The sequence below is a fragment of the Aureispira sp. CCB-QB1 genome (assembly GCF_000724545.1).
GTDB lineage: Bacteria > Bacteroidota > Bacteroidia > Chitinophagales > Saprospiraceae > Aureispira.
Window position 1 is genome coordinate 1 of the sequence record NZ_JHBV01000020.1, and the last position, 57,671, is coordinate 57,671.

A 57,671-nucleotide genomic window follows, 5' to 3' on the forward strand; every position below is an offset into this window, starting at 1 on the left:
AGACTTAGAAAAGCCATCCATTTTATCTTAACATTTTTATTTTGTCAATGTGCTTTAGAAAATTCGGGATGACTCATGTTTTTAATTACTACTTACGAAAACGCATCTAAAGCATATCGCCCACTTCGTATCAAACTTTCCATCCAAGCCTCAGCTTCTTTAAGAACAACGTTATTTTTCTCCATATACATATCTATCAACACACGTTTGACAGCAGGTGCCATATAATTGCCATCTCCACAAACATAAATTATAGCCCCCTGTTCTAAAGCAGCCCATATCTTTTCTCTTTCTTTCCATACCCTATCTTGCACGTATTTCACTTCTTCTACTATTTGATAGGTAAACGCGGGAAATACTTCTAAATTGGCTGCCTTGCCCCAGTTCTTCAACTCATTTTGATACAAAAAGTCTACCTCAGAGTGATCACAACCAAAAAACAAGAGCATTTTCCCACTATTTTCCAACGCTGCTCGTTCTTCAATAAATCCTCTAAAGGGTGCAATTCCTGATCCTGCCCCTATCATCACAATAGGAGTTGTAACATCTTTCGGCAAATGAAACGCTTCTTTGGATGGAACAACTTCTAACCAAATGCTATCTCCTTCCTTTCTTGAAGCCAAATAATTAGAAGCAACACCTTCGTAATTCCCTTGCCCAGACCATGCAGGAGCATCAACCACAGCTATCGTCAAGGTACAAGTACCTTTATTCGTAATAGGCGAAGAGGAAATGGAATACTGCCGTGTTTGCATAGGAGGCAATTGGCTTAGAAATTCTTCAAAAGTTATGGAACAAGACCCCATTCGTAATAAAACATCAATAAGACTCATTCTTTTTTCATACACTTCCTTGTTGTAAACTTCCTTTTGACACCATTGTTCTAATTGAATTCGTTCTGGTGGACAAGGTGTTTTTTTTGCTAATATTTCTAATTGGCGACGCTGTACAGGCTGCCCAAGTTCGACGTATTCTTTAAGAATTTCTCCAACCGAGATCGGATAATTTAAAGGCAATAGAGAAGTTCCCGAATCATCTTTTAAGATTAATTGAGTATCTTCTGTTAAAGAAAAATAGCGCAGTACTTTTTCTACGTTATTTGTTGTATTCGTAGGCAATAGCGTCAAATAATCTCCTGCACGATAGTTCATACCTGTAGGCAACGTAATTTCTATATGCTTCTTGGAACGCCCCAATTCATGAGCTACATCAACCAACTCTTTATTAACAACTATAGTCCCCTTTTGTAATTGAGTTTGTTTGAGTTGTTGCAATTTTAGTGGTTTATTGATCACTTGAATAGCCAATTGGCTTGTCGTCTCAACTGTTCCCTCGGTTGTTTCCAACTCTGTTTCTAGTTTTTGCCAAAGTTGGTGTTCCCAAGTCTCCCAAGCTCCTACAAAATCGCCTTTGGCATCTGCCTCTCCTCTCTCAAAAAATCGACTTGCCCCTAATGCTTCCAACTGATTATCAATAAAGATAGGAACGGCTTGATATGTATTGAACCAATCCCTATTCCCACAACCAAAAACACAGTATTGCAATCCATCTAAATCCTTATTTTTTGCTGTTTTTAACCATTGTACAAAATTCTTAGCATTATTAGTAGGTTGTCCCTCGTAAGATGCTGTCACAATAATCAGTTTACTATCTTTAGGCAATGCACTTACATAATTATCCAATTCATCAACCTTCGCTTTAACACCTCTCTGGACAGCATCTTTAGCCAATTGCAGTGCAAAACTTCTAGAACTTCCACTATTAGAACCAAACAATACCAATAACTGAGGGTGTTCAACATCACTCAACGCATCTTCTTGTTGGGCAAATGCCTGTGTAACGACCTCTACTTTTTCATCTTCTATAACAACCTGATTGCGCTTGGCTTTTAGATAAAACCCTTCTGGTTTTAAGGTCAAGGTTTCTTTGATTGTTAATTTATAATTTGGATCTGACAATTGAATATCAAATCGTTGTACAATCATTGCCAAAACCAAAATTGCTTCTTGCATAGCAAAAGGTCTTCCGATACAAGCTCTCGCTCCATTCCCAAATGGTTTCCAACAATTTGGAGGCAATTTACTAAAGTTTTCTTCTGAAAAACGATTGGGATCAAATTCATCTGCATTATTTCCCCAAACTACCTTATCTCGATGTAATCGAGGAATTAAAGCCAAAATCGTTTCTCCTTTACTGACACTATACTCCCCTGCAATAACAGTATCTTCCAAGGGTTCTACGGCAAAAGCAGGAGCGGTAGGCATCAATCGCAAAGTTTCTTTAAGAATTTGACTAATGTACGTCAATTCATTAATGTGTTCAATTCGAGGTTTTTTGTTGCCCAATACCATGCTCACTTCATCTTGAGCCTTTTTCAAAATATCTGGATGCGTACAAAGATAATAAAGTGCAAAAGATAACAAACCACTTGTGGTTTCATGCCCCGCAATTAAAAACGTAAGCATCTGATAACGAATATTTTCATCACTCAAGCCTTCTCCAGTAATAGGATCCTTGCCACTCAGCATTTTATTCAAAAGATCATCAGGGGCTTGTTCAATACCATTCTCCTTTCTTTTCTCTATGATTGCGTCAGCAACTCTATTCATATATTCGATGTTACTTTCGTATTTTTTACGTGCCCAAAACATCACATTATCTTGAAGTGGCAATCGTCGCCCTTTGTCCCCTGCTTCTACCAGCCCCTCCACCATTGCATGTACAAAGGGGTGCATCTCATCTCTATAAAAACTATTGAATCGATAATTAAATGCACACAACGCAATGGTGTCCAATGTTAATCTAGTCATATCATCGGGCACATCAAATGGCGTATCTTCTCCCATTCGTTCCCATTTCAAAATCAGTTGCTCCGCAATATCTAGCATTTGGGGGAACATACTGCGAATCGACATTGGGCCAAAAGCAGGTGTCAAAATACGGTGGGCTTTAATCCAATTGGGTTCATCTCCATAAGCAGTAAACAAACCATCTTTGGCAAAATCACGAATTACTTCAAGAGGAGGAAGTAATGATTTTTGAAAACGTGTCTCATCACACATTTCATCAATAATTCGATGAGAACAGGCTATTAGAAGTGATTTACTTGGCAAACTCAGGCGATAAATTTCACCATGTTTGGCAGCTAATTTTTCTAAATTGGCCACCATGCCTTCTTTTAAATTTAACTCTAGCAGATTGCCGATTAAAGGAAGCGGTCTATCTTGAGGGATAACATTCATTGGTATGATTTTTTGTTTTATCTTTATTCGTTAATAAAATAAATACAACAGCCAATCTATCTGTTGGTGTTTGTATCTATTTTGGATTGATAAAACAAAGCTAATTCATACAGAAATAAATTTCCTTGAACAAGTTCAATAAACAAATATAAAAAATACAAATTATTTATGACTTAGTCGACGACGAATTTTGGATAGACCTTCGGGAGTAACATTCAAATAAGACGCTATTAAGTACAGTGGAACTCGTTGAAACAAATCAGGATATGTTTCTGCTAATTTTTGATAATGCGCTGCATTAGAGAGGGTTCCCATATCTTTTCTTTCATTCATTACTCGAATAAACGCATCTTGCATCAAAAGACGCATCAAACGTTCCCAGCGCATATCTTTGTCTAACAATTCTTCCAAATCCCTTTTTTCTAATATATAGATGACAGAGGTTTCTAAGGCCTTTAAATAAAAACCAGTGTCTGTCTCTGTTACATACGACTCTAAATCTGTAAACAAATCTCCTTCAAAAGCAAAATGAACCACACGCTCTTTTCCCTGTTGATCGACTTTGTAATAATAAACACCGCCCTCTTCCACAAAGACTACAAATGAAAAAATTTGGTTGGCTTGAAACAAGCATTCTCCTCCGAGTATTGTTTTTTTGATCAAAACTTTTCCTAGATCTACCTTCATTTGGTCATCTAGATGAACATATTCGTTGAGAATTTCCAATAAGCGCTCTGTCATAGTTTATTAACAATAAAGGGTTGGTGGGTATCAATTTACAATCTTGAGAGCAAGTCTAAACACATGCATGAGCTAACACTATGCTCTATCGCACATTTCAAAAGCGGAAATATTATCGATTAGTAAGTTACCTTTATAATAATCTAATGAAGGCTGCTTATAATAACATTCTATGATAATATATTTATAATCTTCTTCTGTTGAAAACAAGAATTCGTACGTTTTCCATTCATAATGGTCAATAACGGGTGACGTTGCGATTAATTGTGCGCGATCACAAGCCGAATTTCCAACCCATACTCTCAAGCAGGTTGGCTTGGAATATCCTGCATATGCTGGTGAGGAAGATAAATCTACCTTAAATTTGTAACAACGCTCTTTTTTGAATGGCTTAGGCATTTTTTGCCCCAAAGCTTCCCAAGTATTATCATCTCTAGTAATTAAGCCTAAAAATGTATTTCCATCTGTTGGTTTCTGATAGACTCCCCAAGGACCTGGCAAAATATCAGGCGAAGAATCTAAGCCGCAAGCTTGCCAATTATCGGGTGTTTGTGCATCGTGTGGCACTCCTTCAAAAGAAGTATTGTCCAGTACAACTGGTTTAAATTGTGCCGATAATGAAAGGCAATTCAATGCTAAAACGAGCCCTAAAATTTGTCTAAAAATAGTCATATACCTATGTTTATCTTTCTCCAATAGTTCGTGGGTAAACCCTACAACCTCAGCTTCTATACATTATATAGAACACTATACCCTACTGCAACTGTACCTATTATAAAACAGTATATCGAAAAATAGACCAATTTTCCGTTTTTGACCAAATTTATCATCCATTGGCAAGCCAACAAGCCAACAAAAAAGGCTCCTAAGAATCCAACGCCCATCGGAAGCAAGGTATCTGTCCCTAAAGCAAACTCTCCTCCCAATAAATCTTTAGCCACTTTGGCAATAATTAAAGGCATGACCATCAAAAAAGAAAATCGAGCAGCGCGCTCTTTATCTATTTTTAACAAAACACAAGTCGAAATAGTCGCTCCAGAACGCGAAATACCAGGAGCCAAAGCAATTGCTTGTGCTACGCCTACCAAAATCGCTTCTTTAAAACCTACTTTTCCATCTGTTTGAGTAGCTTTGTCAGCTAAGAATAGTAAAGCTCCTGTCAAAAATAGCATTAAGCCAACCAAAAGTGCCGAGCCACTAAAAGCGGCATCAATTTGATCTTCGTACAACAACCCTACAATAGCCGCAGGAATCATTGATACCACTATTTTGGCAGCAAACCAAAATTCTTCATTGATTTTGAACTGAAATAAACCTTTTAATATTTCGGCAATTTCTTTGCGCAAAATAACCCAAGTGCTGAATACGGTTGCTAAGTGCAATACCACATTGAATGTGGTTCCAAAAGATTCATTTGTTTCTGAAGGATTAATCCCTAATAGAATTTTCCCCAACTCTAAATGTCCACTACTACTTACAGGCAAATATTCCGTCAATCCTTGTACAATGCCTAAAATCAAAGCCTCAAACCACTCCATAATTAATTATCTATATTAGTATTTTTTTAGTCGTTCGTTGATTACTTCGTGAGCGCTTTGCTTTTAGTTAGCTGCGCTGCTACTCCGTGGTACTTTATGAGCACTTTGCTTTTAGTTAGCTGCGCTGCTACTGCGTGGTACTTCGTGAGGTTGCTATCGCTGAGTTAACTGTTACTCCCTCTTGTCGTGAGCTCGCACAGCTCAGCTCGCTGTTGCTACGTAGTTTCAACGGATTACAGTAAATAAATTAAGCCTCAATATTTTGAGGGGTTTCACTTGAAGATTTAAAAATGGCAACAATAACAACGCCCAAACCACTTAAAATAACTAGTGGAGCAACTGTAATTCGAACAAAGCTATATATTTCATCAGCGTTCCACTCATCTGGCTGGTTGTGTCCTCCAGACATCAAAAAGAAACCAACGATAACCATAATTAACCCTACACCTATAATAGTATAATTGGTTTTTGAAAAAAGCAGCTCTTTCTCTACTTTTTCTCTCCTACTCTCTCTTCTTTTTCTTGCAATAGCAGCATCCTTTTTGTCCATGTTTGGTCCTTCCAAAGTCGTTTCTTTTTGTTTATCTCCTTTTCCCATGATCTTTATTTAAATATTTTTTATTTTGAGTTTTTTCTTGTAATAATTTGTTAATATTCCGTTACTTTTTTAATGTTTCTATGCACCTAAACCAAGCATATCAAGCTCATGTGATTAAAGGGAGCTAATTAAGCTTTTTGTGTAGGCTTTGCTGGTAGCACAAAAGCCACGAGCAAGTAATAAAGGTCCTCAAAGTAAAACATAAAAAAGCACCTTACATTAATTAAATTTCCAACGGAGTAATGAATTTACCTGAGCCACACAACAATGGCATAGTTCTCTAATTAATGAATCATTATTCCTATATATTCCATGCCTCTACGGGCGTTTTGAGATACTTGTGCACACTGTGTCTTGTACATATCCAAGATAGCAAAACGCCAACAAGAATGATAATAATAGATAAGATAGTTGTCCAAAAATCTAAGTCATACTGTTCAAAAGTTCCCAAACCATTTTCTAACATAATCCTTGTTAACCATAAAAAAGCGACTGCAATAATACCACTCAAAATACCATTTTTCAAACTTTGACGCATATATGGTCCTGCCATTTTTTCAAAAGTAGCTCCAACCATCTGCATGGTTTTTATTAAATCCTTGTTAGCCAAGAAGGTTAATTTTAATGTATTCTTGATTAAAGTAACCACGACAAAGATAAAAAAAAGCATTAAGACCAATAGTATTATTTCTAAACGATATACTTTGCCCGATAGGCTCTCGGCAGGTGCTTTGGTATAAAAAACATGTTCTACGAAGTCATTATCTTGTATATTTTTAACAATTTCTCCATAATCTTCAAAATGCCCATCGTTTAGATAAAACCGAATCATATTGGGTAATAAATTCTCACCAAAAAGCAATACATCTTCTTTGGTCATTTTGTCATCGTCTTGAAACAGTTCCAAAGCCTGTTCTTTTGAGATGTATTCTACGGTCTTTTCTTTGACAAAAGTACTCGCCTCCAACTCTTTCTGAAAAGCAAATACTTGCGCTTCGCTTGCTTCGTCTTTTAATTCTATATAAAACGGTATGTTCTCTTTAGAATAATTAAGAAATTGATTGGTGTAAATCGCTAATAACCCCCAAACACCCAATAAATATAACATAATAATTAAACTAATAATTGTTGCTATATAATTGACAAATGTTTTTTGGGCACCAGCTATGGGGATTCTTGTTTTAGGCATAAATTAAATGGTATATTTTAACAGTAGCAGTTCTCTAATCGACTTATTCTTAGTTTGGTATTACTTTTCTAACGTAGGTAATTGTTCAAAAAAAGTATCGGAAAATAGTCTTACTTTTTTATGCCCAGTTACTTATCAACTTATTTTTTACTGTTATTAGATCTAATAGTTAATTCTACTACTGTAGATCGACATTTACATGCTAAAAAAGGCAACTGTAACGAACACGTATTTCAATGATTATTCCATTCTATATTACATCCTACCTAACAAGGTAATAGAAAGAAGGCTATAAATTATCATTTAGGAACTTGCTTAACAATTCTTTAGCGAAAGTACAGAGAAATCATAAGAATTAAATGCAAATTTAGCGGATTTCTAACAGAAATTTCTAAACACATATTTTGTATTTGTGTTATAGAGTAAAATATAAAAAATGTGGTCAATTGTTTATAGAAAATAACAAAAACAATCCTCACTTTTTATGCATGCTACCTTAGATTAGGTATTTGATTTTAGTCGTTTGTTCCGCTGTTGCTGCGTGATCTCAACGAACTGTTTTGATTTACTCAACCAAAATAAAAGAATGTTTGTACGTTATCCAAAGTTTATCATTTCCTTATTTGTTATTTTAAGTATCACGGGAACCTACCTTGCCACCCAACGCGTCCAATTTGAATTTGATTTTGAACAATTTTTTCCAGCAGGAGACGAAGATTTAAAGTTCTTTTTAGAATTCAAAGAACGTTTTGAACCTGATGATAATTTTCTTTTAGTAGGCATTCATCGCGAAAAAGGGGTCTTTGAGCAAGATTTTCTAGAGCGAGTCTTAGATTTTTCTTTAAAAGTCCGTCACATCGAATTTGAAGCGCCCAACCATCTAGATAGCATTGACCATAAAATATATCGACCTAGTATCAACGATCAAGGTGACTCTATTGTTATGATGCGCCCTATTTTAAGTGCTCAATCGTTGTTGCAAGTAGAATATCCTATCAAAAATCCATTTACAGGTTTCAGCACCATTCCCGCTATACACTTAGAAGATACCAGTCGCTACGAAAAGGATAGACAAAAAATATTAGCTGATGAACGCCTAGTCGATAATTTTATTTCTGAAGATGCTAAGACATTGGTTGTGGTTCTCAAAACAGTAGATAATATTGAACAACAAGCAGCTAGTTTGATGATAAGTCAAGTGAAAGCACTGCTTCAAGAATATCAATTTAACGATCATCATCTCTTAGGCAGATCCTTCTTTCAAACAGAGATTGTCAAACTACAAATTAAAGAATTCATTCTTTCTACCATCGTTTCTTTCTTTTTAGTGTTTGTGGTCATGCTTTTTCTTTTTCGACGACTTTGGGGAATTGTTGTTGCCTTAGTTTCGATTGTTGTTGGACTTCTTATGTTTGTTGGAATGTTAGGAGTATTTGCACGAACTTTAGATACGATGGCTTTGCTTTATCCCATTATTATGATTATTGTGGCAACATCCGATGTGATCCATGTCATGTCCAAATACATTGATGAATTACAAAAAGGGCAATCAAAATTTGATGCCATCCAGACGACTATTCGAGAAATAGGTATGTCTATTTTCTTAACCTCAACAACAACAGCCGTTGGTTTCTTATCCTTAGTCACAAGCCGACTGATTCCCATTCAACAGTTTGGAATCAATGCCGCTATAGGAGTTATGATTGCCTACATTTCTGTCGTTATTTTTACAACCACCATTTTAGCCCTTTTTCAAAAAGAACAAATTATCAAACTAAATGAGAAACCGAGCATTTGGGTGACTTGGATGGAATGGGTCTATCAAATTACACAAACACACACCCGTCCTATTTTGGCAGGTTTTGTTGTATTAGTTGTTGTTTGCTTGATTGGGGTAAGTAAAATCACCACCAACACACAATTTATCAAAATCCTTCCTAAAGGTGCGGAGGTAACAAAAGATTTTTTATTCTTCGAACGAGAATTTAGTGGTTTTAGACCCTTTGAAATCGCTGTTAGTATACAGGGAGATTATGATGCCAATGACTTTGAAGTTATTCAAGAAATTGACAAGATAGAGCAACATTTCAAACAATATCCTGCCGTCAAATCCATGAGCTCTATCACAGGCTTGTACAAAACTATTCATCAAGCTTATCATAGCAATAAAGCAACAGCGTTTAAACTTCCCGAAACAGAACAAGAGTTTAAAAAGTATCAGAAGTTAGCCAAACGAATGTCGAAGAATAGCAACTTTGGGATTCTAGTCAGCAAGGATAAAAAACACACGCGTATTTCTGCCAAGGTTTTAGATATTGGAGCCGACAACATTAATAAGATACGGGCAGAAAGCAAACAATGGATTAGTCAACATATTGATTCGACTATCATTCAAACACGCTCGACAGGAACAGGAATCATCATCGATAAGAATTCTTCGTACATTCGAGACTCTTTATTACAAGGGCTTTTATTCGCCATTTTAGTTATTAGTTGTCTAGTTGCTTTTATTTATAAAAACATAAAAATGCTGCTTATAACACTGATTCCAAACCTACTTCCTTTGCTTATCGCAGCAGCAATTCTTGGTTTTGCGGATATTCCATTAGAAGCAGGGGTCGCAATTGTATTTGCTATTATTTTTGGAATTGCCATTGATGATACCATCCACCTATTAAGCAAATTCAAACTTACCAAAGACAAAGGCTACGACACCGAAGCGGCCATTCGGATCACATTATTAGAAACGGGGAAAGCCATTTGCCTAACAACTGTTATTTTATTCTTCGGCTTTTTAAGCTTACTTATGTCTGTTAATCCACCAGCCATCACGATTGGGATTTTGATTAGTTCTACCCTAATTTCTGCCCTAGTTTGCGATTTATTGATCATTCCAATTATGCTTCGAAAGTGGATGGGCTAATTATGTTTTAAATGTCAATACTTCATTTTTAGTGTTGAGATTGTTTTTTTTCTGAACGATTACTTAACACTAAAAATGAAGCATACTAACACCCCAAAACGTTGTAATCAAAAAAGGCACAACAACCTATTTTAAATATAATTTATCTAATCATCTAACATACCTAGCTCTGCTTTCACTACATACACTGCTTCATTTTGCAAGGCAATTTCTATATCTACCCCTTCTTCTTTTGCTTTTTTCTGAATGTATTCAAACCATTCTTTGTTATTCCTCGCTTCTTCTATTTTACGAGTCACCAAAATATCAAAATCATCTGGTTGCGCTACAGTAGGCGCCATAGCTTTTGCATTTTCCTTATCACCAAAGTAATAATCATACAATTTATCATCAAAACCAAAACCAAAACGCCACAAGTTGACAGAAGCCATCAAAATACAAATTACCTCTGCCTTTTCAATTTCTTTTCCAAAATCTAAGTTGGCCACTTGGCGATTACTAGGATGAGCATCTCGATTATAATACCAAAACTGACCATCCTTCCAAACCTTTTGTAAGCCTCCCCAATTGACAAAACGCCAATAAAAACTATCTCCTATTGTTAGAGAACGAGGCTTATATTTTCCTTCTTCATTAATGACAATCGTAGGATAAGGCAATTCGTAAGATGGAATATTAGTAATAATATTCAATGCTTGTTCTAAATCGTCGTCTTCCTCTCTAGGCTCCTTAGCCATTTCCATATTTGTCCATCCAAAATCAGGCAAATCCTTTCCTAGTGCATGTTCTACATGAGAGATGATCGAATCGGCAAACAAGGCTGCCCCATAGAAACTAAAGTGAATTCCTGTCTGTGGAAATAGCGGATAAGCTGTTTTGCCTTTCATTTCTAAAAACCAAGCATTGGCATCTACCAAATTGATGTTTCGCTTTCGCATTCCTCTTATATAATAATCATAATTTGTCTTTAAACCCTCACGAGGAATTTGATCTTCATCTGGTAAATATTCATGAAAATAATCTGCTTTGTTGGGACCAATAACAACCATTAAGTGTTTTCCCAACTTTTTTAGCGTATCTTGTAGTTGAACCAAACGATTCAAACGAGTGTTGATTTCAAATTCTTTGACTTCAAACTTTCCATTGTGTTCCAAGATATAGTCATAATCAAACAAATAATTTTCTTTTCCAATAACAACAGCGTGTACCTTAGACTTATTATACAAAGAATAGGCAACTTGATGGTCCAAACGCAATGCCCAATTTCTAAATCCAAAATGTGTTTTTAAATATTTTTCTTTACCATCTTGATAAGAACCATCTACCCAAGCAGCCTTACTAAACGTTACATCACCAGGAATAGGCTCGTAGCCCCCTAGTTTACCGACCTTAACGAAACTAAACAGCACTTGTAGTATAGGCAAAAAAAGCATTGCTACAATAAGATAAAATAGACGTTTTTGCATCGTATTGCTTGTTTTTCTACTCATAATAATTGTTATTGTTTTTGCAATTTTTGTTTGATAACATAAGCCACATTGTCGTACAACATTTTTTCAAAAGGCACCCCAGCATTCGTAGCACGTTCTTCCAATAATGCCATCCATTTTTTATCTTTTCGAGCGGTTATCATTCGCTCTTGAATCAATATTTCCAACAATGCTTTGTCTTCTAGCACCTTTTTAGGAAAAAAATGCTTGTACAAATCCAAATCAAAACCAAAGCCCAAACGCCAAAGATTAAAGGCAGAATTGATAATAAAAATGACTTCCTTATCCTTTATTTCTTCTTCCAAATTAAGGCTACTAACGGCTTGTCTCGTTGGGTGGACTTCTCGGTTATAATACCAAAAATCGCCATTATCAAACACCTTAATCAACCCCTTCCAATGCACAAACGTCCAGTAAAAGCTATCTCCTATTGTCAACGATTTTGGTTTGTATTTATTGGTGTCATCGATGTGAATGCTTGGATAAGGCAAATCGTAATACGGCAGTTTGAATAGTAAATTTAAAGCTCGTTCTGCATCATTATCCGCATCTCTTGCTTCTCCGCTCAATTTCATATCTGACCATGAAAAATCAGGTAAATCTTTATCTAAAACACGCTCCACATATCCAATCAAAGTATCTGTAAACAAAATAGAACCATAATCCGTCAAATGAATTCCTGTTTGCGGAAACAAAGGATATTGAGCGGTTGGTTTTAAATCCAAAAACCACTGATTCATATCAATATGGTTGATACCATGTGTTTTAAAACCTTTGACATAATAATCATAATTTGTTTTTATCCCTACTCTACTCGTTTGGTTTTCATTGGGCAAATATTCAGCAAAATAATCTGCTTTATTGGGTGTAACAATAATAAATAAATGTTTTCCCAACTCGCTCAAAGTATCTTGCAATTCTTTAAATCGCTGTAACTTTGCTTCAATCACATCTTCTCCAACAAAATCATTGCCCATATATGCTTCCACATAATCGACACCATACAGGTAGTTATTTTTTCCTACAACGATATTGTCGGCTTCCGATCGTCTGTATAGACTATACTTGGCTTGATTGTTTATTCGTATTGCCCAATTTCTAAAACCAAAAAAACGCTCTCTATACTGTTCTTTTGCGACTTGGTAAGTTCCTGTCAACCAAGTACTAGCTGTTAGCGCACTATCTTGAGGCACATGAGGGTCATACCCATCCAGTTTACCTACTTTTACCCAATGATATTCTTCTTGTATCATTGGCACAAACAACAATACAAGAATGCTACAGAATAATACCTTCGATATGTCTTGCTTAAATTTCATACGATTGACAATACAAACCTTCGTTTCCTGTAAAATCATTTTTTTTATTTTACAGAGTAGTCAGGGGTATCAAAGAACAAATAGAATTAAAAACGGTAATAAATAAAAGGATTAAAACTGCTGGCAGCAATAGACGATACGGATAAAACAAATAAGCTAATTGCAACAACATACATAACCAGCGTTTGCCAAGTGTTGTATTCTCCCAAAAACACCAAATCGTGTACTCTTTTGATTGGGCGCAATAAGGTCGAAAAAGCAAAGGCAATAGCAATAAATAGGATGACAAAAAACTCTGTGCTGTAAGGAGATTCTACCACCGAAAAGTCAAAGCCAAATAGTTTTCGATAGAAGCGTCCAATGGCTCGAATATCTTCTATAAAAAACAAAACCCACCCCATCATGACCACAAAAAAGCAATAAAACAGGCTGATGACATTTCCTATTTTGCCCATTTTTTTAAACAGAGATAATAAGAACACTCGTTCTACAATCAAAAATATACCATGAAAAGCTCCCCACAACACAAAATTCCACGAAGCGCCATGCCATAATCCAGACATTAAAAATACAAACCAAAGGTTAAAATAAATCCTAGCCTTAGAATCTATTCTTGATCCACCCAATGGAATGTATAGGTATTCTCTCATAAAAGCTCCTAAGGTAATGTGCCAACGCCTCCAAAATTCGGTAATGCTTCTAGACGTATATGGATTGTCAAAATTTTCTGGGAAGGTAAATCCTAGCATTCTTCCAATTCCTATTGCCATATCTGAGTATCCAGAAAAATCAAAGTATATCTGAAAAGTATATGCAAGAATACACCACCAAGCGATAGGAGTATTAATCAAATTCCAATCAATTGCTAGCACTGCTTCTGGATTAGAACCAATGACTGATGCGACAGCTTCTCCTAGTACGTTTGCAATCAACACCTTCTTGCCCAAGCCAATACAAAATCTATAAAATCCCAACAAACGATCGTTGTAGGATTCTTCTCTATCCTCAATCTGATCTGCAATGCTGTTAAAACGCACAATAGGTCCTGCAATTAGTTGAGGGAACATCATGATATACAACATATAATCCCAGACCCGTTCCAATGGCTTGTGTACTTTCCGATAAACATCTACAGAATAGGTCAATGTCTGAAAAGTATAAAATGAAATTCCAATAGGCAATGCTATTTTTGTCCATTGTATTTCGGTTCCTCCAGTAGTTGAGATTAAGGCATTGACATTTTCTACAAAAAAATTGGCGTATTTAAAAAAGGCCAGAAGCCCTAAATTGAGGGTAATAGATAAGCCTAAAAGGATTTTTTTTCTTCGCTGTGCCTCTGTTTGATGCATGAAACGCACCAAATAAAAATCTATGAAAGTCGAAGCCAATAACAGGAAAACAAATTTAGGTGCCCCCCAACTATAGAAAAAAATACTAAATGCAAGAATAACCCAGTTCTTGTTCTTTTTACTACTCAAAAAGTAAAAAAATAGGAAAGTAGGCAAAAAATAAAGCAAAAAACTAATGCTGCTAAATACCATTTTGTGCTAGCCTTAATAAAAGATGAATGATTACTTATACCCATACTTCGTAAAAAATCATATCATTTTGATTATCATCAGAACACCTTTCAAAAGACAAAAATCACACTATTGATAATCAAGCTAATACAAACATGATTTTTTATTTTTTCGATAGCTAAGCAAACGACTAAACAAATGCAACCTCACGACCAAAGGTAGTAACAAAGGTAACTAAGCTTGCCGATTAAGCTTGTGCTTAATAGCACAAAGGAGTTGTTCACTAGTGTAGCGAGCTAACTAAGCAAAGCAATCTCATAAAATAATCCACGAAGTACTATATATATTAACAATTCCAAATTGGAAATCAATAGTTCGTTAAAACCACATCGTAGCAGTGGCACTAACTAAGCTTGCAATTTTACGAGCGTAGCGAGCTAAAAAAGTGAGAAAGCAACATCTACGCAGTAGCAGCACAGCTAACTACTATTTGTTAATACGAAGGTCGAAAGATAGGGTTATTTAGCTGCAAATAGCATAAAAAAAGCCAAAAAAAAACTCCTTATAGGAGTTTTTTAAATTTATTTCTTAGACTTAGACTTCGATTTTGTCACTTTCTTGACTTTCACCTTCATATTATTCTTTTTGAGAATTTCTTGTGCCAAGTTCAAAAAGTTGATGGCTCCTTTAGAAGCAGCATCGTACATGGCGACAGGCATTCCTTCTCCAGGAGCTTCTGCAATTCTAGAATTACGATGAATAATAGTCGTAAACACTCTACTATCAAAATACTTACGAGCTTCTAAAACTACTTCCTTAGCCAATCTCAAACGAGCATCATACATAGACAGCAAGATTCCTTCTATATCCAACTCTGGGTTTAACTGCGTTTTTACTTGGCGAATTGTATTCATCAATTTTCCCAAACCTTCCAAAGCAAAATATTCACATTGCACAGGAATTAAAACAGAATCAGCAGAAGTTAAGGCATTGACAGTCACTAAGCCCAAGGAAGGCAAGCAATCAATGACAATAAAATCATACGAGTCTTTTACCTCTTTGATAATTTCCTTCAAAACAAACTCCCTGCGAAAACGATTGATCAATTCGATCTCTGCACCGACCAAGTTAATATGAGCAGGAATTAAATCCAAGCCAGGTGTTTCTGTTGAGATAATAGCATCTGAAACAGGAATATCATTAATCAAACAATCGTACAGATTGTAGTCAACTTCTTCCATAGCAACCCCAATCCCTGTAGTAGCATTGGCTTGAGGATCTGCATCAATCAGCAAGATTTTGTATTCCAAAATTGCCAAACTAGCAGACAAATTGATTGCCGTAGTAGTTTTTCCAACCCCTCCTTTTTGATTTGCGACAGCAATTACTTTTCCCATCTTTTTTTATGATAATTGTTTTTGGCATTCAAACATTGAGAATCTTCTCAATACGTTTATAGGTGATAATACTTAAGTGCAAATGTACAAAATTTTAAACTAAAAATGACGGCTCATTGCAATGAATGTATCAAACTTATGTTTTTTATTTAACTAAAATAACAGGAATCCCTTTGTAAGCCTACATTCTTATTCGCAGTGTCGCTCTAATTCTCCTTCTTTGCTTTATTAGCTTCGTTTCTCCAATATCACTCAAAAAAACATCTAGTTTACTTAAATAGGAATTTGAGGTTCCCAGTCTGACCAACTCCCACTAATTGTTGAATTTTGTCTGTTCTTTTCCAAATAAGTCAAAAAAGTTACTCTATTTATAAATTTAGCGCCCATTGTAGCCAAATGCTTGGTTTCTGATTGGCAATCAATCAAATCAAATCCTTTTTTTTCTATGGTTTTTGCCAAACAAATTAAAGCAGTTTTTGAGGCATTAGATGTTTTTGCAAACATAGATTCCCCAAAAAAACAATTTCCTAGTGCCAAGCCATACAAACCACCTACCAACTTATCTCCTTCCCAAGTTTCTACAGAATGTGCAAATCCTAAATGATGCAAATGAATATAGGCTTCTTTCATTTCTTCTGTTAGCCAAGTTCCATTTTGTCCAGTTCTAGGAATAGAGCCACAAGCCTCTATCACTTCATCAAAAGCCGTATCAAAGCTAACGTGGAATTTTTCTTTTCGAAATACCTGTCGCATACTTTTCGACACTTTGATTTCAGAAGGAAATAGCACAAAACGAGGATTTGGTGACCACCACAAAATGGGTTCCCCTTCGTTGTACCAAGGAAATATTCCATTCTCATATGCCAATAACAGTCGCTTAGGAGATAAATCACCTCCTACTGCTAACAATCCCTCTGGTGAAGCATATTTGGGGTGTGGAAATGCCAATTCTTCTGTTAACCAATACATTATTTAAAAGCTATATGATGATTCAACTTTTTGCTTTCTAGCAATTCTACTTAGCAAGAAACAAACGTACGGAAGTTATATTTTTTTTACTAAATATTTTGCAAGTACTTTGTACAACTCTGCAGGTTTAAACGGTTTGACAACAATATCGTTCATACCTGCTTCATAAATGCGCTCTTTGTTGTCCATTAATGCCGATGCCGTAAGTGCAATAATAGGAATCTGATTGTAATGACCATCTTTTTTAGCTCTAATAATTTCGGTAGCGACATAGCCATCCATATTAGGCATATGAATATCCATTAAAACTAAATCAAATTGCTGTTTATCAACCTTTTTAACTGCTTCTAGACCATCTTCTGCATGAAAAAAATCAACGCCCCATTTTTCTAAGAATTTTTGAACGACCAATACATTAACTGTATTATCTTCCACAACCAGAACTTTTGCTCCTTTTAATTCTTTTCCTAAGCGTTCTTTAGGCGCACCTAGAATACGCTCTTTGGCAAGCGAAGCCCCCTTTCCAAAACCAAGTTCAAATGAAAAAATAGAACCTTTTCCTACCGTACTTTCTAATTCTATATCTGAATTTTGCAGTTGTAATAATCGCTTTGTAATGGCTAAGCCCAAACCAGTCCCTCCATATTTTCGAGTAGTATCTGAGGCTGCCTGCGTAAACATATTAAAGATATATTTCTTCTCTTCTTCCGAAATTCCAATTCCTGTATCTGCAATTGCAAACCTTAACAAGATATTTTGATCGGTTTGCTCAACAACACTCAATGTCAACTTAACTTGCCCTTTTTCTGTAAACTTAATGGCATTGCTTATCAAATTGTTCAAAATTTGTGTCAATCGATTGGGATCGCCTACCAGCATTTGAGATAAATTCACCTCTGCATCTAAGAAGAAGTTGATATTTTTCTTGCGAGCATTTGCAGACATTCCATAATGGATAGAATCCAACAACCCCAACAAATCAAACTCAATCGCCTCAAACTCTACCTTCCCTGACTCTATTTTATTAAAATCTAATACATCGTTAAGAATGGCTAAAAGGTTGTTCGCAGAAAATTTTAAAATATTTAAGTTTTCGACCTGTCTTTGAGCAGGATCATCTTCCAACAAATAATTTGTCAAATTGACAACTGCGTTCATTGGAGTTCTAATCTCATGCGACATAATCGACAAAAACTCCGCCTTAGCATGTGATGATTTTTCAGCTTCCTCCTTCGCCTTGAGTAAATCTTGTTCACGTTCTAGCAACTTCTGAGTACGAGTGGCAATTTCACGTTCGAGATATTTCTTATTCTTTTGGCTGTTTCGGACAGAGATTCGTGCTCCCCCCAATACAATAAAAATAAACAGAATGGCTATTCCTACAAAAAAAGGAATGGTCTTATAAAAAGGCGCTTTGACTCTAATTGGAATGTAAATTTCATTGTTTGACCATTCGCCATTGGTGCCCTGTCCTTTTATAATTAAGGCATAATTTCCATAAGGCAATCTATTGATTCGCACTTCATTTTCTGAAGTATACTGCCAGCCTTGTCCAGAGTCTTCAATTTTGTACATATACCGATTTTGGCTCGGCTTTTCATAATCTAAAAGGGCAAAACTCAGTTTAAAAAAATGATCATTGGGTGAGAGAACAATTTCCTTTGTCCTCAATAACTCAGCCGTTCGATTCTCCATTTCTTTCGCTTGCCCACTCAAACACTCATAACTTAAGATATACATTGGCGTATAGCTTTCCCCCTCTTCTTGAAAATGATTGGGATAAAACGCAACAATACCGTTCACTCCTCCAAAATAAAATCGTCCTGAAGAGGACTGGTGCCATGCCATTTTGTTAAACTCCTCTGTGGTAATTCCGTCCCTAGGTAGATAAACAGCACTCCAATATGTTTTTTTATTAAAGCGCATCAACCCATAATTACTACTCATCCACAAAAAACCATTATCATCCTCTAGAATGGCATAAATTACATTATCTGAAAGCCCTGTCGCAACGGTAAAATGATCTAAATAACCATCTTCGGGATGAAACTTAATCAAACCTCCTTCATGTGTTCCTAACCACAAAATATTCTCAGTTCTATCCTTGTGAATCGTTAGTATGTAATCGTGTGGAATATAGTATGCTTTACTTTCTTCTGGTCCATAATGATAGGTAAATCGACCTAATTTGTAATCAAATTTATACAACCCTGATGTTGTTCCTGCCCACAAGGTATTGTTTGCTGTATCCTCCATCAACGCATAGACCATACTGGTATTGAGTTGTTCGCAAAACCCATAAGCATTATACTTAATAAATGCTTGATAAGTAGTATCAAGGTAATAAAGTCCTCCGTTAGTTCCCATCCACATTCTACCATAACTATCTTGGTAGAGCTTTAGGTTCATTTCTTCATAAAAGTCTTCTTTAACAGGAATGGCGTGTTTGGTAGGATAAGTTTTGATAACACCTGTTTTAGGGTCCAAACATTGTACATCGTTGGTTTGACCGCAAAACCACAAATTTCCTTCTTGGTCCTTTATAGCATCTAGTTCCGGCCATCGATTCTCACCTACTTTTATTGGTTTAATAGAATCTTCTAAATGAATGACATCTCCTGTCTGCAAATTAATTTTTTGACGCCCAGAATAGGTATTCACATACAAAAAACCTCCCTCCTCTATGATACCACGAATGCTATACCCTTTGCTTGTAGGAACAAATTCATCTTGGTTGAGATACGTGTGAAACTTATTGGGCTCTACAGTAAATAGGTACACGCCATCCGTTGTCGCAATCCAAGAGTTATTATCATTATCAAAAAAAATGCTAAAAATACTGTGGTTTCGCTCCCTCAACAAGAGGTTGGTAAAATCGTAAACTAACTCTCCTTTTGCCGTGTATATTTTTGAAATTGTTTCATCATAAAACCAAATCAAACCATTTGGTGCTTGTCGTATATAGACACTACTATAAATTCCCTCCTTTTTAAACGTCAGTGAAGCAGGATTGTAATCGACAGGCTTAGATACCTTTTTGGAAAAATAAAATAAACTATCCTGTTGAAGGTATTTGGCATATCCCAAAATCTGATCTCCATCACAACGAACATCTAAAATATCCTTGAATGGCAACAAATCTTCTTCTTGAAGATTCCCGTCTTTATCATACTCTAAAATATATCCCATCCCAATTACCCAAATAGCATGTTTGCAAAACAAAATATTGCTCAATGTATGATTGGCATGAGGCAAATCAAATAGTTTTTTGCATGCACCATTTCCTTTGTACTCAAAAACTTGTCTTGATTTGGTGACGATAAATAGAACATTGGGAGCGGCTTGATAAATATCAAAGATATCGTATTCTTTTATAGGAAAAGAAGCACCAAATTTATCGGTTAGGCTTTCTACTTTTAGGGTATTAATATTGATAATACTAACTTGCTCAAATGGTCGGGACTCTGTATCTAAAAAGGTAACCCAAAGACAACTGTCTTTATCTTCGTAAATTTGATCAATAACATTGTTGGCTAGACCTTCTTTTTCTTTGGTTAACAATCGAAAAGAATATCCATCATATCGATTCAACCCATAATTGGTCGCTAACCAAATAAATCCTTTAGAATCTTGAAATGTATTGCGGACAAAACGATTAGAAAGACCATCTTCTATAGATAGTCTCCGTATTTTGGCAGAGAATGATTGTCCTACTAAAGCACTATTGCATAACAACAGCACAATGGCGAATATAATACTGTACTTCGTCATTTATTTGGTTCGTCTATGGGGATATTAATCGGTAATTTGGGAATACAATTATTTTAGTAGACTCTAATAGATTATTATTACTTTGGTCTTTTTCTTAATTTCTTGTTCTAAAATACTGAAAGCTACCCAAAATAACGGATTTGAATGCAATAAAAAAAAAAAAGTAGGTTCTTTATGATATAATGGAACCATATACCACTAAAAATGGGTTCTTTGATTATCATTTTTAAACTTATTGTTATGAAAATCAAACTTCAATCGTGCAGTTTAACCAAATGGCAGAAGACGTATTGTGAAACACTAGTTCAACATGCCAACAATCCTCTTATAGCTCAATATTTGAGAGATAGTTTTCCTAATCCATATACGTTAAAAGATGCCGTATCTTGGGTTGAGTTCAATCAACAAATAAAAGGACCAGCTCAAAATTTGGCCATTTTAGTAGAAGACAACTGCATTGGTGCAATAGGCTTGCGTCCTGAAACAGATATCCATCGTTGTAATATAGAACTTGGATATTGGATTGGAGAAGCATACTGGGGACAAGGTATTGTTACAGAAGCTGTCCGTTATATGATTTCTTATGCCTTTGAGCATTTTGAAGTACAAAGAATCTATGCGGGTGTTTTTGAAGGGAATATTGGTTCTCAAAGAGTTCTTGAAAAAGTGGGCTTTCGCCTCGAATCTATTGTCCCTAAAGGAGTGATCAAAAATGGTGTTTTATTAGATGAGCACATCTATTCTTTCTTAAAACAATAGTTAGCTGCATGGTGTCAACGAACTATTGTGTTTTGCCAACCTATTTAAAAAAATTTCCTTTACCGAGTCTCCTATAGGTTATCTCTTCCTGTATGTTATCAGTAAAAAAATCACCAATACAACAGGTAGAATCATTAATATAATTTGCCACCAAGCCCAATGTTTTTTAAGTTCAATGGGATTGTAATCTCCTAATTGAATAAAACTTGCCCAAAAGAAAGGATGAGCCGTTAGGTTTTTCGCTTTATTCAGGTAAGTAATTTTGGCATTTTGCATGGCCTCATCTTTTCCGTATCCCATTGCTAATTCGTTATAAAAAGCACTGACCAAAATAGATGTTGCTTTATCATTGATAGGCCACAACGTCATCACTAAAGAAGGCACTCCAGAGTACATAAACCCCCGCCCTAAACTCACAACACCTTCTCCACGTTCGTACTTGCCAAAGCCTGTTTCACAAGCAGAAAGCACTACCAAATCTGTATTTATTTCCAATAAATTCAATTCATAAGCATGCAATAAATCATCCTCCTTTTTATTCCCCGAATGGGTAAACACCAAACTAGAGTACTCTGGCTGCTTTGAATCTACGATTCCATGCATTGCCAAATGAATGACACTATAAGGAGCTTTCTTGCTATATTCCTTAAACATAGCTTCATTGGAACTTGTTCCATACAAAAACTTGCCTGCAAAGGTCTTAGACAGGTACTCGACCTCTCTTTTTGCTCCTGGCAAATCCTCGACACTTGTTCGAATGCGATAGTCTCTTGCACTAAATCCTTTTGCATTAATAAATTTATCTTTATCATAAGAAGAAGCCATTGCCAACATCTTACCATTTGTTTTTACAGGAGCCCTGCTAAACAATTTTAAGGTCGAAGAATAATGATAATTGATGGTTTGTTTCTTAATCAAATAAGGCAATGTTTTAAAATTTACAGTCTGATAATCTGGCTTTTCTGTCAACAAAACATCAAAAGGAACATAGTTTAACATACCATCAGGTATTATCACCAAGCGTTCTATTCCTTCTTTTTTTAGAGCAGGTTCCAAAAATTTTTGATAAATCAACCGACCATTTTTGGTTAACAACAAATAAGAAGATTCTATATCTTTGGTCAACATTTTAACATCCGTCAGAGCTGTGCGTAGACCTCGTATTGCGGACATAAATTGATTGTCCATTGGAACTTTCGTTACCCAAACAGTATCCGAATAAACACTAAAAATATAGATATGATTGGCACCGACAAAAAACTCAATCAAAGCAGTTTGGCTATCTAAATCTTTTTGTACTTGCTCTAAGTTAGCTATTTGTGTATTGTACTTTAGTTCGTGATATTTAGGATAATTATTTTCTAAAGTATCTTGAAGTTTCTCCGAAGCTCTTTTAAGCTTTAATAATTCTTTTTGATGCCAACTAATCATTGACTCGTCTCTAGCCGATTTAGCTTCAAACAACAACTTTTCATAACGTACCCGTTCTCTAGCGAGTCGTCGTTCCTCGTTGAGCAACTTTTTGGGAACATTCCCAAAGTTTCTAGCTTCCTCTGCTTTTAAGGCATCAAGCAATAGCATTGCTTTACTTTTTTCAACCAATTGAAACGCTTCCTCCAAATACCTTCTATCTTGGGTTCTTTGATACAAGTCAAGCGACACGCCTATTGACAATTCGTAAGTAGGAATCATGGTTTGTACCATAAATAATTTAGAACCTTCTTCCTTAAAGTTGTTGCGCATTTTTTCTAATAACAACACCGCTGCCTCTGTTTTATTATTGGCTAATTCCAAGGCATCTTTTTCTTGCAGCAATCGAGCTTCTGCATCTAGTATTTTCAATAAGACAGCTTTATCTGGAATAGCATCTGCACTATCTTTATTCATCAAAAAAGAGATCAACTCTTGCTTAGCAGGTACTTTTATTGCCTGTTTGGCTAGATTATAATACATCTGTGCTTGGGCGCTATGATTCTTTTTTTGCTCTGTTTGTCCTAAATTAAAGTACACTTTCGCAATTAACGGATGCTCTGTTCCATAGGTCTTATGCCGAATTTTTAGGGCTTTTTGGTAATACTCCAAAGATGTATTGTAATTCCCTATTGCTCTATAATATAACCCACAAACACTAAACGTTTCGTCTTTTTTATCTGCTTGCCTTTTGTGAATATCAAGATTTTTTTGAATGGCCTCATACGCTTCTTTGTAACTTCCTAACTCCGTTGCGGCATAAGCAATGCCATTGTACATATTGATATAGGATTGATCCAACTGGTAAGGTGGAACTCCTTTGGATTTTGCAAGAGACTGAATGCCTGAATTATAAAGAGACAAAGCTTCCTCTAACTTTCCTTGGCGGGCAAAAAATTCTCCTAAATTTAAATTTGTGGTCGCTGCATCAAAATAGTTTCCTAATTTTTTAAATAAATACAACGAATTATTACAATAATCCTCAGCTTTATAAATATCTCCCAATTCAATGTAAAACAATCCAATATTGTTATAAAATCGCGCTAAAAACAAGGTATCATCCTGAGTTTTCATATCCTTCTGTACGACCTCGACAGCATTCATGGTTTTATCCAAGGCTTCTTCATAATCCCCTGTTTTGTAATACAAAGCGCCATACAAACCCATTATTTCTTGCAATAACCTATTTTCAACCTTGATATAAGTTTTGTAGGCACTAAAAGAATTGTCTAAAAAGCGCTCCATACTTTCGTAATCTTGTTGTCGAAAAGCAATTTTTGCTAATTGTGTATTGTCCCGAATGTAGTATTTCCAAGCTCCTTTTTGCTCGTGAACCTGTTTTGCTTTTTGAGCAAAAAAAGCAGCAGAATCAATATCATTACTCACCACACACATTTCTGATTTCAACAAATACAAGCGCCCCTTGTAAACAAATTCTTCTTTTGTTGCTGGAAACTCTACGGTTTTTATGGTTTTATAAAAAAAAGCATTAAATCCTAGATAATCACGTACCCTAATATAAGTTCTTAATATATTGCGATTCATCAAGAAAGCCTTTCCCTGACAACCAACTTGCTCGTATAACTTTCCCGATTTTTGAAAGAAAGCAATGGCTTCCTTGTACTTTCCCTTTTGCGATGCTTGCGTAGCTTTGATAAAATAAGTTCTTGCTCCCAACGAATCGGTATTCTTACAAAAATCCTGCTGCCCCTGCATTTTGAAGCATCCCAAACAACAAAGAAAAAGTAGTGTAAATATTTTGTGAATCATATATCTTTTTATCTAGTAGAAACTGCTCGTTTATGGCAGCAAGATACATAATTTTAAACGAGTTATAGGTACATTGTTTTCTCGAAATCTTGAAATAAGATGTGTATTGCAAAATTTTTTCTTCAAAAACAAGCCATTTAAAGTCCCTTCTAGCACACGCTTTATCTAGGATTTAATCTGAAATTAATGCACTTTTTAGTACTTTGCAACAAAAGAAATTAAGTATTCAGTATTAGATATTATCACAATGCGAAATTGCACCATTATTATCAAATAAAAATTATTTATGAAACATTTTATTCTTCCATTGGCTTTGGTCATAACTGGAAATACAGCATTTGCACAGTACAAAATTACTCCTAAATACGATGTGGTATGTACAGAAGTAAAAAACCAAGAACGAACAGGAACTTGTTGGAGCTTTGCTACTTCTTCATTCTTAGAATCAGAAGTTAAACGAACTAAAAAAATGGACATTGACTTATCTGAAATGTTCAGTGTTCGTGCTACCTATATGGACAAAGCACAGAACTATATACTCCGCCAAGGAAAAGCAAATTATAGTGAAGGTTCTTTGTCTCATGATGTTATCAATGCGGTAGAACGTGTTGGCTTAGTTCCTGAAGCTGCCTTCTCTGGCAAATCTGAAGGAGTTGAAGTGCACAACCATGGAGAAATGATTAGCGCAACTAAAGGAATGCTAGACGGTTTACAACAACGCAAAACATTGAGCCCTAGATGGAAAGCTGCTATGAATGCCATTTTGGATATTTATATGGGAGATGCCCCAGAACAATTTAAGTACGATGGCAAGGAGTATACCCCAAAAAGCTTTGCTCAATTCTTAGGCATCAAGGGAAGTGACTACATTAGCTTAACTTCTTATACTCACCATCCTTTTTACCAATCCTTTGTTTTAGAAATTCCTGATAATTATTCGAATGGCTCTTATCAAAATGTTCCTATGGAAGAGTTGGAACAAATTGTAGATAATGCGATTCAAAATGGGTTTTCGGTAGCATGGGATGGAGATGTTAGCGAAGCTACGTTTAGCCACAAAGAAGGCTTAGCTATTTTGCCTCAAGATCCCAATAGAGAAAACTTATGGGATAAACCAGATGCTGAAATAAAAGTAACACAAGAATTGCGTCAAAGTACGTTTGAAAGCAAGTCGACAACAGACGATCACTTAATGCATTTGGTAGGCATTGCTTATGATACAAAAGGTACCAAGTATTACAAAATTAAGAACTCTTGGGGGACATCGAATACGTTTAAAGGCTATTTGTATATGTCTCAAGCCTATTTCCAACTGAAAACAGTAGGTATTTTAGTACACAAGGAAGCCATTCCTAAAACGATTAGCAAAAAATTTCAATAAGTTTAACAACTTTTCTTCTGTTGCCTTGTTAGGTGTCTGATTATTTTTAATAATGCTGCGCTGCTACTGCGTAGTTGTGGATTTTTTAAGCGTTTAATACAAAAACAATGACGGTACAAGAATATAGAGATCTATTTGCCCAAATTTTGATGGGAGAAATAACAGCAGCTCCTTATGATAAAGAAAGTTATATCAATTATGTAAAATTGAATAACTCTAGAATGAAACGTTGGACCAAGCAAGGCACCATTGAACCCAAACTTGCTGAGGCGATTATGGAGATTAACCAACCTCAAAAGTGGGTTTTAATCACAGAACCTTGGTGTGGTGATGCTGCTAATTCAATTCCTTACATAGAAAAAATGGCTGCCCTTAATCCTAATATCAATATTGAAGTGCAGTTGCGAGATTCTGATAGTGAAATAGATAACTACTTGACCAATGGAGGGAAATCGATTCCTAAATTGATCGCTAGAGATGCTGAGGGGAATGATCTATTTACTTGGGGACCTCGTCCTGCCGAAGCACAAGCTTTGGTACAGAAACAAAAAACATCTGATGCTTCTACGGATGAAAAATACGGAGAAATCTTGCATTGGTACAAAGAAGATAAAGGGCAGTCTATCCAAACAGAGCTTTTAGGTTTACTGTCCCAATCAACCGTACATTAAGATGTATTTATCGAAGCCATCATTATAATAAAAATGTGCTGCTGTATCTATTTACAATAGTTCGTTGCTTTTTTATCTTTTTGGTAACTAAGCTTGCGATCTCACGAGCGAACCGAGCATAGCGAGCTCACGACCGTAGGGAGTAACAAACCGAGCTAAAAAAGTAAAAAATCAACGAACTACTATATTTAACAGCAGCACATTTTATTTGTAATAAGCAGCAAACCGAAAGAATGTTTCTACTCACTAAATAGGCAATTTTGCTACTCTCTAGAATTATAATCCGAAAGTTCTTGCTCGTCTGCAAAGTAGTAAATTCTAATTTGAGCTGTATCGTTCAAGAAATTAATTTTTCCAATCTCAAAACGATTAATGTTTAAGCCTGTCCGTTTTTCCAAATCTTTTTTTAGTTCGGCTTCCATAGAAGGCTTGATGAGGTTTATTTTTTCATAGACAATTGTCTTTCTCGTTTCATGCTTTAATAACCACAAATATTCTAGAGCAAACGTTATAAAAGTTATGGTTCCATTAATAATGGCAATTTCAACCATTGACACCTTTTTGGATGCCAGCGAATTGATTACACTCAATCCAATGACCACAAAGAGATAGGTCATTTCTTTAATTTCTATGGTATTGGTGCGGTAGCGAATGATTCCAAAAATAGCAAATAGCCCTAAGCCCATTCCCGTATCGATGTCCAATTTTTTGAGACTAAAACACAAGAAAAAAGTAATAAAACCTATCAAATAATAGGTAAATAAATAGTCTTTTCGTTTGGTGATTGGATAATACAAAAATCGAATAATTATTGTAAGAAAGACTACATTAATGAGCATTCTCAACAATAATTTGTACACATCATCATCAAACCAGGTAACTTCAAGCATAGTTATTTAATCTTAGGAGTTTCTTTTTAAATCGATTATATTTAATATTTTCTTGCCCATACAGGTGTATAATGCCCATACAATATTTACTAATTCGATAAGGACGCATTTCTTTTTCTCTAACTACTTTATAAAAAGGAGAATCTCTAGTAATCCGTTCTTGTTTCAATTCAGCAATGACAATATTTTTAAGTTCTTTTTGTTTGTTTCCAAATTCAAAATTTAGATTAATATCTAAAGTAAGCCGTTCTACAGCATGCTTAGCTACCAACGTAATTCGATTGTAAGTATTCATCATTACGGGTTGCAAATCAGCTTTAGGAACCATTAATTCTTTCAAGAAATTGCGATGAGGCTCGGGCATTTCTTGTGCCATGTCTTCTACTTTTATCCTTTTTTTGTTGGTCCTTCCTTTGTATTTGTGTTTGACTTCTAAAAAAGATAAATTGGAATCAACATAAGTTCGGTATCGCACTTTATAACGGCTAGTTCTTTCTCTATGATGCTCGTTGTAAAAGAAAAATTCAGCATTATCAAAATACAGGCTTCTATAAGCAGGAAGCATATTTCCATCTATTTTTACAACTTGATAATCATCCATCAACTCCTCTAGGATTTCCATGAGTTGATCCAAACCAAACAAAAACTTCGTCTCCACCCTATTCATAAGCTTTACTCGGTCCATTTCCTTCAAAGAAATTGGTTCAAATTTACGAAGTAATTGCACTAAGTCATTTTTTATCATAAAATATATTTCACTAGGGTGTAATGAATGTTGGTTGCTTCCACTTTTATGTCGTTCAAAAAAAATAATCCCCTATAATAAGGAGATTTTTTTTCAAAAAAAATAATTCAGTATTGAGAGTCTAAATTTTAGTTTTTATTTGGTCTATTGTGTAATTATATGGTGGGTTAAATTTTGAATCGTCACCAACAAATACATAAGTAGTCGGCAGTGTATTGCCAATGACTATTTTTTAAAATGAACGTCCATTTGAGGAAAAGGAATAGAAATATCCTCTTTATCGAACGCTTTTTTAACATATTCTTGCATAAAAAACATGGTATCCCAATAATCTACACCTTGTGTCCATACCCAAACGCCCAAATCGACAGAGCTATCATTTAATTTTTCAACAATCACTTTGTGTTCTTGCCCCTCTATATTTACCAAAAATGGGCAACCTTTGATCACTCCCCAAACTACTTCACGTGCTTTGTCTATGTCATCATCATAACTAATTCCAAATGTCAAATTTAATCGAATAATTCCAGCACCTGTAATATTTTCAACAACATCTCCTGTTAAAATAGAATTGGGAATGACAATCAATCGCTGGTGTATTGTTTTAAGGATGGTATTAAAAATTTGAATCTCCTGTACAATCCCAATATTATCCCCTATGCTAATCATATCTCCTGTCCTAAAAGGCTTAAAAAATAAGATTAATATACCACTAGCAAAATTACTCAACGACCCTTGCAAAGCCAAACCTACCGCAAAACTCGCAGCAGCTAACATCGCAACAAAAGAAGTGGTCTTAATTCCTAGCAAGTCTACGGCACTTAATGCGACAATCACTTTGAGCAACAAACCCAACAAGGTTATAATAAACGGTCTCAAATCTTCATCAAAAGAATTGGAACGCATCATTTTATCTAACAAAATCATGGCTTTGTTGATGATTTTGAAACCAAAATAAAATACAATTAGCCCTAGCATAAACCTAGGCGCATATTCTAACACCATCCCTCCAAACTTATTCCACAATTCTTGTGCGTTGATATCAAACATAGTTGTTATTCTTTATAATATTTTTTATTCTTCCTTAATAAGCCCCTCTTCCTCTTCCTTTATAATAATCCCGTTGACCAAATCGTAAAAAATAGGCTCAAGCATCTTAAAATCTTTCTTTCGCTTGCCTCCTTTCACCCCCCATTTCGAACGCACATAAAAATAATAGACAATGCTATCTATCAATAAATACCGCTCCCAATAATTTTTGTACGTATAAGTCTTTCGCTTCAATTTAATACCTAAAAAATTTATCGTAGACCTCCAAACATCTAAATCACAACCTCGTCGGTCTAAATAATAGTATTTTGATTTTTCTATATCAGAAAAAGGAATACTACGACCAGACAACATATCATTTCTATTGGTATACCTTACACTTATTTTTTTAGCAACTAACTCATATTTCTCCAACTTACTCAAACTCGTGTCGCCTTCTAGTTTTTTAGCATAAGCCATTACATCTACTGATCTATTACCATAAAGAGGAATTACCCACATAAAAATAGTTTCATTGTTTTCCAAGCGAAGCTCATTGTAGATTAGCATGGTAGTAGAAATGTCTATTTTTTTACCAATAGGCCCATATGATTCTCGTTGGTGTATCTCAAAGTCTTTGGAACATTTGATAGACACCTTATCCGTTAGCCTTAATACCGTATCCATCAGAATAGGCTGCCCAACAACAAGCGATAAATTTAACCCCAACAAGACAACTAATAGCAGTATTTTCATTTTTTATTCTTCCTTAATAAGCCCCTCTTCCTCTTCTTTTATGATAACTCCATTGACCAAATCGTAAAAAATAGGCTCAAGCATCTTAAAATCTTTCTTTCGCTTGCCTCCTTTCACCCCCCATTTCGAACACACATAAAAATAATAGACAATGCTATCTATCAATAAATACCGCTCCCAATAATTTTTGTACGTATAAGTCTTTCGCTTCAATTTAATACCTAAAAAATTTATCGTGGACCTCCAAACATCTAATCTAAACCCACATCGATCTAAATAGTAATGTTTTCTCTTTTCTATATCATCATAAAAAGGAACACTTGCTCCTGATATTTTTTGGGACAAATTAAGATACCTTACACTTATTTTTTCAGCAACTAACTCATATTTCTCCAACTTACTCAAACTCGTGTCGCCTTCTAATTTTTTAGCATAAGCCATTATATCTAATGATTTATGACCGTAAAGAGGAATTACCCGCATAAAAATAGTTTCATTATTTTCCAAGCGAAGCTCGTCATAGATTAAAACAGAGTCAAAGCCTTTTATTCCACTACAACCAGGACCGCAGGAGTAATGTTTATGCACTTCAATAGCTTTGGGGCATTTGATAGACACCTTATCCGTTAGCCTTAATACCGTATCCATCAGAATAGGCTGCCCAACAACAAGCGATAAATTTAACCCCAACAAGGCAACTAATAGCAGTATTTTCATTTTTTATTGCTTTAGAATGGTTATCACCAAAGAACTAAAATACTGCTTTAATATTTTATAGGTAATCTTTTGATCTGCGCCAATTTCAACCTGTTGACGAATAAAACCTTTGCCAAGATCCAATGTCGATACATTATTTAACTTTGTCCGCAGATTCCCCAGCGTTTGATTAAAAGATGCTTGAAGTGCTTTATTTTGTTCTAAAATAGTTTCAACGGTCTCCTTAACCTCTTTAGAAATTTTCCCCTTTAGAGGAATAATCGATTCTAATCGAGCTATTTCATCTACTATCTTTTGATCAAAAATCTGCCTAATTTGATCGGTCTCACCATGAGGATTAAACAAAATAGCGTGCTTTTCATTGGCATCAAGCAGCGAATAAGCATGTTTGAAATTCATGTATATTTTCTCTCCTATCTTCACCACATGTTGATCGGTTAGAACAGCATCCCCCTTATAAGAAGTTGGAGAAGAAACATTTATTTTATATCCTTTCTCTTTGGCAGAGAGAATGATTTGTCGAAGGTGTTTTTCAGAAACCTTGCTAAAGTCCAAGGGATTTTTAAATTTATTTTCCGTAGGCGTATCGCTAAGCTTTCCCGCACCATCCAAATAAATCTCCGTAGGTTGTTTTACTTTGTTGCCTAGCAAAACCTTCATTGCCGCTTCTGCATGCCCCCCAGTTACTCTCTCGTCCGTAAATTCTCCCTTCGCCATCAATTTAGCATAAGCTTTTTCTAGGATGGCTACCCAAATGTCGTTGACAGGGCTAGCGCCTATGTAGTCGTCTTTTTGTTCTATATTTCCTACCAAGTTAGGGTATTCTGTATGAATAACCATCAATTTTTTATCCACCTCAATCTGTACAGGAATGCCATTCTGATATAATGTAACGATATACAATCCATCTTTTTCTTCAATCATTTCTTTAATAAGTGAAGATTCGTCCTCTGTTAGATTAGCAAGGGCAGACAATAGATAACAGTCTCCCACTTGTCCTTGTTTTATATCTTCTAGCTCAATTCCATTTTGCTCATCATATAGGAGTAAATCTGGGTCTTTAAATTCGAATGTGGCTTTTCCTCCTATGACTTTTAGCTTATCCTTTTCATCATCTGATAGACCATAAGTTACTTGCTCTTTCGCTGAAAATTCATCTTCATTCTGTTGATACTCTAAAAAACCATCATCCGAATTCTCTAATCCTTTTTTCTTGTCTGTGTAGTAAGTGTCTTTATCTAAATTAGAGATTGTTTGTTGTAGGTTGTCGAAGTTTTCTTTAATCGCAGCATACTTTTTACGCTCTCTATCAGTCTGTCGCTCTATTGTATCTAATGCATTCCAACTATCTTGTGACACCTTTGTTAAAGAATTTATTTCTTGGCGGACATTTTCCAATTCTATTTTCCATTCACCATAATTCAACATCAGATCAGGGTAAGTAGAAAAACGCTCTCCAATCCTAATTATTTCGCTCCACACATACTCCAGCTTATTGCTCACTTCATGAGCCAAACTCAAAAATGGGCTTGCTTTTATTTCTTTTTTGCTTATTTGAGCTTCTTGGACAAGTGATAAGTTATTTTCCAAAATTTGTATTCTATCATCAATATGCTCAATTACCACTTGCGTTTCCTTAATAATTTTATGATAATTGGCATCAAATATTGAAGTCTTATTGTTACCCTCATAATTAAATTCTAAGCCCTCATACCGTTGCAATGCCTTTTTTAATTCCAAGTTGATCGTATTCAATTGGAATTTTCTAGTACTAATGAGCACATTTTTTTCTCCTAAATCCTCCATGCTTAGCTCTTCCAACTCTGTGGGCAACTCCACAAGAACCGTATTAGCTAAGTCCTCTTGAATACTCAAAGGGTCAAAACTTGTTTTCCAGGAAGCCTCTTTATTGGGAATTATTTTAATAGAAGGAAACGCTTCTTTCAACTGCTTTTGGAAAGCCTCTTTAGCAAATAAAGGACTAAAATTATTTTTAGTTTTCTCTGCATTGCTAGGAGTATCAAGTTTAATAGCAGTATATTCCAGCTTTTGTATACGGAAAGAGTTATTAGCATAAGTTATGGTGACAAATTTTTCTTCTTGTTCAAATTTTAATTCAAACGTAAGCTTTCCTTGTAGATTTCCTCCTTCAAAAGAAAACTGTTCTTTTTTAAGCGTAGTTTTTCGAGTAGTTTTTCGCTCTTGATTCGCATACTCAATATCCACTTCTTGGCTAAGCCAATCACAGCTCTCTTTGGCTTCTACCTCTAACACCACTTGGCATTTTGGCATATAAAGCACATCGGATAAAGGATGTCTTAATTTTGCACCAATGATGCAACCTTCAAGAGCATCATTTTCTTTTAGCCTTTTTTGAATTGTTTTAAACAAAGGTTTTAATTGGACGAAATAGTTATGATATTTTTTTGAAACTTTCCCTTTTGCATCTTCAGCAATCAAAAGTCTTTGATAAGTTCTTATTGACTCTAAGAGTTCGTTTAATTCGTCTTTCAATTCTAGATTCATGTGATTTTTGTTTTAGCTTTCTCTAATTTTGCACTTTTGTTATCTACAAGAGTTGTATCAATCCTGTAGTCACACTGTCATACCTCTCTAAATCAAACAGATTCCACAGATTCCTCAGTTTTTTCAGCAGCTTCCAATTCCTCCTCCTTTTGTTTGCCTAGAAAATCTTTGACAAATTTTCGACCGACAATTAACAAAAATGCCAAGCCTGCTCCTAGTATCCCTCCTACAATCATATGCAAAGATGGATTGGGCACTGCTTTTGCCAATGGGTATAAAGGCGGGTCAACAATAGACATTGACGGTGTTTGTTTTTGAGATTCATAAGACACCCAAGCCGCTTCTTTATTAGCCAAAGCTGCAAAATACGACTGTGTTGCTTTTTTCAAATCTGTCGATAAAAACTGTGTTTTAATCAACGTATTATTACGACCATCTGCTTCGGCGGTATTGGTATTCGCATGGTTGATATAAGCGGCTTCGGCACTATTTAATTTTTCTCGGAGTTGCTCTGTTCGTTTTTCTGCCATTTCATAGAAGTGCTCTTTTTGTTCCAAAGCATCTTCACTATAGTAACGATCTAATTCCTTATACAAAGCCATGATTAGTTCATAAGAAAAATCTTCGGAAGTAGAGACTACCTTTAAGATCATAATACCACCTTTAGAAGGTTCTATAATCAAGTGATTTCGTACGATTAGATTGTGTACATACATTAGCAAATAATTTGCTCTTCGATTATAAGGATCAATGGTATCTGCTTGAAAATACATATCCTCCTTATCGGCAACTTTATCTGCATCTTTTTTATAATAGAACTTCCTTAAGTAATGATTGATCAAGTAGTCCTCCTTCGTGTCCTCCTCATTTCTAAGAGAGCTTTTGTGAAATAAGACCCTTGAGATGATCTTTCGAGTAACGATAATCTCTTGCAGACGCTTGAAATTAACATTGTTTTCTGCAGCTCCTGCGCCTCCAAATATACTAGCAATATTTTGTTGATTTTGTGTTGCAACTTTATTAACTGTAAACGAACACGTTGCGGTATAGGTCGTTGGAGTGCTCAGTTTTCGATCACGCATATACTTTCCCAGCAAAACAGCAAAAATTGCAATTAACCAAGAATATTTTAGCACTTCTATCGCATATTCTTTTGCAATTTGTAGTATGTCTGCCATACTAAGTTGCTCCTTTTCTTCAGGAACAACAACGATATGATTTGGATCTTGACTATTCATGCTCTCTATTTATCTTATAGCTCGAATGATGGCATAAATTGATAACGCAGAGAAACCGACTGCTAATGTATCTGTAATAATTTTATACCAGTTGATTGGTTCTCTATCTTTTTTCAATTTCTTCTCTTTTGCCCCCACATACACCATCGCTCCTTTTTCTACTTTAGGATACACTTTAAAGAATAAGAAGTGCCTTGTTTTTTTAACCATTCCATTGGCATAGCGAACATACACCAATCGTTTGCGTCCTCCCTGTTTCCGGTCTACCCCAGCACCATACTCTCTGATATAAAAATTGGCTCGCTTCCCTGTATGATAAGGAATATTAATTTTTCTTGGATTGAGCGTTTCCTTTTTGAAAATATCCAACAAAATTTCTTTCTTTTCTATTTCTGTTTCGGCTTTTTCTAGTTCTAAATCTAACTCCCTAGAAGCTATTTCGGCATATTCTTTAACTGCTGGATGATTAATTTTCCCTGCAATAGAAACCAAATCTTTTAACTTAGGTAATATGATAACATCCCCTGCTCTTAAGACATAGTTAAATCGCGAATCTTCTCCCTCTTTTTGCAAAATATCTAAATCGAGCAAAACCAAGCCTTCTTCTTTCCGCATTAATTTGGCACCTTTTAAGAAAGCAATATTTGTCCAGCCGCCAGCACGTTTAACCAAATCCCAAACTCGCTCCTCCTCATTTTCCATCGTATAAACTCCTGGCCATCTAATTTCTCCTCTTATTTCTACATTTTTAGGTGCCTCAAAATCCTTAGACGTACGCACAAAAACTTGGTCATAAGGGCTTAATAAAAACTCTTTTGCCCCATCTACCTTTAAACTATCTTCAAAGCTACTAATTCTGAATGTTTTAAAGACAACATACGTGCTATTTCCTATTGAATCCAAGGTCAATCTAGAAATTTCAATATGACTATTAGACGCCTCTCTTTTAAGTCCATTTGCCATATACAGTACATCCGAAAGCATCAAATTATTACTATATTCAAAAGTCCCTGTTTTACGCACAGCACCATATACTTTGACGTTGTATTTATCAATAAATTCTGATTTGTATTTCACCTCAATTTCATCAAATGGATACAACATCATATTCTCTGGAGAATTGGGATTATCCAACAATTCATGGACATTAATTGGGATGTAATTCAAGGACAAATCCTCTTGCAAGCGCTTAATATAAATGCGTTCCATTACCGCAGAGCGAATTATCCCCGATTTCATCAAAGCATCGTATACAGTCGTATTGGGTTCCAATTGATATGTACCTGGTAGCTTTACGGCTCCCTTTACAGTAATATAATTGGCATAAGCCTGCTTGATTGGATTCACATTAATTCTGTCTCCATCTTTAAGCTCAAAATTAAGCTCTCTTCGCATTAATTCGGCTAAATTGACATCAATTAGCTTTTCCTCATCATTTTCGTATCGGATAATTTGTATATTTCTACGATAGGCATCTGGGCGCAACCCACCTGCATACTTAATCAGCTCTATCAAATTTTCCTCTCCTACCAACTCGTAGAAAAAAGGGCGCTCAATTGCACCTTCTATTTCAACCACACGTTCGGCCAATGGAACATAAATGTAGTCATTATTATGCAAGAAAAACTCATCGGCTATATTGGGGTTGTTCATAAACTTATAAACATCCAACGTTCGTGTTTTCATTCTAGAAGAAACTACCTTAATAAGGCGCACACTACCAATTTGAGATGGTCCTCCAGCAGCAACCAAAGCATTAAAAGCTGTATTAACGGCAGGAATGGTATAAGACCCTGGATTAAACACCTCTCCTGTAATATTGATTGTCAAACTTCTAGAATAGTTTAACTCAATAGATACTTGAGAATTTTTAATATTCATATGTTTTTCGAGACGCTTAATAATCGCTTGTCGAGCATCTGCGAAACGCATTTCTTTGATGTACAGTCTAGGAATATCTATACCACGATTAGGGTTTGTCAAATTAATATACCCTTCTTCGTCTAGTGTAACACTCGCACTATAAGAAGACGCCCCCCAAACAGTAATGGCTAATTCATCTCCAATACCTAATAGGTAACTATCGATTGCTTTAATATCTCTAGAGCGAGTAAACAGTGAAATACTCTGATCTCTAAAAAACTGTTGTCCCCAAATTTTTGCTTCAGGCAATTGAGATTGACGCAAATCAAACTTAATCTTAGTATCTTCGTCTTCTTTATCTTCTCCCCCTTCTTCGATTACATCAGTATCTCCTGTCTTTTCCTTTGTTCCATCCTTATCCCCACCATCAGTATTGGTTGTTTTTGTAGTTTTGCCTTTATTCTTATTAATCGCATCTTGAACCCCTGGATCTAAAATAGGTCCATCGGGTCCAATAGGCACTACAGGCACAGGACTGGGTGGTTCTTGTGCTAAACAAACCTGAACCATCAAAATGGCAAAACAGGTTAGCAATAATTTGATTGGATGAAATTTCATAGTAATACTTTATTTTATGTCCTTAGTACGCTGTCAAGTAAATTTAGTCTTCGTATTGAGTTTCATAGTATTTTTGGTAAGCGCCTGATGTCACATTGTTTAACCATGCCTCATTCTCCAAATACCATTTAACCGAAGTTCGCAATCCTTCTTGAAAAGTTACCGAAGGTTTCCACCCCAAATCACGAGCAATCTTGCTAGCATCAATAGCATAACGACGATCGTGACCTTGACGATCTTTTACAAATGTAATGAGTTCTCTAGACTTCCCTTGAGGATTGCCCAACGCTTCGTCCATCACATCACACAGCAAATGCACCAAGTCTATATTTTTCCACTCATTGTGTCCACCAATATTATATGTTTCTCCCAATACGCCTTTCTGATAGATGGTATCAATTGCCGTGGCATGATCATTCACCCAAAGCCAATCTCTAGTGTACTTCCCATCTCCATAAATAGGCAGTGGTTTCCCTTCTTTTATATTATTAATACATAAAGGAATTAGTTTTTCGGGAAACTGATGTGAACCATAGTTATTAGAACAATTAGAAATAACAACTGGCAAATTATAGGTATGATAATAAGCACGAACCAAATGATCTGAACTTGCTTTTGAAGCAGAATACGGAGAACGAGGGTCATAAGCCGTTTCTTCTGTAAATAGCCCTGTTGTACCTAACGTTCCATATACTTCATCTGTTGAAACATGGTAAAAACGTTTGCCTTCCATATTTCCCTCCCAGGTTTGGCGAGCGGCGTACAATAAGTTTACAGTTCCTAATATATTCGTTTCCACAAATGCTATCGGATTCGTAATGGATCGATCAACATGAGATTCTGCTGCCAAATGAATGACACCATCAAATTGATATTGCTCAAATAAACTTTGCACAAATTGGCGGTCGACAATATCTCCCTTAACAAACGTATAGTTTGGCTTCTGATCAATATCTGAAAGGTTTTCCAAATTCCCTGCATAAGTTAATTTATCTAAATTAACAATATGTGTATCAGGATATTTCTCTACAAATAAACGAACTACATGAGATCCTATAAAACCAGCCCCACCAGTAATTAATATTGTTTGTTTCATTTTAGTTATACTATCTATTCTCATTGTCAAACAATGAGTTTTTTACATTTTTATAATTGAAATTCTTAAGCAATCGTTCAAAAAATAATAAATACCATGACGTAGCAGCGCAGCTAACTAAAAGCAAAGCGCTCACGAAGTAAACTGTATTTCTTTTGCGCACTTGCTTAAGCTGTAGTTACAGGAACAACTTTCTTAAAATATTCATATGTTTTGCGAATCCCTTCTGCACGCTCGACCTTAGGTTCCCAATCCAATACTTCTTTGGCTTTGGTAATATCTGGGCGACGGCGTTTGGGGTCATTAACAGGCAATGGATGATAGGACAAACTTCCATTTCCGACCAACTCCAATACCTCTTCTGCAAATTCTCCAATCGTAATTTCGTCGGGATTTCCAATATTGATTGGCATAGAACAATCGCTTAACAACAGGCGATAGATTCCCTCTACCAAGTCGTCCACATAACAGAAAGAACGCGTTTGAGAACCATCTCCAAAAATGGTTAACTCTTTGCCTTGAATTGCTTGTGAGAAGAAGGCGGGTAATACTCGACCATCATCTACTCGCATACGAGGACCATAGGTATTAAAAATACGAACGATGCGTGTTTCTAAACCATGGTAGGTGTTATAAGCCATTGTAATCGCTTCTTGAAAACGCTTCGCTTCATCATATACCCCTCTTGGACCAATTGGATTGACATTTCCCCAATAATCTTCGGTTTGAGGATGCACCAATGGATCACCATAGACCTCTGATGTAGAAGCAACTAAAATTCGGGCATTTTTTGCCTTTGCCAACCCTAACAAATTGTGCGTTCCTAAAGAGCCAACTTTCAAGGTTTGAATAGGAATACGCAAATAATCTATTGGGCTAGCAGGTGAGGCAAAATGAAGGATATAATCCAAATCGCCAGGGACATGCACAAATGTACTTACATCGTGATGGTAAAACTCAAATTGCTTCAATTTGAACAAGTGTGCAATATTGTCCATGTTTCCTGTAATCAAATTATCCATTCCAATTACATGGCAACCTTCGGCAATAAATCGGTCACACAAATGAGAGCCCAAAAAACCAGCAGCTCCTGTTATCAATACTCGTTTCATAATTATATTTGCTTGTTCTTATTTATCTTCTTTTTTGCTTTTGGGGAACCAATGGATTACCCCTGTTTCACTGGGACATTCACATCCGAACGCCCAATACTCATATAAGTCAAGCCAGAATCTGCTGCAATATCCAACGCATATAAGTTACGTCCATCAAAAATAATATTGTCTGATAATTGCTGTTTTAATTCACCAAAATCAGGCGTTCTAAACTCGTTCCATTCGGTCATAATTGCCAAGCAATCGGCTCCTTTTGTTGCATCATATTTTGAGTTAACAAACGTTATCTTGTCCCCATAGATTGCCTTCACATTTTCCATCGCCTCAGGGTCAAATGCTTGAACCGTTGCTCCTGCTGCCAACAACTGGTCAATTGCTTCCAATGCGGGTGCTTCTCGAATATCATCTGTATTGGGTTTAAAAGCCAATCCCCACATAGCTACAACTTTGCCCGATAGATTTCCATCGTAATACTCATTCATTTTTTCTACCAAGCGTAATTTTTGCTTTTTATTGACGTCCATAACAGATTTTAGAATCTGAAAATCATAGCCATAGTCGTCTGCTGTTTTAGCTAGTGCTTTTACATCTTTTGGAAAACAACTTCCTCCATAACCAATCCCTGCAAACAAGAAGCGCTTTCCAATGCGCCCATCGGCGCCCATTCCTCTCCTTACATTGTCAACATCAGCACCGACCAACTCGCATAAGTTAGCAATCTCATTCATAAATGAAATACGAGTTGCCAAATAAGAATTAGCGGCATATTTAGTTACCTCCGCAGAACGCTCGTCCATAAAGAAGATAGGATTTCCTTGACGCACAAATGGCAAATACAAACGTTCCATAGTCTGACGAGCTGCCGCTGAAGATGTTCCAATAACAACTCTATCTGGTTTCAAAAAGTCGTCTACAGCAACGCCTTCTCTTAAAAACTCTGGATTAGAGACAACATCAAACAAACTCTTGTCCAATTTCTCAGCTAAAATAGCAGCTACTTTTTCTGCTGTCCCTACTGGTACCGTACTCTTATCGACAATGACAGTATATTTGGTAATAATCGTACTCAACTCTTTTGCGACACCTAATACATAAGATAAATCTGCCGAACCATCTGCCCCTGGAGGCGTTGGCAAAGCTAAGAAAACAATTTCTGCCCCTTTTACAGCCGCTGCTAAATCTGTCGTAAACGACAAACGACCATTGTTCGTATTGCGTTCAAACAAAACTGACAAGCCTGGTTCAAAAATAGGAATAACACCTGATTTCATCTTGGCTACTTTTGCCTCATCTATATCTACACAAACAACATGATTCCCCGTTTCTGCAAAACAGGTTCCCGTAACTAATCCCACGTATCCTGTTCCTATAATAGCTATATTCATTCTTTTTTTTTTTATTAGATTTACGCAAAGTAAGAATTTTGCATCCTGTTTTTTACCCGATTTGGACACTTGGGCAAAGATACATTTTTAATGTTTAGAATAAAAAAATACCGTCTATAGAATTGAAGCTCTTCTAGTAAGTGTCTCTTCTCACATAAACAGCTACTTAACACTAAAAAGAACTTTGAATTACAAAGTAAAATATTTTATTGCATAAACGCAAACCTCAAAAGATTTATTGTTTGTTAAAATTAATTTGACAGCGCCAAATAACTATCTTAGATGTTTATAATACAATGGTTCTTTAAAATCATGTTGTAAAACGCTACTAATAAGTATTGTAATAATTTCACCTACTAAATTTATTTTTTGCAAAGCGAAATCCATTAATTTCTAATAATGATCGTTATTACTTGCAAATTATGACCAAACACACTATTTGCTTATGTCTATGTGGGAAATTGAAGCACTCATCGAAGAAGCAGTGCGCTTGATTGACAAATCTCAAAAAGAAAAGAAATACAAACGTTCTATCATTTGGAATTTATACGAAATTCAAGGGCAATTTGATTGTAGTTTCACCAACTTTAGGGTTATCCAACTTTTGCTTAAAAATGGCTATACCAAAACTATACAAATCGAAGAACATCCTAGTTTTTCAAAACATACTGCCTATTTTGATGCTTTAAAAACAAAAGAGTTTGAATTCATTCACGTCAATGTCGATAAGGTTTGGAGTAGTGACAATCCTGTAGCTGCTTATTGGGATCAGAAAAGCAAGTCCATTTACTATGATTTTGGTTCGCCACTTTGGGATCAATTAGAAGAAGACAGCCCTCAAGAGTTCGACTTATATGATTTGAGTCTTGAAATTATTCTAGAGGCTCATGAACAAAAAGATAAAAACAGGGTTTACGATTGGACAGCTTTTTTAATTAACTATGGTTTAAATTTTTTTAAGCCAAACCATTCAATTGATTTTCTAAAAGAAACGTACTTTAGAGCTATCAAAGCTATTTTTCAGCAATACGATTTTTCTAGTTATAAGGCTATGCATCCTTCTCTAGAAATTATGGAAGCTCCTTTGGAATGGCTGGGGGAAGAAGAAAATGATTTTTTACAATGGTTTAATTCACAAACAATAGTTTAATCAATAGTTCGTTGAAAAACTTTATTAGTTTGATAATCAACAAGTTGCACCTTTGCTGTGTTTTGTGTTAAAATTTTGATTATCAAGCTAATATAAATGTACTTTTTTATCTTTTTGATAAAAAGAAAAAAATCAACGAACTACTATTTAATATAAACAATGGAAAATTTAGAGTTAGCAACATTTGGCGCAGGTTGTTTTTGGTGTACAGAAGCAATGTTTCAGGATTTAAAAGGAGTACACAAAGCCGTCTCTGGGTACTCAGGTGGACATGTAAAAAACCCTACTTACAAAGCTGTTTGTACGGGTGCAACGGGACATGCAGAAGTCATTCAAATACACTTTGATCCAAGTGTTATTAGTTATGAAACACTTCTTGAAGCACTTTGGTATGCTCACGACCCTACACAACTTAATCGGCAAGGAAACGATATTGGTACACAATACCGTTCTGCCATTTATTATCATAATGAAGCTCAAAAAGAAGCGGCGATAGCTTCCAAAAATGCTGCTGCGCCTAGGTTTAGTCAACCTATTGTAACAGAAATCACAGCCTTCGACACCTTCTACCCTGCTGAAGATTATCATACAGATTATTTTAACCTACATGGCGAAAATCCTTACTGTAGTGCTGTTGTTGGTCCTAAAGTAAAAAAATTTCGAGCAAAATTTGCGGATCAATTAAAAGCTTAAATCATTATCACAATAATCAATAGTTCGCTGCTACTGCGTGGTACTTCATGAGTGCTGCGTAGTTGATAATTAATAAGTTATAGTTTTATTGCGTTTTGCATTAAAAATTTGATTTCTATTGCAGCGAATTACTTGGTTATAACAAACAATCACCATTTAACAAACAACGTACACCTCAATAATGTTATGTTAGAAAAGATAAAAGCATTAGAAAAGATAGCTTTACAACTAGAGCCTACTCCACCTGAACGCAAGGCCGTACGCAATGCTGTTATTGATTATTCCGAACGCTTTTTGAACCAATTGGAGACATCCAAAGCTTATCAAATTAGCAAAGATAAAGGTCGAGCGATCCTAGATAGTCCTATTCAAGAAGGAGGGCTTGAGATAGAACATATTTTGAATTTAATTGAGCAGCAAGTCGATCGACCTGGTCTAAATCCTGCCTCTGGTGGTCACTTAGCTTATATTCCTGGTGGCGGAATTTATCCCTCTTCACTAGGCGATTTTTTAGCAGACATTAGCAATCGTTACGCTGGCGTATTTTATGCAAGTCCTGGTGCTGTTCGGATGGAAAATTTGCTCTTGCGTTGGATGTGTGATCTTTTTGGTCTACCTCCAGAAGCAGGTGGTAATTTAACTTCTGGTGGTTCTATTGCTAATCTAACTGCAATTGTTGCTGCTAGAGATTTTAAACAGCTTAAATCCAAAGATTTTGAAAAGGTTGTCATTTACTCAACCGCCCAAGTACACCACTGTACGTTAAAAGCAATTAAAATTAGTGGTTTGTATGAATCCATCCAACGTACAATCCCTATGGACGCCCATTTTAGAATGGATGCGAATGCGTTGAAAGAAGCCATTATTCAAGACAAAAAAGCAGGCTTAATACCATTTATGGTCATGGCATCGGCAGGGACAACAGATACTGGCGCTATCGACCCTTTAGAAACCATTGCTGATATTTGCCAAACAGAAAACTTATGGTTTCATGTAGATGGCGCTTATGGGGGATTTTTCATTCTTTCAGATGAAGTCAAAGACAAATTTAAAGGGATTGAACGAGCGGACTCCATCGTTGTTGATCCTCACAAAGGATTATTTTTGCCTTATGGAAGCGGTGCTTTATTGGTTCGAAATGTAAAATGGCTCTACCAGTCACAACATATGCAAGCCAACTATTTACAAGATGCCTTTGATGACATTGAAGAGGTCTCTCCTGCTGATTTATCGCCAGAACTCACCAAACCATTCCGAGGATTGCGCTTGTGGCTACCGTTAAAATTATTTGGCTTAGCTCCTTTTCGAGCGGCTTTGAGCGAAAAGATTTGGCTCTGTCGATATTTTTATGAAGCGATACAACAAATAGATGGCTTTGAAGTTGGCTCCTATCCTGATTTATCGGTCATGACTTATCGATATGTTCCGACAAAAGGCGATGCCAATGTTTATAATTTGGAATTGACCAATCGAATAAAAGAAGAAGGTTCCGTTTTTGTATCTTCTACTACTATCAACGGATTGGTTTACTTAAGGTTAGCGGTACTCTCTTTTAGAACACACCTCCATACTATTAACCGTTTGTTGGAACTATTAGAAAGATTGACAAAGGTATAATAAGATTCCGCACAATTGGTCAATTATTACAAATGCCATGCTAAAGCTTCATCAATTGTTGTTCCCTTAAATTCTTTTAACATAGCTAATAATTCTCCTACGACAACTCGGCAGTCATAGGTCTCCGATCGTCCAGCTTCTTTTTCTTTTTGGAGCCAATCTTGTACTTGCTGCAATGCCGAAGAACAAGCATATTGTTCCTCTTGCTGCCATTTCGCTAATTCAAAAATAGCAATAAAGTACTCGGTTAACAATTGCCCTCTTTTTTTGACAGATCCTGTTCTTACTTGAATTTTCAATCCATCTTGAGCATGTTTAGCCGCAACTTCAAAATAGACCTTCCGTGCGGCTTGATTGCTCAAGGAAAAAGCTAGTTCTAAACAAGTTTGTGCTAAATTGTGTTGCGCAATGGGCAATTGATCGGCATCACCAATAGCTGTTTTGATTGTAACTCCCTCTTCTCCATAATAAGCCCCCTCTTTGAGCTTTTTCATTTGCCGCAAAGCAATCCCCTTATTTACCAACAAGTTACTCAAACCCGATTGGCTGATACCAGGGATTTGCAAGGCTTTATCATAATTTAAAATAGCGCCATCTGGATTTCCTTCCCACTCTTCATAATTGGCTAATATATTGTGCAAACGAATTGTCTGATCGTTGTTTCGGATGGTATCAAATTTACTATATAATAAAGCTTTGGCTTCTTCTATAACGTTTCGACCTTCTGCTCTCCGTGCCTCCAAGCGACCGCTAACGATTGCCCAAGCAATATTCAACTTTAAATCAATCAAAGAATGGTCTTCTAAGCGAATTTTCTTCTCTTGCCAATCTTTCCGAATACTCAACATATTCAACACAGCCGTTTCAAAATTCCCTTGACGTTCTTGAATACGCGCTTTGCCCACTTTGCCTCTAAATGGAAAAATTCGTTCGATATAATCCAAAGCCAAATACGCATTATCATACATAGCAGCACGCTCAAATATCGTTGCCAAATTTAACAACAAATCTACCCCAATAATCCGATAGACATCTTCATTCATATCCTTTGACTCCTTATCACTTCCAATAACCAAGTCCCAATACTGTTTCAGAATTTTATATTGTTCTGAAGTATAGATCACCTGAACAAAGAAACGTATTGCTGTCAATCTATCTTCGTTGTAAATACTTTCTTTTTCTTGAATGCTACTCAACCTCAAAGCGGCAACAGGATCGTCTAAAGATACTTGCAAATCTTCTATTTCTCTCTGTAAATACGAGGTCATAAATTTCATATCCTCCTCCATTTCTTCCCTTTCTAGTTCAATAATGGACGGAGCCAACGTCCATACATCGCTAGTATAACGCAACGAAGGAGCCAAAATACCATAATCGTTGATACAACGACTAGCAAATAAATCTAGAGAAATCAATTTGCTCAAATCTTCTTCCGAAAACAAGCGTTCTTTGAATCGATTGACTAAAGTTTTGACCAAAGGCAAGGAAACAACATTGGTTAAAACACCATCGTTCAAGTTTCCTTCTAAGTTGCGCCAATGAGCTGGCAAATTGGCCGTCGATGCAAAGGCATAAACCGCCAATAAGCTTTTTTCCCACGTTTCCAAATAATCATAAGCAATTGGATGGATCGTTTCTTTTATTTTTTCCAAAGGGATTTCGTCCCATTCTAAGATAGTATCTACTCGTTTTTGAAAATAATTCTCCACCAAACGCTGCTCATCAATTCGAATATGCAAAACTACCGCTAACTGTGCATCCAACAAAGCAGGAATAAGACTCTTTCCAACCCAGTCGTGCTCCTCGTTCGCTAAGTCTGGATTCCAAATTTCTACGGTAGAGACATACTCTTTTTCTCTTAAGAATGTCAATAACAACCCAAATCGTTTTCGTAAAACCTCTCGATTAGAAAAGCGTTCGTTTAGTGCCTGAATGAATCCTTCTTGCTCTCCTGTAAACAAAACAGGAAAAAAGTAGATGATAAGAATAGCAACAACAGCATAGACTACTGCCGACTCGTTCATGGGCAACCCAAATACTGTTGGATCATTGCCCCCTAAAAACACCCAATTGATCACCAAATCTCCCCATACAGTAATAAACCCAATAAAGGCTACTGTCAAAGCAATTGGAATCAAAAGCAATAGTGAAGGTATTCGTTTTTTTAGCTGCAACACAACATAATAAAACCAGTTGCGCTGCCGAATTAATTCAAACAGAGCATCTTGGACATCTAAAAACTTATCGTCGGGATAAAGATGTATCGAAACTTTTTGAGACTCCTCTTCCAATTCAAAACCAGTTGCATTAGTTTTTTTAACAGGAGCTTGCCACAAGCGACCACCATCTATCCGAACATTTAAATCGCGGTTGTATACAGAGAAATCCTTTTCCTTCATGATTGCAAGATTAAATCAAAACATTCAATAGTTGATTACTTTTGATATTGTGTCCGCACGGTATCCAAATCCTCTAACGCTTCTAGATGTTCTTTATAATAATCGATCATCAATGTTTTTCCATCAGCCAAATAAGTAGTCGCATCGTACATTTTTCCAAATGCCTCACTTATTCTATAAGCTCCCACACGAGCATAGACAATATCTCTCCACAAAGGCAATAATTTATCAGTATCGCGTATTAGCCAACGAGCATCCAACGGCGATTCATACACATGGCACATTCCCAAAGCTTCGCCCGTTTCAAAATCATAATGAGGCACAACAGAGCGTTTGTAGTAACGTTCTCTAGCATCTAAGTTTTCTAAATCGCTGGCATTGGCTTCAAAACTCAATCCATTAAATTCAAAACCTTCTGCTGGCTCTATATTCGCCGCTCCTATTTCGGTGTAATTATCTCTCAAACGGTTGTCTGCTTCATAATGGTCTGGCAAAAGGTTGAATAGTCGGCGATAGTTTTTAACAATAATTGGTGTAAACTTCCTTTCTCCACTAACAGTATCTCCTAAAGATTCTTGCAACAATAAGGTTCCAAAACCTACAATAATTACTTTATTATTTTCCATTTTTATTGATTTAGAGGTAATTCTATCTTTAATAGCTTTTTATTATTTTTCATTCAATACTTTGCATTTTTTTAGTACTCTGTTAATACCACGAAATAGCAACGCAGCTAACTAAAAGCAAAGCGTTCACGCAGTAGCACAACGAAATTGTATTAATTATAACAACACAATTCAAACATACCGTACTGATAATCGAGCTAATATCGCTTTTTTACAAAAAATTGAATCTTAAATATAATCAGAACAAATAATAAGACGAATAAAATTCCAAGAATCATTTTTATAACTTTCCAATTGCTTGTCTTTTTAGGTTGGACAAAAATAGGACTGCTGTTTCCTAATTGAACAAAGGGAGCCCAATATGCTGGGTGGCTTGCTTCACCAGTTACCTTCGCTAGATATTCTTTTTTGGCACTTTGCAAAGCCCTAGCTTTGTTCTCTCCTCTTGACAGATATTTGTAAAATAATTCCATTAACACAGCTGTTGATAAATCATTTATTCGCCAAAGAGAAACTACTAAAGATGGTGTTCCAGCATACATAAACGAACGGGCTAAACTCATCATGCCTTCTCCTTGTTCTAATTTCCCTACGCCCGTTTCACAAGCAGAAAGTACGACTAAGTTCGTCTGCAAATCGAGCTGAGATATCTCATAGGCTTGTAAAAAGTCATCTTCCAAAGTATCCTGAGTTTCTGCAAAAGCAAGAGCAGACAAAAGCGGTTTTTCTTTATCCATAATACTATGCATCGCCAAATGAACAACAGCAAAGTTATTCTGTATATCTTTTTTAAAATTAGATTCACTAGCTTTCCCCTTAACTCTAAATGTTCCTTCAAATTTATTTTTCAGCATTTCTACTTCGAGTAATGCTTCAGGTATGTCTGTCAATTGGGTTCTTATATCTAATAGGTATTTAGATCTTGTTTTATCTGCCAAATTAGAATCACCCGCATCCGCATAAGAAGCAGCATATGCCAAGACATTGTTGTTATGAAGCTGGTTGGATGCTTTCTTATTCTCGTCTAGCAATGTCACAGAATAACTATAATTTAATTGATAGTCTTGCAAAAGGTAAGGCAATTTTTCGTAAGATGTTATGGTATTTGTATCTGGCAATTCAGTTAAAAATGTTTCGAAAGGAAGCACTCCTAAAATACCATCTGGAACAATTGTCAAATGATCAATGTGAGCATCCTGATCATCTAAAACAGGTTTTAGTAAGTTTTGATAAAACCAGTATCCTGTATGCGCAAAAAGTCGCACCGTCTCTTGATTGTTTGTATTTTCTTCTTCCGTATCAATGAGCATTTTTCTGAAACGGTCTACTTTAGTTTTTATCTCCTTTTTATCAACATCGAGCTGATAAACCTTAATACTTTTAGTTCTAATCAGAAAAATATAGGTCTTTTTAGGAGCCACCAAATATTCAATTAGTGCTTGGTTGTCCTGAAGTAATCCTTGTGTTTGTTTCAGTGTTAACGTATTCAACAAAAATTCCTTTTCATAATATTTAGGATAGGTAAGTTTGATTTCATTTCTAAACTGAACGACCTCTTTATTCATTTGACTAAGCACACCTCTCAAACTATCTTTATCAAGCAATTCAGCACTTGATTCGCCTAAGCTTTTTTTTATTTCAATTATTTTTTTTTGTAGTTTTTTTTCTTTTTGTAACAATGTAATAGGAATTTTTCCAAACTTGTTGTTTCCTTCAGATTTCAATGCCTCTGCCAACAACATGGATTTATTTTCTTCTGCTAATAAAAATGCATTCCACAAACATTCTTCGCAATCCAATTCCAATGCTGCTGCGATTCCTTTAGGTGCATGCAAAGCATTTTTTCGTACCAAAGCTAACTTATCCTCTTCAAAAGCAAAGGTATATCGATGCTTGTTATTAATAGTATTCCATGCCAAATATGTTTTATACAAACATTTTAACCAATTCCTATCGTTTGTTTCTTCATAAAGCTTAATTAACAAATGTTCCAACAACTCCAAATTCCTACTTAAAATATTCAATGACAAAACATCTGTCTTAGGCAATTTATCTAGTAACATCTCCAAACTACTAGTATCCACAGAATAATTACTATTAATAGCAAAACACGCTTTAGCATAACCTAGACCTCCTAAGTAATCCTCTTTGTAATACTCCATGATACCTAAATTAACCATTGCGAACATTGTATGCTCGTTTCTAACCCCTAATTTCTCCTTTAACAAATCAAAGGCTTCTTTCAAAAAAGGCTTGGCTTTTTGAGTAGCATCATTTTTAGAATACAATCGCCCTATTTCAATCAACAACCTACTGCGCAGTAAATAATTATTTTTAGAATATTTATTATTAACACTAAGAGCCTCTAGTAGGTATTCTTCTGCTTTTTTAATTTCTCCTTGCGATTCGTATACAAGTGCTAAATTACTTAGTTCGAGACAGTAGTCTTTATCTTTTACCCCCAGACTATTTTTAGTGATCGCTAAAGATTCTAACATATATTCTTTGGCTTTTTCTGAATTTCCCTTATTCAGGTTAATTGCTGCCAAGTTATTTAATACGCTTCCATAATTTTTTCCTTTGTTATCATATTTTTTTAAAATATTTCTAGCCTCAAAAAACTGCACTTCAGCTTCATTAAAACGCCCTAATTCATAATATATTCCTCCTAAAAAAAGCAGTCCCCGAACATAACCTAAATAATGAGTTGACTTATCTTGTTCACTGAAGAGCTCCAATAATTGATACGAATAATTTTCTGCTATTTCATAATTTGATAATTTTCTTTCTGCATCAATTAAAAAACAGGTGGCACTTCTTCTATATAATGTATCATTTGCATTTTTTGCCTGCAACAAAAACTCGTTGGCATAATTCTTTAGCTGTAAAAACTGTCCTTTTCGACTCAACGTCACACAAATAGAATCAAATTCAGATAAAGTATATTTCTTTATCCACTGCCCATTAATATTCATTGCAGTAAGAAAAAACAAACTCAAGCAAATATAACGCATAAAGTAATTTTAAATAATAAATAGTAGGAATCAATTGGTGTAACAAAATAGCATACTCCATTTTTTGTCATCCCTAAATACATTCTACCTTTTGAGACTTAAAAACTGAAAAATTACTATTCCCCTCCTATACAATACAACTCGATAATTAATAATGTTTTATAGGCAAAAATAAAATCCTACTGATACAATAATTGTTTATATAATATTATTATTACTTTATTATACTACGATAATTGGTTGAAACGACTCCCTCATAGCCCTAACAAACGATTGCCTATAGGTACGTCCATAAACTAGTAGCCAACATTACTGTCTCCAATATTCAAAATTATTAATAAAAATTTTGGCAATGTTTCTAGCATCATCAATTCCTCTATGATGTGTCCCTTCTAAAGGAATCTGCTCTCTCCTCAATGCTCCTTTCATGCCGATAGGTCGCGGCAAATTGTGAATATCTGCATATTGGTGTTTTAAACTAATGTGGGGGGTTAACCAGTTTGTATTCAATCCATGCAACTCGCAATCTTTCTTAAACTGAGTACGATCATAAAATCCCCAAGAGCATAAGAGGTAAGTCTCTCCAAAAGATTCTACCCAGTCTAAAAAATCATACAATACTTCAGGAAAAAGAGGAGCAGCATCAACATCATGCTGTTCTATTGTCGTTAATTCTGTACAGAACTCTGATAAGGTAGGATTCAATTTTGGTTTAACAAAACTACAATATTCTCCTAATTCGTTCTTATTTTCATCAATACAAACAGCTCCAATTTCTATAATTTCATTGGTAGATTTTCCTTTTTCTCGCCAACAAGTAGCTTCCAAATCCAATATAATATAATTCTTTCTTCTATTTTTCATTGAGTTGTTTTTTAAATTTTAAAATCAACTATAAGAGTTAGCTATGCTGCCACTTCGTGGTCGTTGATTATGCTATGCTTTCAACAAAGCACTAAAATAGGTATAATGCTGAATTTTTTAATAACCTAATTAAAAAACAAAATAGTTCCAAATCAACAAATATAAATCCATCGAATAAGGCAATCTATTAAATTTTTCTTACCTTGAAATATTACTGCAAAACGCCTTCAAAGAAAGCATTTTGAAAGATTTAAGTAAGTGGGCAGAAAAAATATAGCTAAAAATAGGTTTATTTTTAGTGCTAATCGAAGAGGAACAGTGCAGTGCTACTTCATGGTAGCGGGCTAAAAGAAGGTTGTTTTTTATATAGTTTTTTCTGAACGATTATTTAGTATAAAAACAGTTAGACATCAGACAAGCATCCAATCATGATACGACGTAATTTTTTAAAACTTTTAGGTATTACAGGTAGCAGTAGTCTTTTGGGACTATCTTGTACAAGCCAACCTTCTGCTTCCAATGCTACATCCGAAAAAACCGTTTCAGAAACACCAACTCATCCTATTATTATTTCAACATGGTCTCACGGTATGGAAGCCAATGCTGCTGCTTGGAATGTCCTTGAAAATAATGGAACTGCTTTGGATGCCGTAGAAAAAGGGGTTATGGTTACCGAATCAGATCCTAGCAATACTTCTGTTGGAATTGGAGGTAGCCCCGACCGAGATGGTCACGTAACTTTGGATGCCTGTATCATGGATCATGAAGGAAACTGTGGCGCTGTGGCTTGCATCGAAGAAATAGAGAACCCTATTGCTGTTGCTCGTTTGGTTATGGAAAAGACACCTCATGTCTTATTAGTTGGAAAAGGAGCCCAAGATTTTGCCGTTCAAGAAGGCTTTCAACGAAAAAACTTATTGACAGAGCAATCTAAAAATGCATGGCTTGAATGGAAAAAAACGTCCAATTATACAACTCCTGTAAATATTGAAAATCACGATACCATTAGTATGCTTGCTATTGATAAAGATGGAAATATGTCTGGTGCTTGCACAACAAGTGGCATGGCTTACAAAATGCACGGTCGTGTAGGGGATTCTCCTATTATTGGTGCCTCTCTATACGTTGACAACGAAGTTGGAGGAGCTTGTGCTACTGGAGTTGGCGAAATGGTTATTCGAGTTGTGGGGAGTTTTTTAGTTGTAGAATTGATGCGCCAAGGGTATTCTCCCCAAAAGGCTTGCGAAATGGCCGTTGAAAGAATTATGTCCAAACATAGTTCTACAGAAGGACAACAAGTCGGATTCTTGGCACTCAACAAAAAAGGAGAAACAGGAGGCTTTTCTATTTATAATGGTTTTAACTACGCCTTGCGAACCAACGATAAAAATGAACTAGTTGACACCAAATTTATCAAAAAGTGGTAGTTTTTTAATAACAATGGAACATTTAGCAAACCCAAATGTTCCATTGTCTTCTTTATTTCGAAGCACTCTAAGACTAATATCCAAAAAGGTCTTTTAGTGTCACCTCTTCAAATGCCCCTAAGGATTTTAAATAATTCATATCCAACTTATCCTTATCTCCCAATACCAAAATGGTAAACTTACGATCTTTAATTTTAGACGCATGATAAGCCTTTAAAGCCTCCACTGCGGCTGTTTTGCTCTTCGCCAGTTCTTGGTACATTTGATATTCTTCTACTCTAATATCTTTATCCAAACCTAAACGAGCATTGGATCGACGATCCCAAAAAATATCAGCCCCTGTAATCCGCTCAGTTTCCATTTTTTTAAGAATTGCTTCTACGGCATTTAATACTTGTTCTTCTGCCACAGGCATTTCTTGAATAATTCCAGTCATTGCAGGAATTGCCTCTTTCATTTTGTCTGCTTGTGTTCCGACAAAAGCCATTAAATAATGTGCTTTATCTTTTCGATCTGGAGAAGCACTATAAGCATACGCAGAATAAGCCAAAGCTCTAGATTCTCGAATTTCTTGAAAAACAATAGAAGACAAACCTGCTCCAAAGTATTCATTATATAACCGAGCTATTGTATTTTCTTCCAAATCAAACGTTGGTGTTCCTTTAGAAACCATCAAAATTTCTACCTGCGGCATTGCTTTATAATCGACAAAGACAACCTTATTGCTATTGGTTTCTAATTGCACAAATGTACGTTCAGGAACGAGAGGTTCCAATTTTTCGGGCACTTGATGGTATTTTTCCAATACAGTTGCTACTTCAGATTGGCTTTTTGAACCATAATAGAAGATTTTATGCTCTAATTTGGTTAATTTATTGATTACTTTCATTAAATCCTTGGGAGTCAAAACATCCAACCGTCTTTCGTCCAAACGACCTTTTAATGGCGATTGATCTCCATAATAAGCATAACTTAACATTGCTCGTTGCAAAATTTGACGCTTATCTTTTTTCTCGTCTTCACGATTCTTTTTTACATCTCCAACTAATTTTTTTAGCACGTCTTCATCGGGTTTCGCATTCGCCAATATATGCTCAAACAACTCTACGCCTTTCTCGAAAGAGCGATCTAGCCCTACTAAACTAATATAAGAAACATCCGACTGAGCACGTACACTAAATGACAATCCCAACTTAAAAAATTCTTGTTGTAGCTCTTGGGGAGAATATCGATCGGTCCCTAAAAACTTCAAATAACGCAAAGCAATCGGTAACTCTCGTACATTATGACTGCCCATTTCGATAATATATGCTAATTCGAACGTTTGATTGTTCCTGTTTTTAATATAATCTAGCTCTATTCCTCCTTTCAAGGTCTGGCTAGATATGCTTTTATTATAATCTAAGAACATAGGCTCTTGACGAGGCGACTCTATTTCCTCAAATCCTTTTCTAAAAGCAGACATAACCTCTCGGTTCAATTTCACAGGTGTAATCACAGGTTTTTCAACTTTTGTCACATTTTTATCTTCTCCCTCTCTTTTGTATACCACTACATAATTATCCATACGTAGTTTTGCATTTGCAAAATCAATGATATCCTGTTTGGTGAATGCTCTCATTTTTTGATACTTTTCGCAAGCCTCTTTCCAAGGCATATCAAAAATAAAAGCATCCAACATACTAAATGCCCGTCCAGAATTAGATTCTAACTTGCGAATTTCTTGTACTTCCAGATTATTAATAACAGCCTCTAGCATCCAATCTTCAAAATCACCCAACTTCAAACGCTCTAGCTCTTTCATCATTAAATCTTTCACAGATTCTAAGGCTTGATTCACCCTTGGCTCGCCATATAGGTAAAAGAACGAATGATCATTAGCAGACCAAGCGCCCGCAGCACTGCGTTGCCCAATAGCTTGCTTTTGGATCAGGTTCATATCCAATAATCCTGCTTTTCGATTGTATAAAATACCTGCTGCCAATTGAGCTTTCAATGCCTCATCAGAACCAGCACCATCCAGCAACCAACCTATTTGGAAATTAGCTTTTTCTTTGCCATAAATATCTATTGAATTCACTTTTGTTAGAGGTGCAGATTCAGGTGCTTTCCATTTAGGAACTTTCTTAGATTTTAATTTTCCCCAATACTTATCAATCAGTTTTGCCATCTGATTGGGGTCAAAATCTCCTGAAAGGATGATCGACATATTATTGGGTACATAATAAGTATTAAAATAATCGTGGATTTTTTGCATAGAAGGCGTTTTTAAATGCTCCCCTGTTCCTATTGTCGTTTGAGTACCATAAGGATGATTAGGCAATAAGCCTTTCAAAAAAGCAGCAAAAACTTTCCGACTATCTTTCCCCTGTGCTATGTTATACTCTTCGTAAACAGCTTCTAACTCGGTATGAAACAAGCGCAAAACCAATTCGCTAAAACGCTCAGATTCTAGTTTCAACCATTTTTCCACTTCATTCGATGGAATATCATTAATATAAACGGTTCGATCCAAAGAAGTGAATGCATTGGTTCCTTCTGCCCCTAACGAAGAAGCCATTTGATCGTACTCATTCGCTGCAACATATTGAGCTGCCAACCCCGAAAGAGAATCTATTTGATGATAAATAGCACTACGTTCTTCTGGCTTAGCTGCTCGGTGTTGCTCATACAAGTCAGAAATTTGTTGCAACAATACTTTTTCTTTTTCCCAATCCAACGAAGCAATTTTGCTTGTTCCTTTGAATAACATATGTTCTAAATAGTGCGCCAAGCCTGTAGCATCCGAAGGGTCATTTTTAGAACCTGCACGGGTAGCAATCATAGTTTGAATTCTTGGTGCATCTTTGTTGACACTCATATAAACCTTTAAACCATTGGCTAAGGTGTATATTTTCACCCCCATTGGGTCATCTTCTACCGTTTCAAAAGCGTATGTTCCGTCCGAATTTAGTTTTGTTTGCATATTTCTGTTACAGGATATTCCGACACACAAACATAACCATGTCAGCCATCCTATTTTTTTAAAATTCATAATTTTGTTTTTATAAGGTTGTGATATAGCAATACATCCCCCAAATATAAACAAAGACTCCTTATCATTTAGTCCTATCCATCTTTAAAATATTGATCTATGCTATTCACTTTTGCAATTCAACTCTTTTTTGGAATTCCTACAAAAAAGTGGACAAAAAGTTAAGCTGCTTTTTTGTAGGAATTCCAATATTTAATAACTAGAACAAAAGATAAATTATGAAAAAGTATTCACATTACACTGGTGTAGATGTATCTAAATTAAGCTTAAATTTATTAGCTACTTAATTCATCTAATTAAATTATTATATCAGCTTGCAAAACCTACGATTTTGCACCTTTTCGCATACGACGAGAACTTAGCTTTACCCCAGAAACCTAACATGGTTGTATTGATGCATTATTATCTCTAGTTTTTTACACATAGATTTTGCATTCTAGATAGTTAGAAATTATCTGTTTCTTTGTAGATTCATGAAGCAAATTTCCTTTAATAGAAAGTTCTTTTAGCTCTTTGATCTTATAAAAACTTTCAGGTACATCGCTTATATAATTCCTCCACAGATAGAGCTTTTGAAGAATCCTCAATTTTGTAAAGTTGAGGTTGATTTCTTCTAATTTATTCTTCCTTAAATTCAATTCTTCTAAGCACATAAGTTCTTCAAAAGATTTAGGTAGTATTTTAAGCAGATTATTTTCAAGATTTAATGTTTGTAAATTAATCAATTTGCCAATACTCTTGGGTAGACAAATTATCATATTGTCTTGAGCCAAGATGGAATTAATAGACTTACAATTACATATAGAGTTTGGGATTTGAGAGAGATTATTGTTTTGTAGCTCAATGTTTTTTAGAGAAGTAGGGAAGCAAGTATCTTTAATTTTAGAAATTTTGTTAAAACTCAAGTCAAGGATTTCAAGTTTTTTTGCTTCTTTAAAATCGAAATCTATTTCAGTTAGTTGATTTTGATTTAAATACAGGTATCGTAGGTCTTTTAATTTTTCAAAGTTTTTAGGCAAGTATTTTATCTTATTTTTACTTAAATCTAAAGAGTAAAGATTAGTTAAGTTATCACAAAAATTAGAAGGTAATTCCCCTATATTGTTCTGAGCTAGATTTAAGTCATACAAATTTGGAAAGCTCAACAATGAATTTGGAACTTTATCTAAATTGTTCCCACTCAAATCTATGGAATTGACATTTTTTAAGTGTTCAATGTTTCGAGGAACTTTGAATAAACCTTGATGGCTTAAGTCGATATAATCTATCTCGAAGAGTTTGGTTAATTTTTCAAATTTAGTTTTTCCTTCAATCTCACATAATGTAATCAGTTCGAGCCAAGGAAGGATAATTTTTTCCCGTCGAATATTTAGACTATTCGCAATAGTAAAAGCAAGTTCAATATTCTGATTGGAACCTGTTTTTATAAGATTTTGGATATGATTATAATATCTTGTTTGCTCTTTCATTAGTAAAAATTTACTCACGATGAACAATAATGGTAGATTTTAAGTTCCAGATATTGTAAATTAGACACAATATAAGTGTATAATACTATGTAGAAAAAGCAAAATATGCAAAAGTTGTGTTACATAAGAGCTAAATTATAGATTTTGCATAGTGAAATATGAGCCCCCCTTCTTAGATCCTCATAGTGATCCAGATATTTTATTAGTAGCCGTTTTTCAATACCTGATTTGAGATATTGAGGTGTACCCCATTTGTAGGATCAATTTAAACCGATTTTAAATTTTTTAGCTATTTTTCTTCGCAAAAATTTGGGGAGGTTTTGGAAGGGGAATATCGGTATTAAAACAGATAAAAATAGTTTTTCATGAATTAGTAAATTACAATATGTAAAAAACTAATCGGTATATTGAAAGAAATCTTGAATGGTCTCTACCCTTAAAAACAAAATCCCCCATTCCATTTATTTCTACGAAACACATAACAGCTTCTAAACTATAAAAAATCACATCAGTTTGATTGCCCGTCAAGATATAGACTAACAACCTAACTCCTAAGACAATAACAATCAAACTGATGCAGAGATATAAAAGAACGATTTATCTAAATCATGGTAGCCAACTCTGCCAGACGAGCAGAATATCCAGCCTCATT

Annotated in this window: 39 protein-coding genes (1 of these 39 running past the window's edge); 8 read left to right on the plus strand and 31 right to left on the minus strand. The window is 35.5% G+C overall.

Annotated features, from left to right (window positions below):
• Positions 1-92 precede the first annotated feature (92 nt).
• The 6 genes from CG11_RS08855 to CG11_RS08880 all read right to left on the minus strand — a co-directional run bounded on the left by CG11_RS08855 (position 93) and on the right by CG11_RS08880 (position 7,308).
• On the minus strand, positions 93-3,242 hold the full coding sequence (locus CG11_RS08855; protein WP_052595248.1) for a bifunctional cytochrome P450/NADPH--P450 reductase: 3,150 nt from the start codon (positions 3,240-3,242) through the stop codon (positions 93-95).
• A gap of 162 nt (positions 3,243-3,404) precedes the next feature.
• Positions 3,405-3,983 (minus strand): Crp/Fnr family transcriptional regulator, encoded by a 579-nt coding sequence (locus tag CG11_RS08860; RefSeq protein WP_052595250.1) that lies wholly within the window; start codon positions 3,981-3,983, stop codon positions 3,405-3,407.
• 78 nt (positions 3,984-4,061) lie between these two features.
• Entirely contained in the window at positions 4,062-4,655 is a 594-nt protein-coding gene (locus CG11_RS08865; protein WP_156039709.1) for a hypothetical protein, read from the minus strand.
• 56 nt (positions 4,656-4,711) lie between these two features.
• Positions 4,712-5,521 carry an undecaprenyl-diphosphate phosphatase gene (locus CG11_RS08870; protein ID WP_052595252.1) on the minus strand — a complete coding sequence of 270 codons (810 nt, stop codon included), beginning with the start codon at positions 5,519-5,521 and terminating at the stop codon, positions 4,712-4,714.
• Between the two features lie 247 nt (positions 5,522-5,768).
• On the minus strand, positions 5,769-6,119 hold the full coding sequence (locus CG11_RS08875) for a DUF3098 domain-containing protein (protein ID WP_052595255.1): 351 nt from the start codon (positions 6,117-6,119) through the stop codon (positions 5,769-5,771).
• A 301-nt stretch (positions 6,120-6,420) separates the two neighbouring features.
• Positions 6,421-7,308 (minus strand): ABC transporter permease, encoded by an 888-nt coding sequence (locus CG11_RS08880; protein WP_052595257.1) that lies wholly within the window; start codon positions 7,306-7,308, stop codon positions 6,421-6,423.
• A gap of 586 nt (positions 7,309-7,894) precedes the next feature.
• Here CG11_RS08880 and CG11_RS08885 point away from each other — a divergent pair.
• Positions 7,895-10,231 (plus strand): RND family transporter, encoded by a 2,337-nt coding sequence (locus CG11_RS08885; RefSeq protein ID WP_052595260.1) that lies wholly within the window; start codon positions 7,895-7,897, stop codon positions 10,229-10,231.
• Positions 10,232-10,377: 146 nt separating this feature from the next.
• Here CG11_RS08885 and CG11_RS08890 read toward each other — a convergent pair whose 3' ends face one another.
• The 6 genes from CG11_RS08890 to CG11_RS08915 form a co-directional block, all read right to left on the minus strand.
• Positions 10,378-11,721 carry a hypothetical protein gene (locus tag CG11_RS08890; protein ID WP_052595263.1) on the minus strand — a complete coding sequence of 448 codons (1,344 nt, stop codon included), beginning with the start codon at positions 11,719-11,721 and terminating at the stop codon, positions 10,378-10,380.
• Positions 11,722-11,729: 8 nt separating this feature from the next.
• The gene (locus tag CG11_RS08895) at positions 11,730-13,079 is read right to left on the minus strand and encodes a hypothetical protein (protein WP_052595265.1); all 1,350 of its coding nucleotides are present in this window, start codon (positions 13,077-13,079) and stop codon (positions 11,730-11,732) included.
• Positions 13,080-13,126: 47 nt separating this feature from the next.
• Positions 13,127-14,389: an MBOAT family protein gene (locus CG11_RS08900; RefSeq protein ID WP_231512775.1), complete on the minus strand. Its 1,263-nt coding sequence runs from the start codon at positions 14,387-14,389 to the stop codon at positions 13,127-13,129.
• A 752-nt stretch (positions 14,390-15,141) separates the two neighbouring features.
• A complete protein-coding gene (locus CG11_RS08905; protein ID WP_052595270.1) occupies positions 15,142-15,957 on the minus strand; it encodes a ParA family protein in 816 nt (271 codons plus the stop codon).
• Positions 15,958-16,230: 273 nt separating this feature from the next.
• The gene (gene aat / locus CG11_RS08910; RefSeq protein WP_052595272.1) at positions 16,231-16,926 is read right to left on the minus strand and encodes a leucyl/phenylalanyl-tRNA--protein transferase; all 696 of its coding nucleotides are present in this window, start codon (positions 16,924-16,926) and stop codon (positions 16,231-16,233) included.
• A 75-nt stretch (positions 16,927-17,001) separates the two neighbouring features.
• Positions 17,002-20,697, minus strand: coding sequence for a hybrid sensor histidine kinase/response regulator (locus tag CG11_RS08915; RefSeq protein WP_052595274.1), 3,696 nt, complete (start codon positions 20,695-20,697; stop codon positions 17,002-17,004).
• A 240-nt stretch (positions 20,698-20,937) separates the two neighbouring features.
• On the opposite strand from CG11_RS08915, the gene CG11_RS08920 reads away from it, so the two are divergent.
• Positions 20,938-21,456 (plus strand): GNAT family N-acetyltransferase, encoded by a 519-nt coding sequence (locus tag CG11_RS08920; RefSeq protein WP_063833069.1) that lies wholly within the window; start codon positions 20,938-20,940, stop codon positions 21,454-21,456.
• 78 nt (positions 21,457-21,534) lie between these two features.
• Here the strand turns inward: CG11_RS08920 and CG11_RS08925 are convergent, their stop codons facing one another.
• Positions 21,535-24,696 carry a CHAT domain-containing tetratricopeptide repeat protein gene (locus CG11_RS08925; RefSeq protein ID WP_081909510.1) on the minus strand — a complete coding sequence of 1,054 codons (3,162 nt, stop codon included), beginning with the start codon at positions 24,694-24,696 and terminating at the stop codon, positions 21,535-21,537.
• Between the two features lie 286 nt (positions 24,697-24,982).
• On the opposite strand from CG11_RS08925, the gene CG11_RS08930 reads away from it, so the two are divergent.
• Together CG11_RS08930 and CG11_RS08935 are read left to right on the plus strand one after the other, a co-directional pair.
• Positions 24,983-26,077 (plus strand): C1 family peptidase, encoded by a 1,095-nt coding sequence (locus CG11_RS08930; protein ID WP_052595280.1) that lies wholly within the window; start codon positions 24,983-24,985, stop codon positions 26,075-26,077.
• A gap of 107 nt (positions 26,078-26,184) precedes the next feature.
• On the plus strand, positions 26,185-26,748 hold the full coding sequence (locus CG11_RS08935) for a thioredoxin family protein (protein WP_052595282.1): 564 nt from the start codon (positions 26,185-26,187) through the stop codon (positions 26,746-26,748).
• A gap of 263 nt (positions 26,749-27,011) precedes the next feature.
• On the opposite strand, the gene CG11_RS08940 is transcribed toward CG11_RS08935, so the two are convergent.
• From CG11_RS08940 to CG11_RS08990, 11 genes are all read right to left on the minus strand, one after another.
• Entirely contained in the window at positions 27,012-27,638 is a 627-nt protein-coding gene (locus CG11_RS08940) for a DUF4956 domain-containing protein (protein ID WP_052595284.1), read from the minus strand.
• Positions 27,631-28,383: a polyphosphate polymerase domain-containing protein gene (locus tag CG11_RS08945; RefSeq protein WP_052595285.1), complete on the minus strand. Its 753-nt coding sequence runs from the start codon at positions 28,381-28,383 to the stop codon at positions 27,631-27,633. Before CG11_RS08945 ends, CG11_RS08940 begins: the two co-directional genes overlap by 8 nt.
• A 225-nt stretch (positions 28,384-28,608) precedes the next feature.
• Positions 28,609-29,433: a mechanosensitive ion channel family protein gene (locus CG11_RS08950; RefSeq protein WP_063833064.1), complete on the minus strand. Its 825-nt coding sequence runs from the start codon at positions 29,431-29,433 to the stop codon at positions 28,609-28,611.
• 24 nt (positions 29,434-29,457) lie between these two features.
• Positions 29,458-30,168 (minus strand): hypothetical protein, encoded by a 711-nt coding sequence (locus CG11_RS08955; RefSeq protein ID WP_052595287.1) that lies wholly within the window; start codon positions 30,166-30,168, stop codon positions 29,458-29,460.
• A 3-nt stretch (positions 30,169-30,171) separates the two neighbouring features.
• On the minus strand, positions 30,172-30,885 hold the full coding sequence (locus CG11_RS08960) for a hypothetical protein (protein WP_052595289.1): 714 nt from the start codon (positions 30,883-30,885) through the stop codon (positions 30,172-30,174).
• Positions 30,886-30,888: 3 nt separating this feature from the next.
• On the minus strand, positions 30,889-33,411 hold the full coding sequence (locus CG11_RS08965) for a C2 family cysteine protease (protein WP_052595291.1): 2,523 nt from the start codon (positions 33,409-33,411) through the stop codon (positions 30,889-30,891).
• A 92-nt stretch (positions 33,412-33,503) separates the two neighbouring features.
• The gene (locus tag CG11_RS08970) at positions 33,504-34,649 is read right to left on the minus strand and encodes a hypothetical protein (RefSeq protein WP_052595293.1); all 1,146 of its coding nucleotides are present in this window, start codon (positions 34,647-34,649) and stop codon (positions 33,504-33,506) included.
• A 9-nt stretch (positions 34,650-34,658) separates the two neighbouring features.
• Positions 34,659-37,130, minus strand: coding sequence for an SLBB domain-containing protein (locus CG11_RS08975; protein ID WP_052595295.1), 2,472 nt, complete (start codon positions 37,128-37,130; stop codon positions 34,659-34,661).
• Between the two features lie 43 nt (positions 37,131-37,173).
• On the minus strand, positions 37,174-38,226 hold the full coding sequence (gene rfbB, locus CG11_RS08980) for a dTDP-glucose 4,6-dehydratase (RefSeq protein ID WP_081909511.1): 1,053 nt from the start codon (positions 38,224-38,226) through the stop codon (positions 37,174-37,176).
• Between the two features lie 167 nt (positions 38,227-38,393).
• Positions 38,394-39,338 (minus strand): UDP-glucuronic acid decarboxylase family protein, encoded by a 945-nt coding sequence (locus tag CG11_RS08985; protein ID WP_052595298.1) that lies wholly within the window; start codon positions 39,336-39,338, stop codon positions 38,394-38,396.
• A 56-nt stretch (positions 39,339-39,394) separates the two neighbouring features.
• Positions 39,395-40,726: a UDP-glucose/GDP-mannose dehydrogenase family protein gene (locus CG11_RS08990; protein WP_052595300.1), complete on the minus strand. Its 1,332-nt coding sequence runs from the start codon at positions 40,724-40,726 to the stop codon at positions 39,395-39,397.
• 445 nt (positions 40,727-41,171) lie between these two features.
• On the opposite strand from CG11_RS08990, the gene CG11_RS08995 reads away from it, so the two are divergent.
• From CG11_RS08995 to CG11_RS09005, 3 genes are all read left to right on the plus strand, one after another.
• Entirely contained in the window at positions 41,172-41,876 is a 705-nt protein-coding gene (locus tag CG11_RS08995) for a hypothetical protein (RefSeq protein WP_156039710.1), read from the plus strand.
• 159 nt (positions 41,877-42,035) lie between these two features.
• Positions 42,036-42,569 (plus strand): peptide-methionine (S)-S-oxide reductase MsrA, encoded by a 534-nt coding sequence (msrA, locus tag CG11_RS09000; protein WP_052595304.1) that lies wholly within the window; start codon positions 42,036-42,038, stop codon positions 42,567-42,569.
• Between the two features lie 186 nt (positions 42,570-42,755).
• Positions 42,756-44,186 carry a pyridoxal-dependent decarboxylase gene (locus CG11_RS09005; RefSeq protein ID WP_052595476.1) on the plus strand — a complete coding sequence of 477 codons (1,431 nt, stop codon included), beginning with the start codon at positions 42,756-42,758 and terminating at the stop codon, positions 44,184-44,186.
• 26 nt (positions 44,187-44,212) lie between these two features.
• Here CG11_RS09005 and CG11_RS09010 read toward each other — a convergent pair whose 3' ends face one another.
• The 4 genes from CG11_RS09010 to CG11_RS09025 all read right to left on the minus strand — a co-directional run bounded on the left by CG11_RS09010 (position 44,213) and on the right by CG11_RS09025 (position 51,089).
• Positions 44,213-46,585, minus strand: a complete 2,373-nt coding sequence (locus CG11_RS09010; protein WP_052595306.1) for a hypothetical protein — start codon at positions 46,583-46,585, stop codon at positions 44,213-44,215.
• A gap of 35 nt (positions 46,586-46,620) precedes the next feature.
• On the minus strand, positions 46,621-47,211 hold the full coding sequence (locus CG11_RS09015; RefSeq protein WP_052595309.1) for a gamma-glutamylcyclotransferase family protein: 591 nt from the start codon (positions 47,209-47,211) through the stop codon (positions 46,621-46,623).
• Positions 47,212-47,408: 197 nt separating this feature from the next.
• Positions 47,409-50,225, minus strand: a complete 2,817-nt coding sequence (locus CG11_RS09020) for a CHAT domain-containing protein (RefSeq protein ID WP_052595311.1) — start codon at positions 50,223-50,225, stop codon at positions 47,409-47,411.
• A gap of 309 nt (positions 50,226-50,534) precedes the next feature.
• Positions 50,535-51,089, minus strand: a complete 555-nt coding sequence (locus CG11_RS09025) for a 3'-5' exonuclease (protein WP_052595313.1) — start codon at positions 51,087-51,089, stop codon at positions 50,535-50,537.
• Positions 51,090-51,517: 428 nt separating this feature from the next.
• Here CG11_RS09025 and CG11_RS09030 point away from each other — a divergent pair, with 428 nt between their 5' ends.
• Positions 51,518-52,516: an isoaspartyl peptidase/L-asparaginase family protein gene (locus tag CG11_RS09030; protein ID WP_052595315.1), complete on the plus strand. Its 999-nt coding sequence runs from the start codon at positions 51,518-51,520 to the stop codon at positions 52,514-52,516.
• 73 nt (positions 52,517-52,589) lie between these two features.
• Here the strand turns inward: CG11_RS09030 and CG11_RS09035 are convergent, their stop codons facing one another.
• From CG11_RS09035 to gap, 3 genes are all read right to left on the minus strand, one after another.
• Positions 52,590-55,550 carry a pitrilysin family protein gene (locus tag CG11_RS09035; protein ID WP_052595317.1) on the minus strand — a complete coding sequence of 987 codons (2,961 nt, stop codon included), beginning with the start codon at positions 55,548-55,550 and terminating at the stop codon, positions 52,590-52,592.
• Positions 55,551-55,966: 416 nt separating this feature from the next.
• Positions 55,967-57,019 (minus strand): leucine-rich repeat domain-containing protein, encoded by a 1,053-nt coding sequence (locus CG11_RS09040; protein WP_052595319.1) that lies wholly within the window; start codon positions 57,017-57,019, stop codon positions 55,967-55,969.
• A gap of 601 nt (positions 57,020-57,620) precedes the next feature.
• Positions 57,621-57,671: the end of a type I glyceraldehyde-3-phosphate dehydrogenase gene (gap, locus tag CG11_RS09045; protein WP_052595321.1), read on the minus strand. Its footprint extends 939 nt past the window's final position; 51 of the gene's 990 nt are visible here — the last part of the coding sequence; the start codon falls outside the window, past its right edge; the stop codon is at positions 57,621-57,623.

Coding starts and splice junctions, on each gene's coding strand:
- CG11_RS08855 (WP_052595248.1), bottom strand. CDS start 3,242: ATGAATGTTATCCCTCAAGATAGACCGCTTCCTTTAATCGGCAATCTG.
- CG11_RS08860 (WP_052595250.1), bottom strand. CDS start 3,983: ATGACAGAGCGCTTATTGGAAATTCTCAACGAATATGTTCATCTAGAT.
- CG11_RS08865 (WP_156039709.1), bottom strand. CDS start 4,655: ATGACTATTTTTAGACAAATTTTAGGGCTCGTTTTAGCATTGAATTGC.
- CG11_RS08870 (WP_052595252.1), bottom strand. CDS start 5,521: ATGGAGTGGTTTGAGGCTTTGATTTTAGGCATTGTACAAGGATTGACG.
- CG11_RS08875 (WP_052595255.1), bottom strand. CDS start 6,119: ATGGGAAAAGGAGATAAACAAAAAGAAACGACTTTGGAAGGACCAAAC.
- CG11_RS08880 (WP_052595257.1), bottom strand. CDS start 7,308: ATGCCTAAAACAAGAATCCCCATAGCTGGTGCCCAAAAAACATTTGTC.
- CG11_RS08885 (WP_052595260.1), top strand. CDS start 7,895: ATGTTTGTACGTTATCCAAAGTTTATCATTTCCTTATTTGTTATTTTA.
- CG11_RS08890 (WP_052595263.1), bottom strand. CDS start 11,721: ATGAGTAGAAAAACAAGCAATACGATGCAAAAACGTCTATTTTATCTT.
- CG11_RS08895 (WP_052595265.1), bottom strand. CDS start 13,079: ATGATTTTACAGGAAACGAAGGTTTGTATTGTCAATCGTATGAAATTT.
- CG11_RS08900 (WP_231512775.1), bottom strand. CDS start 14,389: ATGCATCAAACAGAGGCACAGCGAAGAAAAAAAATCCTTTTAGGCTTA.
- CG11_RS08905 (WP_052595270.1), bottom strand. CDS start 15,957: ATGGGAAAAGTAATTGCTGTCGCAAATCAAAAAGGAGGGGTTGGAAAA.
- aat (WP_052595272.1), bottom strand. CDS start 16,926: ATGTATTGGTTAACAGAAGAATTGGCATTTCCACACCCCAAATATGCT.
- CG11_RS08915 (WP_052595274.1), bottom strand. CDS start 20,697: ATGACGAAGTACAGTATTATATTCGCCATTGTGCTGTTGTTATGCAAT.
- CG11_RS08920 (WP_063833069.1), top strand. CDS start 20,938: ATGAAAATCAAACTTCAATCGTGCAGTTTAACCAAATGGCAGAAGACG.
- CG11_RS08925 (WP_081909510.1), bottom strand. CDS start 24,696: ATGATTCACAAAATATTTACACTACTTTTTCTTTGTTGTTTGGGATGC.
- CG11_RS08930 (WP_052595280.1), top strand. CDS start 24,983: ATGAAACATTTTATTCTTCCATTGGCTTTGGTCATAACTGGAAATACA.
- CG11_RS08935 (WP_052595282.1), top strand. CDS start 26,185: ATGACGGTACAAGAATATAGAGATCTATTTGCCCAAATTTTGATGGGA.
- CG11_RS08940 (WP_052595284.1), bottom strand. CDS start 27,638: ATGCTTGAAGTTACCTGGTTTGATGATGATGTGTACAAATTATTGTTG.
- CG11_RS08945 (WP_052595285.1), bottom strand. CDS start 28,383: ATGATAAAAAATGACTTAGTGCAATTACTTCGTAAATTTGAACCAATT.
- CG11_RS08950 (WP_063833064.1), bottom strand. CDS start 29,433: ATGTTTGATATCAACGCACAAGAATTGTGGAATAAGTTTGGAGGGATG.
- CG11_RS08955 (WP_052595287.1), bottom strand. CDS start 30,168: ATGAAAATACTGCTATTAGTTGTCTTGTTGGGGTTAAATTTATCGCTT.
- CG11_RS08960 (WP_052595289.1), bottom strand. CDS start 30,885: ATGAAAATACTGCTATTAGTTGCCTTGTTGGGGTTAAATTTATCGCTT.
- CG11_RS08965 (WP_052595291.1), bottom strand. CDS start 33,411: ATGAATCTAGAATTGAAAGACGAATTAAACGAACTCTTAGAGTCAATA.
- CG11_RS08970 (WP_052595293.1), bottom strand. CDS start 34,649: ATGAATAGTCAAGATCCAAATCATATCGTTGTTGTTCCTGAAGAAAAG.
- CG11_RS08975 (WP_052595295.1), bottom strand. CDS start 37,130: ATGAAATTTCATCCAATCAAATTATTGCTAACCTGTTTTGCCATTTTG.
- rfbB (WP_081909511.1), bottom strand. CDS start 38,226: ATGAAACAAACAATATTAATTACTGGTGGGGCTGGTTTTATAGGATCT.
- CG11_RS08985 (WP_052595298.1), bottom strand. CDS start 39,338: ATGAAACGAGTATTGATAACAGGAGCTGCTGGTTTTTTGGGCTCTCAT.
- CG11_RS08990 (WP_052595300.1), bottom strand. CDS start 40,726: ATGAATATAGCTATTATAGGAACAGGATACGTGGGATTAGTTACGGGA.
- CG11_RS08995 (WP_156039710.1), top strand. CDS start 41,172: ATGTCTATGTGGGAAATTGAAGCACTCATCGAAGAAGCAGTGCGCTTG.
- msrA (WP_052595304.1), top strand. CDS start 42,036: ATGGAAAATTTAGAGTTAGCAACATTTGGCGCAGGTTGTTTTTGGTGT.
- CG11_RS09005 (WP_052595476.1), top strand. CDS start 42,756: ATGTTAGAAAAGATAAAAGCATTAGAAAAGATAGCTTTACAACTAGAG.
- CG11_RS09010 (WP_052595306.1), bottom strand. CDS start 46,585: ATGAAGGAAAAGGATTTCTCTGTATACAACCGCGATTTAAATGTTCGG.
- CG11_RS09015 (WP_052595309.1), bottom strand. CDS start 47,211: ATGGAAAATAATAAAGTAATTATTGTAGGTTTTGGAACCTTATTGTTG.
- CG11_RS09020 (WP_052595311.1), bottom strand. CDS start 50,225: ATGCGTTATATTTGCTTGAGTTTGTTTTTTCTTACTGCAATGAATATT.
- CG11_RS09025 (WP_052595313.1), bottom strand. CDS start 51,089: ATGAAAAATAGAAGAAAGAATTATATTATATTGGATTTGGAAGCTACT.
- CG11_RS09030 (WP_052595315.1), top strand. CDS start 51,518: ATGATACGACGTAATTTTTTAAAACTTTTAGGTATTACAGGTAGCAGT.
- CG11_RS09035 (WP_052595317.1), bottom strand. CDS start 55,550: ATGAATTTTAAAAAAATAGGATGGCTGACATGGTTATGTTTGTGTGTC.
- CG11_RS09040 (WP_052595319.1), bottom strand. CDS start 57,019: ATGAAAGAGCAAACAAGATATTATAATCATATCCAAAATCTTATAAAA.